This window comes from Streptomyces sp. NPDC087270 (assembly GCF_044744625.1).
Taxonomy (GTDB): domain Bacteria; phylum Actinomycetota; class Actinomycetes; order Streptomycetales; family Streptomycetaceae; genus Actinacidiphila.
Window position 1 is genome coordinate 478,071 of record NZ_JBIUYR010000004.1, and the last position, 44,186, is coordinate 522,256.

General features: G+C 71.7%; 33 protein-coding genes and 2 pseudogenes. 12 read left to right on the top strand and 23 right to left on the bottom strand.

Going from position 1 to position 44,186, the window contains the following annotated elements; genetic code table 11:
- Window positions 1-253: 253 nt before the first annotated feature.
- The 3 genes and pseudogenes from ACIPAE_RS11210 to ACIPAE_RS11220 all read right to left on the bottom strand — a co-directional run bounded on the left by ACIPAE_RS11210 (window position 254) and on the right by ACIPAE_RS11220 (window position 3,342).
- Window positions 254-1,249, bottom strand: coding sequence for a hypothetical protein (locus ACIPAE_RS11210; RefSeq protein WP_402444510.1), 996 nt, complete (start codon window positions 1,247-1,249; stop codon window positions 254-256).
- Between the two features lie 93 nt (window positions 1,250-1,342).
- Window positions 1,343-2,749: pseudogene (locus tag ACIPAE_RS11215) on the bottom strand (alkaline phosphatase family protein); the annotation flags it as partial.
- A gap of 110 nt (window positions 2,750-2,859) precedes the next feature.
- Entirely contained in the window at window positions 2,860-3,342 is a 483-nt protein-coding gene (locus ACIPAE_RS11220) for a hypothetical protein (protein ID WP_402444433.1), read from the bottom strand.
- Between the two features lie 188 nt (window positions 3,343-3,530).
- On the opposite strand from ACIPAE_RS11220, the gene ACIPAE_RS11225 reads away from it, so the two are divergent.
- Window positions 3,531-3,938, top strand: coding sequence for an SRPBCC family protein (locus ACIPAE_RS11225; protein WP_329367599.1), 408 nt, complete (start codon window positions 3,531-3,533; stop codon window positions 3,936-3,938).
- A gap of 133 nt (window positions 3,939-4,071) precedes the next feature.
- On the top strand, window positions 4,072-4,620 hold the full coding sequence (locus tag ACIPAE_RS11230) for an EF-hand domain-containing protein (protein ID WP_329367601.1): 549 nt from the start codon (window positions 4,072-4,074) through the stop codon (window positions 4,618-4,620).
- 10 nt (window positions 4,621-4,630) lie between these two features.
- Here the strand turns inward: ACIPAE_RS11230 and ACIPAE_RS11235 are convergent, their stop codons facing one another.
- From ACIPAE_RS11235 to ACIPAE_RS11265, 7 genes are all read right to left on the bottom strand, one after another.
- Window positions 4,631-5,245, bottom strand: coding sequence for a dihydrofolate reductase family protein (locus ACIPAE_RS11235; RefSeq protein ID WP_402444436.1), 615 nt, complete (start codon window positions 5,243-5,245; stop codon window positions 4,631-4,633).
- A 213-nt stretch (window positions 5,246-5,458) separates the two neighbouring features.
- Window positions 5,459-6,652 (bottom strand): family 1 glycosylhydrolase, encoded by a 1,194-nt coding sequence (locus tag ACIPAE_RS11240; RefSeq protein ID WP_366413913.1) that lies wholly within the window; start codon window positions 6,650-6,652, stop codon window positions 5,459-5,461.
- A gap of 20 nt (window positions 6,653-6,672) precedes the next feature.
- Window positions 6,673-7,659, bottom strand: coding sequence for an alpha/beta fold hydrolase (locus ACIPAE_RS11245; RefSeq protein ID WP_402444438.1), 987 nt, complete (start codon window positions 7,657-7,659; stop codon window positions 6,673-6,675).
- Entirely contained in the window at window positions 7,656-9,470 is a 1,815-nt protein-coding gene (locus tag ACIPAE_RS11250; RefSeq protein WP_402444440.1) for an ABC transporter ATP-binding protein, read from the bottom strand. The genes ACIPAE_RS11245 and ACIPAE_RS11250 overlap by 4 nt, the downstream gene beginning before the upstream one ends.
- Window positions 9,467-10,444 (bottom strand): ABC transporter permease, encoded by a 978-nt coding sequence (locus tag ACIPAE_RS11255; protein ID WP_329367609.1) that lies wholly within the window; start codon window positions 10,442-10,444, stop codon window positions 9,467-9,469. The genes ACIPAE_RS11250 and ACIPAE_RS11255 overlap by 4 nt, the downstream gene beginning before the upstream one ends.
- Window positions 10,445-10,449: 5 nt before the next feature.
- Window positions 10,450-11,430, bottom strand: a complete 981-nt coding sequence (locus ACIPAE_RS11260) for an ABC transporter permease (protein WP_329367611.1) — start codon at window positions 11,428-11,430, stop codon at window positions 10,450-10,452.
- Between the two features lie 31 nt (window positions 11,431-11,461).
- Window positions 11,462-13,114 (bottom strand): ABC transporter substrate-binding protein, encoded by a 1,653-nt coding sequence (locus tag ACIPAE_RS11265; protein WP_402444442.1) that lies wholly within the window; start codon window positions 13,112-13,114, stop codon window positions 11,462-11,464.
- Window positions 13,115-13,375: 261 nt separating this feature from the next.
- Here ACIPAE_RS11265 and ACIPAE_RS11270 point away from each other — a divergent pair, with 261 nt between their 5' ends.
- Window positions 13,376-14,572: a LacI family DNA-binding transcriptional regulator gene (locus tag ACIPAE_RS11270; protein ID WP_402444444.1), complete on the top strand. Its 1,197-nt coding sequence runs from the start codon at window positions 13,376-13,378 to the stop codon at window positions 14,570-14,572.
- A gap of 92 nt (window positions 14,573-14,664) precedes the next feature.
- Here the strand turns inward: ACIPAE_RS11270 and ACIPAE_RS11275 are convergent, their stop codons facing one another.
- Entirely contained in the window at window positions 14,665-16,302 is a 1,638-nt protein-coding gene (locus ACIPAE_RS11275; protein WP_402444446.1) for an alpha-amylase family glycosyl hydrolase, read from the bottom strand.
- A 376-nt stretch (window positions 16,303-16,678) separates the two neighbouring features.
- Between ACIPAE_RS11275 and ACIPAE_RS11280 the strand changes: the two genes are divergently transcribed.
- Window positions 16,679-18,796, top strand: coding sequence for a TolB family protein (locus ACIPAE_RS11280; RefSeq protein WP_402444448.1), 2,118 nt, complete (start codon window positions 16,679-16,681; stop codon window positions 18,794-18,796).
- Between the two features lie 52 nt (window positions 18,797-18,848).
- Here ACIPAE_RS11280 and ACIPAE_RS11285 read toward each other — a convergent pair whose 3' ends face one another.
- Together ACIPAE_RS11285 and ACIPAE_RS11290 are read right to left on the bottom strand one after the other, a co-directional pair.
- A complete protein-coding gene (locus ACIPAE_RS11285) occupies window positions 18,849-19,361 on the bottom strand; it encodes a DinB family protein (RefSeq protein WP_402444450.1) in 513 nt (170 codons plus the stop codon).
- Window positions 19,362-19,613: 252 nt separating this feature from the next.
- The gene (locus tag ACIPAE_RS11290; protein ID WP_402444512.1) at window positions 19,614-22,031 is read right to left on the bottom strand and encodes an SdrD B-like domain-containing protein; all 2,418 of its coding nucleotides are present in this window, start codon (window positions 22,029-22,031) and stop codon (window positions 19,614-19,616) included.
- Window positions 22,032-22,313: 282 nt separating this feature from the next.
- On the opposite strand from ACIPAE_RS11290, the gene ACIPAE_RS11295 reads away from it, so the two are divergent.
- A complete protein-coding gene (locus tag ACIPAE_RS11295) occupies window positions 22,314-23,018 on the top strand; it encodes a hypothetical protein (protein ID WP_402444514.1) in 705 nt (234 codons plus the stop codon).
- A 62-nt stretch (window positions 23,019-23,080) separates the two neighbouring features.
- Here the strand turns inward: ACIPAE_RS11295 and ACIPAE_RS11300 are convergent, their stop codons facing one another.
- Entirely contained in the window at window positions 23,081-24,436 is a 1,356-nt protein-coding gene (locus tag ACIPAE_RS11300; protein WP_329367621.1) for a right-handed parallel beta-helix repeat-containing protein, read from the bottom strand.
- Window positions 24,437-24,524: 88 nt separating this feature from the next.
- Here ACIPAE_RS11300 and ACIPAE_RS11305 point away from each other — a divergent pair, with 88 nt between their 5' ends.
- Window positions 24,525-25,748: a Dyp-type peroxidase gene (locus tag ACIPAE_RS11305; protein ID WP_402444452.1), complete on the top strand. Its 1,224-nt coding sequence runs from the start codon at window positions 24,525-24,527 to the stop codon at window positions 25,746-25,748.
- 89 nt (window positions 25,749-25,837) lie between these two features.
- Here the strand turns inward: ACIPAE_RS11305 and ACIPAE_RS11310 are convergent, their stop codons facing one another.
- Window positions 25,838-26,236 carry a winged helix-turn-helix transcriptional regulator gene (locus ACIPAE_RS11310; protein ID WP_402444454.1) on the bottom strand — a complete coding sequence of 133 codons (399 nt, stop codon included), beginning with the start codon at window positions 26,234-26,236 and terminating at the stop codon, window positions 25,838-25,840.
- Between the two features lie 127 nt (window positions 26,237-26,363).
- Here ACIPAE_RS11310 and ACIPAE_RS11315 point away from each other — a divergent pair, with 127 nt between their 5' ends.
- On the top strand, window positions 26,364-27,218 hold the full coding sequence (locus ACIPAE_RS11315) for an NmrA family NAD(P)-binding protein (protein WP_402444456.1): 855 nt from the start codon (window positions 26,364-26,366) through the stop codon (window positions 27,216-27,218).
- A gap of 318 nt (window positions 27,219-27,536) precedes the next feature.
- Here the strand turns inward: ACIPAE_RS11315 and ACIPAE_RS11320 are convergent, their stop codons facing one another.
- On the bottom strand, window positions 27,537-28,586 hold the full coding sequence (locus ACIPAE_RS11320) for a polysaccharide deacetylase family protein (protein ID WP_402444458.1): 1,050 nt from the start codon (window positions 28,584-28,586) through the stop codon (window positions 27,537-27,539).
- 639 nt (window positions 28,587-29,225) lie between these two features.
- Between ACIPAE_RS11320 and fxlM the strand changes: the two genes are divergently transcribed.
- Complete coding sequence (gene fxlM / locus ACIPAE_RS11325) at window positions 29,226-31,070, top strand: methyltransferase, FxLD system (RefSeq protein ID WP_402444460.1); 1,845 nt, start codon at window positions 29,226-29,228, stop codon at window positions 31,068-31,070.
- A 236-nt stretch (window positions 31,071-31,306) separates the two neighbouring features.
- On the opposite strand, the gene ACIPAE_RS11330 is transcribed toward fxlM, so the two are convergent.
- From ACIPAE_RS11330 to ACIPAE_RS11340, 3 genes are all read right to left on the bottom strand, one after another.
- Entirely contained in the window at window positions 31,307-33,427 is a 2,121-nt protein-coding gene (locus tag ACIPAE_RS11330; RefSeq protein WP_402444462.1) for a HEAT repeat domain-containing protein, read from the bottom strand.
- A gap of 188 nt (window positions 33,428-33,615) precedes the next feature.
- A complete protein-coding gene (locus ACIPAE_RS11335; RefSeq protein ID WP_402444464.1) occupies window positions 33,616-34,173 on the bottom strand; it encodes an SMI1/KNR4 family protein in 558 nt (185 codons plus the stop codon).
- Between the two features lie 416 nt (window positions 34,174-34,589).
- Window positions 34,590-34,856: a hypothetical protein gene (locus ACIPAE_RS11340; RefSeq protein ID WP_402444466.1), complete on the bottom strand. Its 267-nt coding sequence runs from the start codon at window positions 34,854-34,856 to the stop codon at window positions 34,590-34,592.
- Between the two features lie 638 nt (window positions 34,857-35,494).
- On the opposite strand from ACIPAE_RS11340, the pseudogene ACIPAE_RS11345 reads away from it, so the two are divergent.
- Window positions 35,495-38,079 (top strand): annotated as a pseudogene (locus ACIPAE_RS11345) (DUF262 domain-containing protein).
- 212 nt (window positions 38,080-38,291) lie between these two features.
- On the opposite strand, the gene ACIPAE_RS11350 reads toward ACIPAE_RS11345, so the two are convergent.
- Window positions 38,292-38,669: a hypothetical protein gene (locus ACIPAE_RS11350; protein WP_402444468.1), complete on the bottom strand. Its 378-nt coding sequence runs from the start codon at window positions 38,667-38,669 to the stop codon at window positions 38,292-38,294.
- Window positions 38,670-38,739: 70 nt separating this feature from the next.
- Between ACIPAE_RS11350 and ACIPAE_RS11355 the strand changes: the two genes are divergently transcribed.
- Both ACIPAE_RS11355 and ACIPAE_RS11360 read left to right on the top strand, forming a co-directional pair.
- Window positions 38,740-39,255, top strand: a complete 516-nt coding sequence (locus ACIPAE_RS11355; RefSeq protein WP_402444469.1) for a hypothetical protein — start codon at window positions 38,740-38,742, stop codon at window positions 39,253-39,255.
- Window positions 39,256-39,609: 354 nt separating this feature from the next.
- Entirely contained in the window at window positions 39,610-40,173 is a 564-nt protein-coding gene (locus tag ACIPAE_RS11360; protein ID WP_402444471.1) for a GNAT family N-acetyltransferase, read from the top strand.
- Between the two features lie 185 nt (window positions 40,174-40,358).
- Here ACIPAE_RS11360 and ACIPAE_RS11365 read toward each other — a convergent pair whose 3' ends face one another.
- The 3 genes from ACIPAE_RS11365 to ACIPAE_RS11375 all read right to left on the bottom strand — a co-directional run bounded on the left by ACIPAE_RS11365 (window position 40,359) and on the right by ACIPAE_RS11375 (window position 42,597).
- Window positions 40,359-40,736, bottom strand: a complete 378-nt coding sequence (locus ACIPAE_RS11365) for a hypothetical protein (RefSeq protein ID WP_402444473.1) — start codon at window positions 40,734-40,736, stop codon at window positions 40,359-40,361.
- 190 nt (window positions 40,737-40,926) lie between these two features.
- Window positions 40,927-41,631, bottom strand: a complete 705-nt coding sequence (locus tag ACIPAE_RS11370) for a nucleotidyltransferase domain-containing protein (protein ID WP_402444475.1) — start codon at window positions 41,629-41,631, stop codon at window positions 40,927-40,929.
- Window positions 41,632-41,964: 333 nt separating this feature from the next.
- Entirely contained in the window at window positions 41,965-42,597 is a 633-nt protein-coding gene (locus tag ACIPAE_RS11375) for a TetR/AcrR family transcriptional regulator (RefSeq protein WP_402444476.1), read from the bottom strand.
- A gap of 207 nt (window positions 42,598-42,804) precedes the next feature.
- On the opposite strand from ACIPAE_RS11375, the gene ACIPAE_RS11380 reads away from it, so the two are divergent.
- Entirely contained in the window at window positions 42,805-43,815 is a 1,011-nt protein-coding gene (locus ACIPAE_RS11380; protein ID WP_402444478.1) for an NADP-dependent oxidoreductase, read from the top strand.
- The last annotated feature ends 371 nt before the right edge of the window (window positions 43,816-44,186 follow it).

The window sequence follows — 44,186 nt, forward strand, 5'->3', positions numbered from 1 at the left end:
GGGGTGGGTTTTCCTGCCGGTTTACTAACTCTCCCTTACCCCCCGGGGCGGGGGGGGGGGGGGGGGGTGGCGGGGCCCCCTCCGGCCCCCCCCCCCCCCCCCCCCGGGCCCGCCCCCACGGCTGCGCCTGTCCGTCACCCGCACCGCCCGTCCGTCACCCGCACCGCCCGTCCGTCACCCGCACGGCCTGTCCGGCTCCACGGGCTCCACGGCTCCGCCTGCCGGTCACCCGCACCGCCCCGGAACTCCCGCGTTACGCGACGACCATCCCGGCCGGGTTGGTGGTCAGACCCAGGGCCGTACTGCCCACGAGCGTGAGCGACTTCGCGTCGATCGCGTCGACCGTCGAGGAGGCGTTCGTGGCGACCCAGACGGTGGAGGCGGTCGCCGTGACGGTGGTCGGGACGTGGTGGACGCCGACGGTCGCGATCACCCGGTCGCGGGCCGCGTCGATCACGGAGACCGTGTCGTCCTTGGAGTTGGTGACGTACACCCGCGAGCCGTCGGGACTGACCGCGACCTGCCACGGCACGCGGCCGACACGGACACGCGTGCGGACCCGGTGGGTGCGCGCGTCGATCACCGAGAGGGTGCCGTGCCAGGTGTTGACGACGTACAGCCGGGTGCCGTCGGGGTGGACGGCGACACCGTTGGAGCCGGCCTGGTCGGTCAGCAGGGCTCGCTGCTCGCCGCTGCCGGTGTCCACCACGGACAGGCCGTCGTAGCAGGAGACGTAGAGCGTCCTGCCGTCCGTGGCGGGAGCGAGGGAGTGCGGGGCGTTCCCGGTCTTCCAGGTGGCGGTGACCTGGTCGGAGGCGGTGTCGATCACCGAGAGCGTCCGCGAGCCGCCGAAACCGGTGTCGGGACCGGTGTTGGCGACGTAGACGCTGCGGCCGTCCGGGGAGGTGGCCAGGCCGTGCGGGTACGGGCCGACGGGGATGCCGGCCGTGATCGTGCCGGTGGCGGTGTCGTAGACCGAGACGGCGTTCTCGCCCGAACTGCTGAGGTACAGCTTGCCGCCGTCGGCCGACTTCGTCAGGCCGTAGGGGCTCACCCCGGCCCTGACGCTGGCCACGAGCTGGTGGGCGGCCACGTCGATCACCGCGAGGGTGAAGCTGACCACGCCGACGGTGTAGAGGTAGGTGCCGGTGGTGGGGCCGACGCCGGGGACGGCCTCCTGGATGCCGGGGAAGTCGGTGCCCGCGGTGCCGTGCGGGAAGTCGGAGCGGTGCGTCGTGGCGTTCTCCACGATGCGGCTGATGGCGTACGGGCGGCCGCCGGGGTGCCCGGCCGAACCGGCCTTGGGCGCGGCCGGGTTCGCCGTGGACTTCCCGCCCGCCGGCTCCTGGTGCGGCGGGGTCTGGTCGGCGCCGGGGAACGTGGCCGGCGGCAGCGTCGCGACTTCCTGCTCGGCGGCCCAGAACTGGTCCTTGGTCCCGGGCAGCCGGGGGAACGGCCGCGGAGGGGAGGACGGGAGCCCGAGCGCCGAGGTCAGATCGCCGAAGGTGCTGCGGCGCCAGTCGCTGATGTTGGTCTCGCGCACGCCGGTGATCCGCTCCAGGAAGCGCAGCACCGAGGTGTGGTCGAAGGGCTCGCCGGCCACGTAACCGCCCTGGGTCCAGGGCGAGACGATCAGGCAGGGCACCCGGACGCCGGCGCCGATCGGCACGCCGCCGACGAACTCGCCCGGCGTGCCGGCCGGCGGTGACGGCGGGATCATGTGGTCGAACAGGCCGTCGTTCTCGTCGTAGTTGACGATGAAGACGGTCTTGCGCCACACGTCGGGGTTGGCCGCGATCGCGTCCAGCTGGAGGGCCAGGAAGTCGGCGCCGGCCGCCGGGGTGTAGTCGGGGTGTTCGCTCTGCTCCGAGGTCGGGATGATCCACGAGACGGTCGGCAGGCGGTCGGCGGCCGCGTCCCGCGCGAACTGGTCGGCCGGGCCGATGGTCATGGCGTGCTCGTACAGCGGGTCGCCGGGCTTGGCGTCCTGGTAGGTCCGGAACCACTCCAGCGGATTGGTGCCGTAGTCGTCCTCCTGCTGGTAGACGTGCCAGGAGACCCCTGCCGCGGTGAGGCGCTCCGGATAGGTGGTCCAGCGGAACGGGGCGGGGATCACGTTGCTGATCACCGGGCCGCCGGCCAGGCCGTCGGGGTCGATGGTGCCGCTCCAGTGGTACAGGCGGTTGGGCCAGGTCGGACCGAGCAGCGAGCAGAAGTACGCGTCGCACAGGGTGAACGACTCGGCGAGCGCGAAGTGGAACGGGATGTCCTCGCGCTGGTAGTAGCCCATCGTGTACGGGCCGTTCGCCGGGCCGTCGGCCGCCCGGTGGGCGGGCAGCCACTGGTCCATCCGGCCGCCGTTGACCGCCGCGTGCTGGACCGTCCAGGCGTGGCTGGTCGAGGGGATCGCCTGCGAGCTGGTCGACTTGGTGTCGAGGTGGAAGGGCAGGAGGTAGCCGTCGGGGTTGACCGCGTCCGGCTGGTAGAAGACCGACCGCCCGGTGGACAGTGTCGCCGCGTCCGGGTCGTCGAAGCCGCGGACCCCGGGCATGGTGCCGAAGTAGTGGTCGAACGACCGGTTCTCCAGCATGAGGATCACGACGTGCTCGATGTCGTCGAGCGATCCCGGGTTCCTGGGCGACTGCGCCATGGCGCGCTGCAGGTTCGGCGGGAGCAGCGTCATCGCCGCCGCCGCGCCGCCGGCACCGAACGCGGACTTCAGGAGTCGTCTACGCGAGAAATCAGCCATGCCACACCTTCACTGCCGAAGATCGTGAACGGCCGTACGACACACCACGTGGTCGTCCGTCGTACGGCGCGTTGGAGACCGAGCCGTTCTCCGTGCGGGTCCGGCGGGCGTCAGTAGACGGTGACGTCCCAGTGGTTGCCCTCGTCGCAGTAGAGGTTGCCCGACGCGGCCTGCCACTGCGGATAGCCGTCGCCGCGGTAGCCGATGTAGGTGAAGCTGTTGTGCACGTAGTTGTCGATGCACGAGTTGTGCGCCAGGTCGACCTTGTAGCCGTTGTAGTGGCTGTAGGTGCCCGAGGCGTGGCCGACCTCGGTGCCGCCGGTGATGTTGATCGCGCAGCCGCTGGCTCCCTTCAGGGTGACCATGGCGTCGACCGTGCCGGAGTTGATCTGGTCGAAGGACGTGCACGTCGAGTTGGACCGGGTGGTGCAGTTGCCGCTGGAGCTCCAGGTGATGCCCGCGGCGGAGAGCTTGGCGGCCGCTGCCGACTGGGACATCTTGGTGCCGCTGGCCTGGGCGAACGGGGCCGCGACCAGAAGGACGCCCGCTGCGGCGACGGTGGCGACGGCGAGTCGGCGAGGACGGATGGGCACGGGGGCCTCCTGTGGTGGGGGAGGGGCGGGAGGTGCGTACGGGGCAGGCTCTCAGGCTAGTCCGAATCGTGAGCATGACAAGTACGGCGGGATGGCGTCCTGGCGAACGAAGCCCCGCCGGGCCGGCGCGGCGCCCCGTGGCCGATTCGTTCAAGACCACCGGGGCGGCGGCTGCCTACCCTCGGGGCATGGAACCGACGAACCCGGCCTCACGGCACGTCAGCACGCACATCGACCGCCCCGCCGGGGAGGTGTACGCCTATGCGTCGAACCCGGCCCACCTGCCCGAGTGGGCCCATGGGCTGGGCGATTCCGTCGACCGGGTCGATGGGCAGTGGGTCGCGCAGTCGTCGCCCATGGGGCGGGTGGTGGTGGCGTTCGCACCGGAGAACGAGTTCGGTGTCCTCGATCACGACGTGACCCTGCCGTCGGGTGAGGTCGTCTACAACCCGGTGCGGGTGATCGACGACGGCGCGGGGTCCGAGGTGGTGTTCACGCTTCGCCGGCGGCCCGAGATGAGTGACGAGGAGTTCCGGCGTGACGCGGAGACGGTGGGCGCCGACCTCGCCAGGCTCAAGCGGGTGGTGGAGGGGTGAATGTTCGTTCATATGTACTTATAGATGTGCTTATAGAGGTGTGGGCGCGTCGCGACTTACCGTTGCGGGGTGGCTGCCGCCGCTGACGGCGGGCACGGGTGGGTCGTGTTCCGGCGTCGAGGGGAGACCGCTCATGGCCAGCGCGTTCCAGGAGCGCAAGTTGCGGGGGATGTTCGCGGCGTTCGACACGGACGGCGACGGCTTCCTGCGCGAGGAGGACTTCAGGGCGCTGGTGGCGCGCTGGAGCCGGCTGCCGGAGGTAGGGCCCGGCACGGAACTGCGGGCCCGGGTGGAGACGCTGCTGATGGGCTGGTGGGCGGCGCTGCTGGAAGCCGGGGACGCCAACGGGGACGGATCGGTCGACCTGGGCGAACTGCTCCAGCTCGTCGACAGGTTGCCCTCCATGGTCGCGGAGGTGACGGCGACCGCCGACACGGTCTTCGACGCCGTGGACGCGAACGGCGACGGCCGCATCTCCCCGGCGGAGCACCGCTCGCTGGTCGAGACCTGGAACGGACGGCCGGTGGACATGACGGGCGTCTTCGAACGGCTCGACCTGAACGGCGACGGCCACCTCAGCCGCGAGGAGTTCGCGCTGCTGTGGCGCCAGTTCTGGATCAGCGACGACCCGGCGGAGCCCGGCAACTGGCTCTGCGGCCGGTTCCCGGGCTCGCAGGACTGATCGCCCGGGTTCAGGCGGTGGTGAGGTCGCCGACGGTCGGCTCGCCGGCCCACGTGTAGGAGAGCTGGAGCGACCCGTTCGGGAAGACCCGCGACGTGGCCAGCCGCAGCGCCGAAGGCACCGCGCCGCCCTCGAACACGCGCTTGCCGCTGCCAAGCACCACCGGGTACACCCAGAGGTTCAGCCGGTCCACCAGCCGCTGCGCGAGCAGCGACCGGACCAGGTCGAGGCTGCCGATCACGTGGACGCGGCCGTAGCGCTCCTTGAGCTCGGCCACACCCGCGGCGAGGTCGCCGCGAAGGACGCTCGCGCCCTCCCAGCCCAGCGGGTCCTGGAGGGTGCGGGTGGCGACGAACTTCGGGACGCTGTTGAGCAGGCGCGTGAAGTCCATCTCCGCCGGGGCCGTGGGCCAGTACCCCGCGAAGATGTCGTAGGTACGCCGGCCGAGCAGCAGCGCGTCCATGCCCTTGGCCTGCTCGAACACGAGCCCGCCGGATTCGGGGCTGATCAGCGGCGCCTGCCAGCCGCCGAACGCGAAACCGCCCTCGCGGTCCTCCTCGGGCCCGCCCGGTGCCTGCGCGACCCCGTCGAGGGTCATGAACTCGGTGACGACGAGCTCGCTCATGGTGTGCTCCTCCCGGTGGCAACTCTCTCCCCCTGGAGACGACACGGCGGGCCCGGACTCATCGGTGGCTCAGCCGTCCGAGAGCCGGGACGACGGAATCGCGTACGGCCGCACCGACGCACGACCGCACCGACGCACGGCCGCACCCGCGTACGGCCGCACCCACGCACGACCGCACCCGCGTACGGCCGCACCCACGCACGACCGCTACCGCTACCGCGGGTCGAGACCGTTGGACCGGGCGACGCCGCCGAGCCAGGCCAGCGACGGCTTGGGGGTGCGCACGAAGGTCTCCCGGTCCACCGAGATCAGGCCGAAAGTCGGCCGGTAGCCGGACGCCCACTCGTAGTTGTCCAGCAGGCTCCAGTGCAGGTAGCCCTCCACCCGCACGCCGTCCTCGATGGCCGCGTGCAGGCCGGCCAGCGCGCCGCGGGTGTAATCGATCCGCCGGGCGTCGTCGGCGGTGGCGATGCCGTTCTCGGTCACGAAGACCGGCGTGCCCCCGGTCTTCTCCCAGGCGCTGCGCACCCCCAGCTCCAGCGCCCGCGGGTAGTACTCCCACCCGGTCAGCGTGGTCTCGACGCCTTCGGGCACCTGGCGCGGTCCATCCGGGCCGATGATCGTACGGGTGTATGCCTGCACGCCGACCCAGTCGTCGCCGCGCGCGGCCTCCAGGTACCAGTCGTCGCGCTGGTACCCGTAGGCGTGCGCGACCTCCTCGCAGCCCGGCTCGGCCTGGAACGCCTGGGTGGCGACGGTCCATCCGGAGCGGACCCCGCCCACGCCGGACAGCACCTCGCGCGAGCGGCGGTGGCACTCCAGCAGGGTGTCCGCGACCTGGAGGTCCGGCGCCGGCAGGCCGTACGCCACCAGGTTCGCCGGGTCGTCGCCGCCCGCGATCATCGCGGCGATGTTGGGCTCGTTGACGGTGCAGACCCACTTGACGTCGTCGCCCAGCACCGGCAGCGCCAGCTCCGTGAACCGCGCGAAGCGGTCCGCCGCCTTGGGGCTGCGCCACATGCCCTCCTGCGCGAACCAGCGCGGGACGGTGAAGTGCATCAGCGTCACCATCGGGGTGAGGCCCAGCTCCAGCGCGGTGTCCACCATGCGGCGGTAGTGGTCGATCGAGGCGCGCGAGACCACGCCCTCCTCGGGCTCGATCCGGCTCCACTCGATGGAGAACCGGTACGTGTCCAGGCCCGCGTCACGCAGCAGCGTCATGTCCTCGCGGAAGCGGTGGTAGCTGTCGCAGGCGTCACCGGAGGGTTCGGCGATACGGGTGCCGGGCGCGTGTTCGCGCGGCCACCAGTCGTTGTTGATGTTGTTTCCCTCGATCTGGTGGGCGGCGGTTGCGGCGCCCCACAGGAAACGGTCGGGGAAGTGCAGCACGGAGAGAACCTCGTTCATGTGAGAAAAGTGACGACCGGTCAGCTGGTGCGCGACCAGAAGTCGGAGAGCAGGTCCGCGGTGGCGACCGGGTTCTCCTGGTTGGGAAGATGGCCGGCGCCGGCGATGACCTCGTAGCGGGCGCCGAGGCGTTCGGCCATCGTGCGCTGCCACTCCTGCGGCCAGGCGTCGTCGTGCGCACCGTGGGCGACCAGGACGGGCAGCGCGGTGACGGCCAACTCGGGTGTGGAGTCGGCCGGGTCGGCGAGGATGTCGATGGCGCCCAGCAGGCTGTCCACGCTGGTGCGCATCGAGCGCTCGCGGAGGAACCGTTCGCCCGCGCCGAGCCGGTCGGGGTCGCGCCGTGCGGTCCTGGCCGCTTCGGGCCGGTCGAGGGTCCACAGGTCGATCCGCTTCCCGGCCCCGCGCAGCTTCGCCTCTTCGGCCGCCTTGCGGCCCGGCCAGCCGTGCGGACCCGAGCAGAGCATGGTCAGGTCCTCGAACGCCTCCCGGCCGCCGCTGACCGCGGCCGCCCGGGCCACGGTGCCGCCGAAGCTGTGGCCCACCAGATGGGCGCGTTGCCGGCCCGTCAACTGGGCGACGAGTGAGGCGACATGGAGCACGTCACCGGAGAAGGCGTCCAGCGTGTAGTGCTCCTCGCCGGCCGGCGCCGCCGAGTCGCCCTGCCCGCGCTGGCTGAACGCCCAGGCGTCGAAGCCGCGTTCGGCGAGCAGTGGCAGCAGCGGGACGAAGTCCTCCTTGGAGCCGGTGAAGCCCGGGACCAGCAGCGCGGTGCCGCGCACCGGCTCGCCGGGCCGGCCCTGGGGGAGCGCCCGGAAGGCGGTCAACGGCCCTACCGGAAGGTCCAGTTCGAGGATCTCGATGGAGGCCGGCACCGGAAGCACGCTGAACCGCCGTCCCGGCCGGACGCGTTGCGCCGCCTCGGTCCGGGCCCGCGCCCGCGCGTCCGCGCCGCCGCCGCTCCCGGCCACCCCCGTGCCCCCGCTCATGCCGCCACGCCCGCTCATGCCGCGCCCTCGTCGGGTCCGGCGGCCGCGAACCGGCGCGCGGGCTGCGGGATGGAGTCCAGCAGCCGGGTCGTGTAGTCGTGCTCGGGGAAGCGCAGCACCTGGACGGTCGGCCCCGACTCCACCACCCGGCCCTGGTGGAGCACCATGATCTTGTCGGTCACCATCCGCGCGGACAGCAGGTCATGGGTGATGTAGAGCAGGGAGACGCCGAAGTCGCTGCGCAGGTCGCGCAGCAGGGCCAGCACGCCGGCCCGCAGCGAGACGTCGAGCATGGAGACCGGCTCGTCGGCGATCAGCACCTGCGGGTCGCTCGCCAACGCGCGGGCGATGACGACACGTTGGCGCTGTCCACCGGACAACTCGTGCGGCAGCCGCGCCGCGAACTGCTCGACCGGGGTCAACCCGACGATCTCCAGCAGTTCGAGCACCCGCTTCCTGGCCTCCGCCCCCTTGCGCCCGGTGAAGTTCACCACCGGCCGGGTGAGCGTGTACTCGACCGTGTGCAGCGGGTTGAGCGCGGCGTACGGGTCCTGGAAGACCATCTGGACGTCGGCGTGCAGCTTGTGCAGCTGCCGGCGGCGCAGCCGGTCCACCCGCAGCTCGCCGAAGGAGACGGTGCCGCTGCTGGGCTGCTCCACCCCGGTGATCAGCTTGGCCAGGGTGGACTTCCCCGATCCGCTCTGGCCGACCAGGGCCATCGACTCGCCCGGCTCCAGCCGGAAGGAGACCCCTTCCACGGCGGTGACCGGGGCGTCCCCGCGCCGCCGCCCGGGGTAGACGCGGCTGACGTCCGCCACGACGACGGCGTCCTGTGCGGCTGCCCGGGTCCCGGTACGACCGCCCGCGTGCCCGCCCGCGTGGCCGGAGGAGCGACCGGCCGCGTGGCCACGGCTTCCGGCGGCGGCCGGCGAGGCGTCGTCCGTAGCCGTAGCCGTAGCCGCGTCCGCGTCCGTAGCCGTGTCCGTAGCCGGCTCCGTCGTCTTCGTCGGCTCCACCGCCGGCAGTCCCGGCAGCTCCACGACCTCCGCGCGCGGGTCGGCGTAGTGGCCGAGCAGCGTCTGCGTGTACGGGTGCCGGGGCCGCTGGAAGATCTCCCGGGAAGGGGCGTCCTCCACGATGACCCCGTCCTTCATCACCATCACCCGGGCCGTGGACTCCAGCACCACACCCAGGTCGTGGCTGATCAGGACCGCGGTGAAGCCCTCGCTCTCCTGCAATTCCCGGATGGTGCGCATCACCGCGTGCTGGACCATCACGTCCAGCGCCGTGGTGGGCTCGTCGAAGACCATCAGCCGCGGTTCGAGGGAGAGCGCGAGCGCGATCGAGACGCGCTGCCGCATGCCGCCGGACAGCTCGCCCGGGTAGCGGTCGAGTACGGACCCGGTCAGCTCGACCTTCTCCAGCAGCTCCACCGCCCGGCCGCGCCGCCGGGGCCGCGGCACATGGCCGTGGGCGGCGAAGATGTCGCCGAAGTGGTGGCCGATGGTGCGCACCGGGTTGAGCGCGTTCATCCCGGACTGCAGGACCATGGCGAAGCCGCCGCGCCGCTGCACCCGCACCTGCTCGGTGTCGAGCCCGGCGATGTCCGTGCCGTCGAAGAGGATGCGGCCCTCGGAGATCCGCGCCGGCGGCTTGGCCAGCCGGGTCAGCGCGAAGCCCAGCGTGGACTTCCCCGATCCGGACTCGCCGACCAGGCCGACGAACTCGCCCTCCTCCAGGCTGAAGGAGGCGTCCTTCACCGCGGTGGTCGGCTCGGCGCCGCGCGGCTCGTAGACGATGCTGAGGTTCCTGACGTCGAGCAGGCTCATCGTCCGTTCCCTTCCCGCAGCCGCGGGTTGCTCAGCCCGTCGACACCGAAGTTGACCAGGGTCATGGCGGTGGCCAGCAGCGCGACGCACAGCCCTGGGGCGAAGAGCAGAATCCACTGGCCGGTGAGGAGGGCGTTGGAGTTCTGCGCCCAGTAGAGCATCGAGCCCCAGCTGACCGTGAAGGGGTCGCCGAGCCCGAGGAAGGACAGCCCGGACTCCGCCAGCACCGCCGCGGTGGCCGCGCCGAAGAAGGAGCCGGCGATCATCGAGGTCATGTTGGGCAGGATCTCCCGGAACACCACCCGGGTCGCGCTCTCGCCGCTGAACAGTGCCGCGGTGACGAAGTCCCGGCTGCGCAGCGACTGGGTCTGCGCCCGCAGCACCCGCGCTCCCCAGGCCCAGCCGGTGATCACGACCACCAGCACGATCATCTTCAGCCCGCCGTTCTGCAGGTAGGCGGCGATGATGATCATCAACGGCAGGCCGGGGACCACCAGGAAGAGGTTGACGACGAAGTTGACCACGTCGCCGAGCCAGCCCCGCAGATAGCCCCAGGACAGCCCGACCGCCACCGCGACCAGCGTCGTCAGGCCGCCGGCGACGAAGCCGACCACGATCGACACCCGTGCCCCGTAGAGCAGTTGGGACAGCACGTCCTCGCCGGCGCCGGTGGTGCCCAGCAGGTGCGCGGAGCTGCCGCCGGTGTCGGGCGGGAAGTTGTTCGCGTGCGGGGAGTACGGCGCGATGAGCGGCGCGAAGATCGCCACCAGGACGAAGACCGCGAGGATCACCAGGCCCACCCGGGCCTTGCCGTTGCTCCACACCGTGCCGAACGAGCGGCCGAAGACCTGGAGCGCGCGCACCACTCCCGAACTCGAAGGCGCCGCGGGCGCCATGGCGGCCGGCGGGGCCGAAGCGGCGGGCGTGGACGGCGGAGTCGGCGGGTTCGGCGGGGTCGCAGTAGGGGAAGTCATCTCGGTCACCGCCTGGTCCGGGGGTCGAGGACGCCGTAGAGGACGTCCACGATGAAGTTCGCGACCAGCACGCACACCGTGATCATCAGGAAGAGCGCCTGCATCAGCGGGTAGTCGTGGTTGGTCACCGCGCTGTACAGCAGATGGCCGACACCGGGGTAGTTGAAGACCTGCTCGACCAGCAGCGAACCGCCGACCACGCCGCCCAGCGCCATGCCGAAGCCGGTGAGGTTGGGCAGCAGCGCGTTGCGGGCCGCGTAGCGCAGGGCGACGGTGCGCCCGCGCAGGCCGTTGGCCTCGGCGAAGGTCACGTAGTCCTCGCCGATGGTGCCGATCATCGTGTTGCGCATGCCGAGTATCCAGCCGCCGAGCGAGGTCAGCAGGATCGTCAGCGCCGGCAGCACCGCGTGGTAGAGCGAGTCGCCGAGGAAGTCCAGCGAGAAGTTCGGCACCGCGTCCGCGGAGTACGCCCCCGAGGTCGGGAACCAGCCGAAGACGTAGCCGACGAAGAAGACCAGCAGCAGCGCGGTCCAGAAGTAGGGGAACGCCGCGAGGAACGCGCCGGACAGGGTGGGCAGCGAGTCCAGCCAGGTGCCCCGCTTCCACGCCGCGGCCACGCCGATCAGCGAGCCGACGACGAAGGCCAGCACGGTCACCAGGCCGACCATCACCAGGGTCCAGGGCAGCGCCTGGCCCACCATGCCGGAGACCGACTGCGGGAAGAAGGTGTAGGACACCCCGAACCGCAGATGGACCACGGTGTTCAGGTACTCCACGTACTGGTGCCACCAACTGCCGCTGGGCACGCCCAGTTGGGCCTCGATCGCGGCCCGGGTGGACGGTGCCACCGGGCCGTTCTGCGAGAGCTTCGCGACGGCCGCGTCGGCCGGCGAGCCCGGCATCAGCCGGGGAAGCGCGTAGTTGAGCGTGACCGCCGCCCACATGGTGAGCAGCAGCAGCCCGAACTTGCGCAGGATGTAGCGCATGAGGGGTTCTCCTCGTCCCTTCCGCGGTCGCCTACTGCGCCAACCGCAGATGCGTCATCACCAGAAGTGGGGTGGAACCCCAGGTCATCAAGGACGCATACGGATTCTGCGGGCTGGGCCAGCCCGTGAACTTCTTGTCGCTGGAAAGGCCCCACAGCCCGCCGTAGAAGAGCGAGATCTCCGGCAACTGCTGGTACACCACCCTCTGGAGCTGGTCGGCCAGGCGCTTCTGCTCGGCCGGGTCGGTGGTGGTCCTGAACCGGTCCAGCAGCGCGTCGGTCGCCGGGTCGCCGTAGCGTTGGTAGTTCGACGCGGTGGAGGTGCCCACCGGCTTCTTGAAGGCCGAGTTCAGCAGGTTGTTGTAGTCCTGGTAGAGCGAGCCGGAGCCGCCGACGGTGCCCAGCGCCAGGTCGAAGTCGCCGTTCTGCAGGGACTGCTGGTAGGCGGCGGGCTGCGGCTTGTCGAGCTTGACGGTGATCCCGACCGCGCGGAGCTGCTGGATGATCTCCTGCGCGCCCTGCATCCAGTCCGCCCAGCCGTCCGGCACCGTGAGGTTGACGCTCAGCGGCTTGCCCGCGCTGTTCACCAGCTTGCCGCCGCGCTGGGTGTAGCCGGCCTTGGCGAAGGCGGCGAGCGCGGCCGAGGTGTTCTGGGCCACCATCCCCTGGTTCGGGATGGCGGTGTTGAGCGACGCCTTCTCGTTGGGCAGCAGCAGACCGGTCTGGCTGGCCGCCTTCACGTAGCCCTGCTCCGCCTTGTCGGCGATCTGCTGGCGGTCCAGCGCCAGCGACAGGCCGGTGCGGAAGTCGAGGTTGTCGAACGGCGCCTTGGTGAGGTTGGGCAGCAGCCCGACGATGCCGCCCGGCGGGAACCAGTAGCTGTGGTGCGTCTTGTCCGCCTTCACCCAGGTGTTGTCCACGTTCGGGAAGAAGGAGTACGCCCAGTCGTAGCCCTGGGTGGCGATGGCCAGGTCCGGGCTGGAGCCCGGCACGACGATCTTCTGGACCGCGACCTTGTCGGCCTGCCAGTAACGGTCGTTCTTGGCCAGGGTGTACTGGTTGGGCGTGAAGCGGGCCAGCGTGTACGGGCCGGTGACCACGGGATTCGGATCGGTGTACGTCACCGGGTTCTTGACGCCGCGCCAGATGTGCTCCGGCACGATGAGCGTCGCCTCGATGACCTTCGCCGCGGGGACGTCGGCGTTCTTCAGGTGGAAGACCACGTGGTCGCCGCTGACCGACAGCGAGGCGATGTGCTGCCAGACGCCGCCCGTGTCCAGCGCGGGGTGGCTGCGCAGCAGCTCGAAGGTGTAGGCCACGTCGGCCGCCGTGAACGCCTTGCCGTCCGACCAGCGCACGCCCTGCCGGATGTGGAAGTCGACCGTCCTGGCGTTCGGCTGGGTGTAGCCGGTGGCCAGGAACGGCGTCTCCTTGCCGTCGAGGTTGTTGACGACCTCCAGCGGCTCGTACATCCACGTCGTCAGGTTGCGCTTGTTCGGCGAGAACGGGTTGAAGTTCCTGAAGAGGGCCGGCGTGCCGTTGTCGGCACCCCCGACCAGCAGGGTGGTCGGGCCGACATTCGAGGTGCCGGACTTCACGGAGACCGAGCATCCGGTGGCGACGAGTGTGGCGGCGACCCCGAACGCGGCGGCGGCCCTCAGCCGTCTCCCGCTGGCACGCGTCATGGTCGGGCGATCCTCTCCCTTGAGGCCCTCCGAGGAGGGAGGGCGCAGGCTCCTGTCCTGCGCTTTCCGCACTGTATGCGCATACATTTCGTTTCCGCAAGGTTCCGGGACTGTGAACTGCGGACCACCTCCGGGCCCGCGCCGACCGCACCGCGAGGGTGCCGGCGGCCGCCGCGCGGCCGGGGAGGGTACGGTGTGGTTCCTGCGTGTATGCGCATACGGGAACGGGCGTGCACACGCTGACCGGAGGAGGAGCATCAGGTGGCCACTGCGCGGAAGCCGGCGTCGGGCACGACCGGTACGCCGACGGTCTACGACGTCGCCGAGCGCGCGAGTGTGTCGATCGCCACAGTGTCCCGGGTCTACCGTTCGCCCGACGCGGTGCGCGCGCCCACCCGCGAGAAGGTGCTCGCCGCCGCCCGCGACCTCGGCTACGTCCCCAGCGGCAGCGCCCGCGGGCTGGCCAGCCGGAACACCGGCATCCTCGGCCTGTGCTTCCCCGACTACACCGACCCCGAGAGCGACGCCCCGGGCGACGGTGACGAGAACGCCGCCACCCTCTACGCCGACCACATCATCCGCGGCATGGAGCGCGCCGCCCGCAGCCGCGGCTACGCCCTGCTGATCGCGGCCTCGCTGCGGGACGGGCCGACGAGCCTGGTCGCCACGCTGGCCGGACACGTCGACGGCTTCGCGGTCATGTCCCGGACCGTGGACGCGAAGGAACTGGAGACGGTCTCCCGCCGGATGCCGGTGGTCATGCTGGCCGGGCCGCCCGAGTTGGACCACCTCGACAACGTCCAGGTCGACAACCGCGGCGGGCAGAAGGAACTGACGCGCCATCTGATCGAGGAACACGGCCTGACCGAGCTGGCGTTCGTCGGCGGACCCTCGGACTCCCCCGACGCCGAGGCGCGCTTCCTCGGGTACCAGGACGCCTGCCGCGAGGCCGGCCTGCCGGTGCCGCCCGAGCCGGTCCGGCGCGGCGACCTCACGCGCGTCGCCGGGCGGGACGCCGCAAGGGCGCTCGTCGAAGGGGCCGGATCGGGGTCGGGCTCCGGTTCGGGCTCCGGGTCCACGTCCGGTTCGCGGTCCGGTTCGCGGTCCGGTTCGGGCTCCGGTTCGCGCGGGGCGGCGGGGCTGCCCGACGCGCTGATACTGGCCAACGACCAGATGGCGGTAGGGGCGTTGGAGGAGTTCTCCGCGCACGGCATCCGTGTCCCCGAGGACATCGCGGTGACCGGGTTCGACGGCATCCCGCTCAGCGCGATGGCCCACCCGCCGCTGACCACCGTGCGCCAGCCCAGCCGGCGGATCGGCGAGGAGGCGGTCGCGCTGCTCGTGGACCGCATCGGCGCACCGCAGCGCGAGCCGCACGCCCTGATGCTGCCGGTCTCGCTGCTGCTGCGGGCGAGCTGCGGCTGCGGGGAGTCCGTGCCGGCGCAGCGGCGCGGGTAGCGGATACGGGCGGGCGGCGCGGGTAGGGGCGGGCGGCGCGGGGAGCGGCGCCCGGGTCGTGCCGGACGCCGACTCCCCTTTCCCCGCGGCCCTCAGACGTCCAGGACCGTGTCCGGGGCGAGTTCGTAGACACCGTAGGAGAACCCCGCGGCCTGGATGCCGGACGCGGTCACGTCGACGCCGTGGACGGCGAGCGGGCGGGGGGCGGAGCCGGTGGCGGGCCACGGGGCCGTCGCGGGCTCGCGGCGCCCGTTGATCACCACGAGGTGGCGGTCGCCGCGCAGGTAGACGAAGGGGTAGTCGCGGTGCAGCACCTGTACCGTGCCGCCGGTGCCGAGGGCGGGCGTCGCCTTGCGCAGCGCGATCAGCCGCTGGACGTGGTGCAGCAGGGAGCCGTCGTCGGCCCGGGCGGCGGCCACCGTGGGCCGCTGCTCGTCGGGGTCGACGGGCAGGTAGAGCCGGTCCTGGGGCGCGGTGGAGAAGCCGGCGTTCGCGGAGCCGTCCCACTGCATCGGGGTACGGGACCCCTGGCGCGCCTCGCCGTCGAGCTGGCTGCCTTCCTTGTCCGGCAGCCCGGGGACGTACCGCATGCCGATCTCGTCGCCGTAGTAGATGACCGGCAGCGACGGCCAGGTGAGCAGGAAGGCGAAGGCGGGCGCGACCATGTCGCGGGTGCGGGGGCCGCAGGTCAGCCGGGAGAAGTCGTGGTTGGCGGTGGGCAGGGCGACATGGCCGGCGCCGTCGATCGCCTCGTCGGCCTCGCGCCAGGCGGCCAGGAAGGTGCTCATCGTGCCCCGGCCCTCGGGGTCGAAGTAGCAGGGCCGGCCGTCGGCCCACCCGCCCTGGCTGCCGGTGCCGTTGTCCCACAGCGAGCGCAGCGCCTGCCCGGTGAAGTGCAGGAAGAAGTCCGCGTGGAACCCGGCCGGTACGGCGGTCTTGGGGTCGCCCCACTCGGAGAGCAGGATGCACCCGGGGTGGGTCCGGTCGATCCAGTCCCGCATCTCCGCCCAGAGCCGGCCGGTCTCCACGAGCCCGGGGTCGTCCTTGACCAGGGAGGCGGCCATGTCGACGCGGAAGCCGGAGACGCCGCGGTCGAACCAGTACCCCATGATCTCCCGCAGCGCGGCGCGGTTGGCCTGGGGGCCCTCCGCGCTCACCGGCTGCCGCCACGGCTCGGCCGGGTCCATCCGGGCGTAGCCGAAGTTCAGGGCGGGCTGGATGGGATAGAAGTTCGCGAGGTAGTAGCCGCCGCGCGCCGCGTGGTTGGGAATCCAGCCGCGCACCGGGGAGGCGAGGCGGTCGGACCAGATGTAGCGGTGGTCGTCCGGGTTCTCGACGGCCTCCAGGAACCACGGGTGCTGGTGCGAGGTGTGCCCGGGGACGAGGTCGAGCATGATCCGCATCCCGCGCTCGCGGGCGGCCTCGATCAGCGCGTCGGCGTCCTCGTTGCTGCCGTAACGGGGGTCGACGGTGAGGTAGTCGGTGATGTCGTAGCCGCCGTCACCGAAGGGCGAGGCGAAGCAGGGGCTGAGCCAGAGCGTGTCGACGCCGAGCCAGGCCAGGTGGTCCAGCCGTTCCCGCACCCCGCGCAGGTCGCCGATGCCGTCGCCGTCGGAGTCGGCGAAGGTGGCCGGATAGATCTGGTAGAGCACGGCATCGGCGAGCCAGGGCGGTGGGTTCCGATGCGCGCCCTCGGGTGCGTTGTCACTGCGTTGTCCGTTGAACCGCACGGGAGCCCTTTCGTCGAAGGCTGCGATTGTACGACCGTATGTAAGCGCATACAAGCGAGTGCGGGGCGCCTGACCTGCGGCGGTCCGGCGGCGCCCCGACCGTGGAACGGACGGCCCGCTCCGTGCCGGACGGAGTGGCTGCGTACGGTACGGCTCGCCCGGATGTTCACCAGGAGTTCGACCGTACGCCCGGTCGCGAACCGGCGGGCCGCCATAGGGTCCACGAGCCGACAGGAGATCGTCAGGAGTGGCGGCGCGCGGACACGGGCGCACGCCGGGGGACGCGCCGACGACCACGGGGGCCGGGGGGTCGGGCCTGACGGCGCACACACCGTATGTCGATGCCTCACCGCATCGTGTCTTTGGGGGGCTCCACTTGAGAGTTCGTACCCGCCGCGGCCTCGCGGCGATCACCTCGGCCGCCTCGCTGGCGGCCGGCATTCTCGGTGCGACCGCACCGCGGGCCGGGGCGATGCCGATCGCCGCGGGGACCGGCCTGATCTCGGTCGTCGACGGCTCCGGCGTGACGACCGCCGGCGCCGACGGCAGCGGCGCCGCCACCGTGCCGCACCTGCCCAACACCGGCCGCCTGTCCGCCAACTGGGCGCCCGACGGCAGCCGTCTGGTGGCCGGCGGGCAGGACCCGACCCGGCTCACCAGCACTCGCCTGGCCGGCGACGCCTCGCACGTCACCACCGAGTGGCCGCAGGGCGCGTCCGGCACGCAGTACACCGACGCGACCTTCTGGCTGGACGGCAGCGACATCGTCACCAGCACCGGCGAGGAGCTGTACTACGGACCCTCCGACGCGTCGATCGGCCAGCAGCCGCTGCTCACCGGCACCAACCAGCCGCCGGCCGGCAGCTGCGACGTCCACCCGAGCGCGAGCATCCTCGGTCCGCTCGCCTTCGCCCGCTCCACCTGCGGCACGGACGGGTCGGACATCTGGACCCTGGACCCGGCCACGAACACCGTGCGGCGGATCGTGCCCGACGGCGCCGACCCCGCGTTCTCCGCGGACGGGGGCCGGTTGGCCTTCACCCGGGTCGTCGACGGCCTCAGCCAGATCTTCACGGCGGCCGCCGACGGCACCGGCGTCCAGCAGGTCACCACCGACGCCGTGAACCACACCGACCCGTCCTGGGACCCGGCCGGCGGGCGGATCGCCTACGCCGCCACCGACCCGTCGGCCCGCGGCACCGGCGCCACCGGCGCCACCGGCTCCACGTCGACCAAGATCCTCGACCTGAGCGACGGCAGCAGCACCGTCGTCAGCACCGGCAGCACCAAGCCGGCCTGGCAACCGGTCCGCAACAACACCCTGGACCGGGTGTACGGCACCGGCGGCATCACCATCGACCAGGCCGCGTCCCGCTTCACCTTCGACACCACCGGCGCGGCCCACGTACCCGGCCTGATCACCGCGCACTCGGCGGTCCTGGTCAACAAGGCCAACGCCACCTACGCGACCCCCGCGATCTCGCTGGCCGCGGAGAAGCAGGGCCCGATCGTGCTGACGGCCGGCGGCTCGCTGGACGCCACGGCCAGCGCCGAACTCAAGCGCACGCTCCCCAAGGGCAGCACGGTCTACCTGGAGGGCAACACATCGCAGTTGAGCTCCACGGTGTCCTCCCAGATCACCGCGCTCGGCTACACCGCACTGCGGATGGACGGCGCCGACCTCGCGTCGGTCTCCGCCCGGACCGCCACGCAGATCACCAAGAAGCCCGACTGGGTGTTCGTCGCCGACGGCATGGACTACCACGACCCGGTCTCGGCCTCCACCGCGGCCGGCGCGCTCGGCTTCCACGGACTCGGCGTGGTGCTGCTGGTCAAGGGCACGACCATTCCCGCCGCGGTCAAGACGTACCTCAACTCGCTGGACCCGGACACCACCGGGCTGGTGTCGGTGGGCGCCAACGCCAGGACGGCGCTGGAGAACACGCCGCTGGCCGACCAGTGGCAGTTCTACGACGTCAGCGGCACTTCGTACGAGCAGACCGCGGTCAACCTGGCGAACTTCTGGTGGACCGCGCCCAACATCGCCACCGTGGACGGGGGTTCGACCTGGTCCAACGCGGTGACCGGCAACGCGGTGACGGCGATCTACGGCCCGACCCTGTGGTCGGGCGCGGACGCGCTGTCCTCGCTGACCTCCGGCTACCTCACCAAGGAGTCCGCGAGCGTCCAGGAGGTGGCGACCTTCGGCGGCAACGACGCGTACGCGCCCGCCGCCCGCGCCGGCATCGGCGACGCGATCGGCATCAGCAGCGCGCAGCTGACCACCGTGTGGTGGGCCGGCGGCGCCGCCCCGGCCGCGCCGGCCGGCGGCACGTCGTCGAAGGCCGTCACGAAGGCGCTGCCGACCGTCCACGGCCCCGGGTCCGAGGCGTCGGCCGCCGACCGTCCGTCGCTGACCGTGCAGACCCGCGGCGCCCACCTGCCCGCGCCGAACGGCCGTACGCTGCCCGCGAAGGACGACCGCACCCGCTGAACCGCCTCACGACTCCCGGTGGGCCCGGCCGCGACACCCGGGCCCACCGGGGCTAACCGTTCCCGTACGGGTTGCCGCCGAGCCGGGTGCGGCCGTCGACCAGCTCGCGTACCGCGTCCAAGTGGCCGCTGTGGCAGGCGACTTCGGTGAGCACGTGGATCACGATGTGCCGGACGTCAGGCAGCCGCCAGGTCGGCCAGATCTCCACCGGCCAGGCGGCGGGCTCCTGTTCGGGCACGGCGGTGGCGAGCACGGCGTCCGCGCGCGCGATGGCCGCCCGGTAGTCGGCGAGGGCCTCCTCGGCGGTCATGCCCTCGGGGACGTACCAGTGCGTCTCGGCGCCCGTCGTGAGCTGTGCGGCCACGTCCGGCTCTCCGGCGATCACCCCCGGGAACCAGAAGCGCTCGACATCCACGGTGAGGTGGCGCAGCAGTTCCAGGCAGCTCCAGCCGCTCGGCAGCACCGGGCGCCGCAGGTCCTCCGCCGAGAGCCCTTCGAGGCTCCCGACGATGTGCTCGCGCTGCTGGTCCAGGGCGCCCTTGAGGGCGGTGAGTTCGGCGTTCACCGGGCGGCCCACAGGAGGCCCGGGCGCCGTGCGGGCAGCACCCGGGGCAGCACCCCCGCCGGCTCGCCTGTCGTGCTCGTCATCCGCGCGCCTCCGTCGACCGCACAGCGTGCACCTGCCTACGCCCTCGACGCTACCGCGGGGGTACGACAACTCCGGCCCGGGACTCCTGCCCGCTCGCGTACGCGTACCCGGACATGGCGGCGGGGCGGTGCGTGGTGCACCGCCCCGCCTGTGGGGTACGTACGGCTGTCAGTGGTGGCCGGCGTGTCGCCTTCGGCTCACGTAGGCCATCACCGCACCCGAGCAGACCAGCAGGGCGACGACCGCGAGGATCTCCGCGAAGCCGGACAGGCCGGTGGCGGCGAGGGAGCCCGAACTCGGGCTGCTCGAAGCCTGGTTGGTGGGCGCCGAGCTGTGTGTCGGGGCGGATGTGGGGGACGAGGACGTCGGCGGCGGCGAGGTCGGCGGCGTCTTCTTCGGGATGTAGACACCCGCGTCGATCGTGTGGTCCACGCCTCCCGCCTGCGCGGGAGCCGTGACCGGCGCGGTGCCGTCGCACAACCGTCCGGTGGTCGGCGGGACCACGTTGGAGTCGTGCGCCCGGTCCTTGCCGGCCAGCGGGAGCGTGAAGCGCAGCTTGTCCGCCCCCGGTGTGCCCGGCACGTCGCTTGTGTCCGCGGTGCACACGTCGAACTCCACCGTGTACTTCGCGCCCGGTGTCAGCTGGTAGTCGGCACCGACCCCGCCGAAGTAGTACTCGCCGTCGGCGTCGGTCGTGGTCGTGGCGACCTGCTTGCCGTGGGCGTCGAGCAGGTTGATCGTCGCGCCCGGCAGCAGCACCTGCCCGGCGTCCTGGATGCCGTTGTGGTCGCCGTCGTACCAGACCACGTTGCCGATCTGGATCGGCGCGTTCGCCGCGGCGTACGCGATGTCGCCGAGGCCGCCGGCCTTGCCGAAGCCGTTCTGCTCCTGGCCGACGAACTGGTAGGCGTTGGTGGAGGTGCCGTTGCCCGGGCCCTGGCCGGTGGCGAGGTCGTAGTAACCCGTCCCGTCGGTCTCGACGTTGACCGTCGGGTCGAACTCCGTGCTGACGACCGACGGCTCCCGCGGGATGTGGGCCACGGCGCCCAGCGCGGTCTCCTGGTGGCCGCCGGAGAAGAAGTCACCCGGGAAGTACTCGACGACGGAGCCGGGTTCGTTGTCGTCGTTGGCGGGGGTGGCGTTGTTGGGGCAGCCGCCGGTGCCTTCCCACGCGTACCCACCGGTGGGAACGGCGCAGGCCATGTTGATGTCGCCGCCGGACATGCCGAACTCCGGCGTGTTGTTCCCCGGGCGGGGGTCCAGCCCGTTCGCGCCGAGGACGTCCATGAACCGGTCGCGGAAGCCCAGCACCATCGAACCGTCGTTGGCGAAGGCGAGTCCGGACAGCTCCGGCTGCGGGTCGATGTAGGTGGTGCCCGACGCCGCCCGCTGGTCCCACGTCGCGATGCTGGTGTCCCACGGGTTCCAGTGGGTGGCCTGGTCGGTGTTGCCGATACCGGTGAAGACGGTCCCGCGCTCGAAGCCGAGCGGCTGGGTCAGCACGGTGTCGAACCGCTTGCCGTCGTACGTGGAGACGACGGCCTTCAGGTCGGAGCGCGCCTTCGTGCTCTCCGCGTCGCACACGCCGCCGACGTACAGCTTGTTGTCGTGGACGGCGAGGGCGAACGGCCGCCAGTCGCCGGACGCCGCGCAGCCCGGGTCCGGGATCGGCACCGTGGCCTTGGGCGCCGAAGCGGTCGACCCCGTCGCGTCGAAGCTCACCAGAGTGCGGGTGAGCAGGTTCACCGCGTAGAGCGTCGAGCCGTCCTCCGACAGGGCCACCCCGCCGATGCTCTCCTTGCCCGGGGCCTCGGTGAACCCGGGGTCCTTGATCATGTCGCCGGTGTCGTGCGCTGTCACGGCGGCGCCGGGCACCGTCGCGAACAGCTTCGCGTCCCCGCCGTCGACCGGGACGGTGTAGATCGCGCCGCCGCCGTCCGGCCCGTACGGGGCGTAGCGGCGGGCGAACGCGCTCTGGAAGAGCCGCCCGCGGTACCGGTCGTACGCCAGCCCGAACGTGGTGCCCACCTCGGCCTGGGTGTCCAGGGCGGTCGGGCACGACGCGTCGGTGGGGCACGAGCCCCGCACGTCCGTGCCGAACGCCACCAGCGCCCGGGTGTCGGTTCCCTTGCCACCGCTCTGGATCGGTACGTAGTACCGCGAGTCCGGCAGCGTGTAGTCGGCCGCGTCCCAGACGCCGGTGATCACCGAGGCGTCCTTGCCGCCCGAGACGTCGACGAAACTGGTGAAGCTGTCGAAGTGGTTCTGCGCGGTCGAGGCGGGCGCGGCCCGCAGATAGTCGCTGTACGGCGCGGGGACGGTGACGTCGACGCGGTAGCGGCCGCCGGTCAGTTCGGCCGACGGCGGTACCACGACCTTGCCGGTCGCGTCCGTGGTTCCGGTGACGTGGTGGCCGGCGGCATCGGTGACATCGACCTTCATGCCCCGCTGCGGCACGTCCGTGGTGGCGTTGATCACGCCGGTGCCGAAGAAGTCCCTCAACACCTCGACGGTCAGGGTGCCGTCGGAGGTCGACGCGCCGGCCTGTCCGGCGCTCGTCACGACCGTGCCGGTGGCGGCGCCCATCAGGAGAAGACCTGAGAGCCCCACTCGCACCAGCCTGTGTAATGGCATGGCTTTCCCTTGTTCGGACCACGTCGGCGCCGACCGCCGACGTCGACACAGCAAACTCGGTCGCCACGGTACAAGTTGACGGAGCGTCATGCACCGGAAACACAAAGTTTCGGCGGGGCCCGCCCAGGAGACCTGTTAGCATCGCGCCGCGTGAGAATCACGAAGGGTCTCCCGCGGCGCGCGGCGGGCAGCCGCCGCCCCCGGCGCACGCGGTTACGCTGGGCGGCCGCCGCCCTGGTCCTCGCGGCTGCCGCGGCAACCGCGTTCGTACTCGCCGGCGGCAGCGGCGGCGGTTCCACCGGCCGGCACGCCCTGACCTCGGACGAGGCGAACCGTCTGGCGATCACCCGGTTCCGCAACTACCAGGCGGGCGGCCGCGCGGTGACGATCACCGTGCCGAGCACCGCCGGCGGGCTGGTCGTCACCGGGTCCATCGACTACCGCGCCAGGATCGGGTACGGGGTGGTCCGCGGCAGCGGGCGGGACACCTCCAGCGACGGGCTGGTCGAGTGGACCGCCGGCACGGTCCTCGTCCACCCGATGGCGAACGCCCCGGCCGTCGCACCGGCGTCGCCGCCCTCCTCCGGCTGGTACGGCCGTCCGCTGACGAGCGCCGGCAGTTCCCTGGACAGCTCGCTGGCCATCGCGCTCAGCCTCGGCAGCGACCGCCCGGACAACGCCGAACTGCTGCCGCAGAACGGCGCCGTGCGGGTCGGCCAGGGCACCGTGCACGGCCACCAGGTGGTCGTCATGACCGGTCCGAAGTCCGGCTCCGGGCAGGGGACTTCGGGCAGCGTGCGCTACTGGGTCGGCGCGGACGGGACCATGTACCGGGTACGGGCCGGCGTGGCCTCCGAGCCGGCACCGGTGGTCATCGACTTCGACACCCAGAAGTACGTCGCGGTCCGGCCGCTGCCGGGTGTCACGCCGTCGCCGTAACCGGGCTCCCGGCTCCTGGCTCCCCGGCGGCCGACGTCAAGTGCGCTGCTCCGTAGGCCCGTTCACGAGATCCGCACCCGGGCGCCGGTCGCGAGCAGCGAGGGAGACGGCAGCGGGACGTGCGCGGTGTCCGGCAGCGCGGGAACGGCCGGCACGAGGGTGGCCCCGGTGGTGGTGGCGTTCGGAAACTGCGGTTGCGGGCCGGGCGCGGCCACGTCGGTGAACGGGATGCCGGACGGTGCCTGCGGCCTGGTCCAACTGCCCGACGGCGTCGCCGAATCGGCCCGCACCGGACAGGACGCGGTCGCCGCGATCCGCGCGGGCGCGGTGGTGTGGAGGACGTTGCCCCGCAGGCAGTTGCCCTTCCCCTGCGTGGCGTTGGGGAACGTCCAGCCGACGTCCACGCCGTTGGCGCTGAACGTGTTCTCCGTGATCTGGTTGCCGTCCGGCGGCAGGTCGGCGGTCGCGGTGATCACGAACCCGGCGTCGGCGTTGCCGGTGATCCGGTTGTGCACGAACCGGTTGCCGCTGCCGCCGTCCACCCCGACGCCGATTCCCCAGCCCCCGTCGGCCTGTTCGGGCGTACGCGGCTGCTGGTTGTCCGCGATCAGGTTGCCGGCGATCACGGCGCCGCGCTGCGGGAGCAGCTTCTCCTGGTGGTCGGAGTCGGTGGTCAGGCCGACGCGGTTGCCGGCGAGGCGGTTGCCCACCACGTACATGTCGCCGCTGGCGTTGGTGCCTTCGTAGCCGACCGCGTTGAGTTCGGCGACGTTGTCCCGTACGACGATCCCGCACGGCTTGCACTGCCCGACGTAGATCCCGGAGTCGGCTCCGCCCGAGGCGTAGGAGTGCTCGATCACCCCGTTCTGCGCGGAGAACGCGTAGATGCCGTAGAGCCCGTTGCGGGTCGCGGTCACGTACGAGACCAGGAACGACTTCAGGAAGTGCACGGGCTCGTCGCCGGTGTCGTAGCCGCCGCTCTGCCCGGGCAGCCCGGCGACCGCCGCCGCGGAACCGGTGACCAGCACCCCGTTCTGGGTGTTGTTCTCCACGGTGAGGTTCTCCACGGCCACCCCGGGCGCGGCGACGACCACGCCGTTGGGCTGTCGCAACCGCCCGTCGATGACGACCTTCTGCCGGGACTCGCCGCGCAGCGTGACGCGGGCCGTGCCGATCCGTACCGACTCGTGGTAGACGCCCGCGGCGACCAGCACCAGGTCGCCCGGCCGGGCCAGGGACACCGCGGCCGAGATGGTCGGGGCGTCGGCGGGCACGCGGATCGTCACGTGCGTGCCGCTGGGCCGCCGCCCCTTGGCCGCTCCGTCGTCGCCATGGCCGCCACCGCCGCTGCTACAGCCGGCCAGGAGCGCCAGCGCGACCAGTAACGCAGCCGTCACGCGAAGTGCTGATCGAGGCATGGGCACAGTCTGGCACGGCGGTGAAATCCGCGCGGGAATAAGGGAGTTGAGCGGTGCACGGGGATGCGGGTATGGCACGCTGCACATCATGCGCACGCCCGATCACCACCCGTCACGTCGCAGGTTCCTGGACGCGACCGGTGCCATGGTGGCCTTCGGTCTCGCCGCGGGGTGCACCGCGGACTCCTCCGCGTCCGACTCCTCCGCGTCGGACTCTGCCACGTCGGGCTCTTCCAAGTCGGGCTCCGGCGAGCCGGGTTCGGCCTCCTCGGGTGCGCCCGGCCCCGCCGCGGCCGCGCCGGTTCCGCCGACGGGCGCGCACCAGGCGGGCATCACCCTCCCGCAGCCGGCCCAGAGCAACCTGCTCGCCGTGGTGGCCGACCTGACCGCCTCGGCGGACGCCGGCCCGCTGCTGGCCGAACTCGGCACGACCGTGAGGGCGCTCGCCGACGGGTCCGACGCCCGGCTGCTCGGCCTGCCGCCCGGCGATCTCACCGTGACGATCGGGGTGGGCCCCCGGCTGGTCCGGATGGCCGGCCGGTCGCTGCCCGGCACCACCGACCTCCCCCGGTTCTCCCGCGAGCGGATCGCCGCCCAGGCACGCGGCGGTGACCTGCTGATACAGGTCTGCGCGAGCGACGCCCTCGTACCACCGGTCGTCGCCACCGCGCTCCTGGACCAGGCCGGCGACCGCCTCCGCGAACGCTGGCGCCAGTCCGCCCACCGCGGCCCGAACATCGCCGTGGACAAGGCCCTCACCGCGCCGCGCAACCTGCTCGGCTTCATCGACGGCATCGTGGGCCCGCACACGACTGCCGCGCAGGACCGCCACCTGTGGCTGGCCGGACCGGCCCCGGTCGCGGGCGGCACCATCGCCGTGGTGCGGCGGATGGAACTCGACCTGCCGCGGTTCGCCGCGCTGTCCGTCGCCGAGCAGGAAGCGGTCTTCGGCCGGCGCCGGGCCACCGGCGACCCGCTGTCCGGCGGCACCATCACCTCGGACCCGTCCCTCGGCGCCAAGACCCCCGACGGGCGCTACCTCATCCCGGCCGACGCCCACGTACGCCGCGCCAACGCCAACGCCGTGGGCGCCGGCCTCATGCTCCGCCGCTCCTACAGCACCGACTCACCCGCGGCCGGCCTGCTCTTCATCAGCTTCCAGAACGACATCCGGACCTTCACCAGCACCCTGACCCACATGGACGACTCCGACGCGCTGCTGGGCTTCACCACCACGACCGCGAGCGCGACCTTCCTGATCCTCCCCGGCTTCGACTCCCGCCGCCCGCTGGGTTCCCCGCTCTTCCCCTGACCCGGTCACCGCCGTGCTCGCGGCACTCGGCCGCGCCTCGCCCGGGTGGCGCCGGCTGGGTCCGGCTGGCTCCGGCTGGCTCCGGGGGGCTAGTGCTTCGCGCGGCCGTCGTACTCCTCACGGGCGGCGAGGACGTCCTCGATGTACCGCACCGACCACTCGGTGAGCGCCTTCAGGGGAGCCCGCAGCGTCTCGCCGAGCGGCGTCAACGCGTATTCCACCCGCGGCGGCACCTCCGGGTACACGGTCCGCAGGACCAGTCCGTCGCGCTCCAGCGTGCGCAGCGTCTGGGTGAGCATCTTCTCGCTCACTCCCGCGAGCCGCTGCCGCAGCGCGGTGAACCGGCACGCACCGTGCCTGCCGAGTTCGCCCAGCACGAGCACCGCCCACTTGCTGCCGATCTGGTCGAGCACGTCACGCGAAGGGCAGCCGCGCGTGTACGGGTCCCAGGACCGTATGGGCTCGCTCACATCCTCGTCGGTCGTCACACCGCTCACCTCGATCCTTTCCTCCGGGTGGCCACCTTACCCGAAAGTGGCTCCTTACCAAAGGAGAGTGACCAGGTCACGCTGGGTTTCGTGCCGCGGGAGGCCCGCGGCAGGAAAGGACTTCACCATGTCGATCGTCGTCACCGGAGCCGCCGGACAGCTTGGCCGGCTCACCGTCGAAGCACTGCTGGCGCGCGGGGTGCCGGCGTCGGACATCGTCGCGACCAGCCGGGACGTCGCCAGGATCAAGGACCTCGCCGACCGCGGCGTCGTGGCGCGCCGGGCCGACTTCGCCGAGCCGGACAGCCTCACCGCGGCCTTCGCGGGCGCGGACAAGCTGCTGCTGATCTCGACCACGACCGTGGACGAGCGGGTCGCCAACCACCGCCGCGCCATCGACGCCGCGGTGGCGGCGGGCGTGACCCTGGTCGCGTACACCAGCATGCTGCGCGCCGACACCTCCACCACCGTGCTGTCCGCCACCCACCAGGCCACCGAGGAGTACCTGCGCGAGCGCGTCCCGAGCGTGATGCTGCGCAACGGCTGGTACCTGGAGAACTACACCGCTCAACTCCCCTTGGTACTAAGCGAGTCAGCTGTCGTCGGTGCGGCCGGCCAGGGCCGGATCAGTGCCGCGACCCGCGCCGACTACGCTGCCGCCGCCGCGGTCGTGCTGACCGCCGAGGGCCAAGCCGGCGAGGTGTACGAGCTGGGCGGCGACGAGGCGTTCACCCTGGCGGAGCTCGCCGAGGCGATCGCGGCGGCGACCGGGCGGCCGATCACGTACACCGACCTCCCGGCCGACGCCTTCGCCCAGGCACTGACCGCCGCCGGCGTGCCCGGCGAGCTGGCGGACGTCCTCGTTGACGCCGATCTCGCCATGAGCCGCGGCGAGTTGTTCACCGACTCCGGCGACCTGCGGCGCCTGCTCGGGCGCCCGACCGTGCCGCTGACCGAGGCGATCGCGGACGCGCTGCGCTGACGAGGCGTGTTGACGCGGTGCGTTGCCGCGGCGAGGGCGAGTCGACCGGCGAACTCGGCCGCCGCAACCTGGTCCGCGCCGCGCCGCGCCGCGCCGCCGCCGAGGCCGCTGACGCTGCCGAGGCCCGCCGCCGCCGAATCCGCGGCCTCCGTCCCGGCGGCGGGTTCACGTACGGTCGTGCCGCGGCCCCGTACCGGCGACCTCGCCGCGGCGGCGTTCGCCGCACGGGCCGCGAACGCCGCTGCTGCCTGCCGAACCTCCGGACGTCGATCCTGCCGTCGTCCTGGGCGCCCTTCTCCACGCGTGACGGTGGAGGGCTCAGGACGCTTGGCAGGAAACGGTGGGCCAGGTCCAGGTGCCGTTGGTCTGGATCGTCACGCCCCAGTTGTTGCCGCTGCCGTTGGGAGTGGCGGTGAGCACCTGGCTGCTGGGCCAGGTCGCGTTGACGTTCCAGGTCGCGATGATCTTCTCGGGGGAGGGGACGTTCATGGTGACGGTCCAGCTGCTGGACCCGCTGACCGCCACATTGAGGTTGTACCGGTCGGACCACTGCTCGCCGGCGGAAAGCGTCGCGGTGCAACTGCCCCCGCCCGTACCGCTGGTCGAACCGCCGGTTGTACCGCCGGTCGTACCGCCTGTGCCGCCGCTCCCGCTGTCGGGGGCGACGGCGCGGCCGGTCTGCGGCGAGATCATGCCGGCGCACAGGCCCTTGCCCGCCAGCATCTGCGCGATCCGCGGGATGGCGGCCAGCGTGTTGGCCGGCCACTCGTGCATCAGGATGACCTGGCCGTTGGTGAGTTGGGAGTTGGCCTGCACGATGGCGTCGGTGCTCGCGCCGTTCCAGTCCTGCGAGTCGACGTCCCAGATGATCTCGGTCAGGCCGTACTTGGCCTCGACCGACTTCAGGGTGGCGTTGGTCTCGCCGTAGGGCGGCCGGAACAGTTTCGGGGTGCCGCCGCCCCCGGCGGCGATCGCCTGCTGGGTGCGGGAGAGTTCCGAGTCGATCTGCGACTGGCTCTCCTGGATCAGGTGCGGGTGGGTGTAGCTGTGGTTGCCCACCCACATTCCGGCGTTGATCTCGGCCTGGACCTGGGCCGGATACGAGGCGGCGTACTGGCCCTCGTTGAACATCGTGGCCCGCAGCCCGTTCTGCTTGAGGGCGTTGAGGATGGCGGGGGTGTGGTCGTTGGACGGCCCGTCGTCGAAGGTCAGCCCGACGTAGCCGTTGCAGGTGGCGGCGTTCGACGGGGCCGCGCCGACGCCGAGGGCGAAGGCGCTCGCCACGGCCAGCGCGAGGGCCGCCAGTACGGTGACCAGGGCGCGCGTCGTCGGGTGCGGTCCGGTGTTCAGGTGGGGTCTGGTGCTCATGGGACGCGTCGATCGGGCCGGGGCAAGATTCATGAGGGCGCTTCCTCCTGATCAGGGGTGGGGGGAAGGCAGCGCGAGGGGACGCTGCGCGGGTCACCGGTGGTGGACGAGCGGTGTGACGGCCGCGCGGTGGTGTGCCGCACGGCGACCCGACCGCGACGACCGCCGTGCGCTCGGCGACCGGAGAGCCGGGGTGGGGAGGTGACCCGAGCCGGCGGGTGGGGTCCGCCGACGGCGACAGTGTTGGCCAACCCTCAAGCGCTGTCAACACTTTCGGCACTGCCGACGAATGATTCGGGAGAGCCGGAGCATCGTCTCCCTTCTAATTCCGCAGGCCAGAAGGTTGATGTGCCAGATCTTTCCAACGCCCTTCCGTGCAACGCGAGATGTTCGACCGATCGGCGACGACTTTCTTCGAAAGTTTCGAACTCTTCCCGGGCGCCGGGTAGGAGGGCCACGGCCACCGCTTCCCACCCGCAACGCGACGCGCGCGGCACCACCCGGCACTCCTCCCGTGGCCGAAACCCCGTGCCCTGTGGCCCAGTTAGGCAGATCATGGGACACGGCACGCAGGACGAACGGGACGGCCACCGCGCACGCGAACGGGGCCGCCAGCATCTTGAAGGTGCCGAGCAGGCGGTGCTGTCCGAGCGAATTCCCGCTCCCGGAACGGGAGATCGGGACCTGGCGGTGGGCGGCGAACCGGACGGCCCGTCCTCCCCGCAGGCGCTGACCGCGGCGTACGCGGTCGTCACCGACTCAAGTGGACGGATTCTGCTGGGCCGTTCGCCGCGCGGCATCTGGGAGCCGGCCGGGGGGAAGAACCGCGGATCGGAGTCGTTCGAGGAAGCGGCCGTCCGCGAACTGGCCGAGGGGACCGGCCTGCGGGCCGACCCCGCGCACGCCCACCTGCTGGCGATGGTGGCCGACGACACCCACGGAGTGCCTCGGCTGACCGCGGTGGTCCGCGTCACCGCCTGGTCCGGAACGCTCGCGCGCCTCCAACCGTACGACTCCACGCGAGGGGAATGGGAGTGGCACGAGCCGCACACCCTGTCCGGCATCGGGCCGATCTCCGCGCCGGCCGTCCACGCGCTCGACACGGTCTGGCCCGGCATCCTGCCCGGCGTCCTGCCCAGCCTGGACCCGGCCCACCCGCCCCACCGCTACCCGCACGCCGTCGCGGCCGTCCCCGTACCGGGAGAGCCCTCGGCCGCCGTCCGGCTGCGCGACGCGCTCGTCGACTCGATCGTCGCCGACGGATGCGTGCGTACACCGCTGGTGGAGGCCGCGTTCCGTACGGTCCCCCGCCACCGCTACGCGCCCGAAGTCCCCCTGGAGACCGCGTACGACGCCAACCTGGCCGTGGTGACCCGCCGGGACGGCGACGGGCGGGCGATCAGTTCCGTCAGCGCGGCCTGGCTGCACGCCGACATGATCGAGAACGCCCGGCTCGCACCCGGCATGCGGGTCCTCGAGATCGGCTCCGGCGGCTACAAGGCGTCCCTTCTCGCGGAGATCGTCGGCCCCACGGGGACGGTCGTCAGCCTCGACATCGACCCGTACGTCATCCGCCGCGCGCGCCGGTTCACCGACGAGGCGGGCTACGGCCGGGTGCGACTCGTCCTCGGCGACGGCGCGCTCGGCGCACCGGAGCACCACGTGCCGCGAACCGGCTTCGACGCGATCTTCCTCACCCACAACTGCTGGGACCTCGCGCCCGCGTGGACCGCTCAACTCGCCCAGGGCGGACACCTGGTCGTCCCGCTCGAAGTCGGCGGCTACACCCGGGCGATCGCCTTCCAACGGCAAGGAGACACGCTGGTCGCCCAGGGCTTCACGGTCTGCGGCTTCGTACGCGACCAGGGCATCGGCGGCCGGCGGACACCAGTCGTACAACTACTCGATGGAAAGGCACAGTTGCGGTTCGAGGACGGCGAACCCGCCGACACCGCCCGGCTGGACGCCGCCTTGACGATGCCGCGCCTGGACACGCCGACCGGGGTCACCATCGAGTCCGGCGTCCCCTTCGCCACGCTTCAGCTCTTCCTCGCCACCACGGTGCGGGGGTTCTGCCGGCTGTCCCTCACCCGAGGCCCCGACGATCCCGACACCGCGCACCTCGAACTGCCGAGCGGCGCCGACGCCGCCGCGGTCACGCAAGGCCACTCCCTCGCGTATCTGACCCACGTCAAGATCCGCGAGGCGGACCAGGAGCCGACCCGTGAGCCGACCCATGAGCCTCCTCAGGAGGCGCAGCCTGTATGGGAGTTCGTCGTCCACGCCTTCGGCCCCCGCGCCCGCGCCCTGTCCGACCTGCTGGCGGACCGGGTGCGTGCGTGGGACCGCGACGTACGGTACGGCGCCGGCCCCCGTCTGACCGTCCACCCCGCCGACACCCCCGACGCCGAACTGCCCACCGGACACGTGCTGCGCAAGCCGCGGAGCTGCCTGGTCTTCGACTGGTCACCACGCCGCCCCTGACCGCCTGCCCGTGGAAGGCGGTACCCCTGCGCCGTGGACGAGGCGAGCCCGGACGCGATCACCCGTGCCGCCCGGCGAGGGCGGCTTCCTGAACTGGGTGCGGGACCGGCATACGGGCCAAGATCGGGTAGTGGGGCGTTTGGCACTGTGGCAGGTCTGGGGGTTGGCCCGAGCGGGCATGGGGCGCCCTCGCGGTGATTCGGGGATCGGCTCCCAACTGGCCCCCGACCCTGGGGTTATGGCAGTTCGACGTCGTGGCCGCCCGCGGCTTCGATCAGCCAGAGCAGGGCCTGGCGCCCACCGTAGGGCTGGCCGTCGGTGCCGAAGCGGACCCACCCGGTGGTGTGCCCCCTGGCTCCGCCGTCCCACCAGCGCCAGGTGCGGCTGCCGGCCATGCCGTCGGGGTCGAAGAGGTTGATCCAGTCCAGGAGCCGCCAGTCGGCGACCGCGTCCGTCTGTGGTGCGGTCGCGCGCTGCTGCCTGGTCAGGCCGCGCGACCGGGCGAGCCGAGCGGGCGTGGAGCCCCGGCGGGCGGGGGCCTCGGGCGCGCGGCGCCGTATGAACCAGGTCGGCAGGATCTCCGGCCACTGCTCCTCGGCGGGCCATGCGTCGGCCGAACCGGCCGCGTACGGGAGGACGGCGAGCAGGACCTCGCGGATCAGGGCGACGGTTGCGTGGGGGTCTTCCGCGGCGAAGGTGGCTTCCGCGGCCAGGAGTGGGTTCCTGGTGTCGGGGTGCGGGCCGTACCGGACTCTGAGCAGTTCCGTTGCGGGGGCACCGGGTTCGAGCTGTTCGTGGAGGAGTTGACGGGTCCGGCGGGGGAGGACCGGGGCGGCGGCCTCCGTCAGCGCGAGCAGTTCGCGCCGCTCGTCGGCCGTCGGGTCGAAGGCGGGGACGACGTCGGTCCTGGCGTGCCAGGGAGAAGAGTGGAGGTGGCGGATCAGCGCGGCGGCCGTATCGGCGGCCCACCGGGCGAGCCGGGGGTCCGGGTCGGGGGCGATGCGGAGGTTCGTGCGGAGCCGCTGAAGTGAGTCGGGCTCGTCGAGGAGGCGGTATCCGGCGCGTCGGACGGCCGCGCGATCACGGTCGGACAGAAGCAACTCCGTCAGGCCAGAAGGCAGTTGGTCGAGGCGGGTACGGAGGGCTGTGGTGGCCTCGCGGATCACTTTCGCGGACGGGTCGCGCAGCAGCGGGACGGTGCGCTCGACGCGGACCGCGTCGAGCGCGCGAAGACCACGAACGGCTGCGGCGCGTACGGGCGCGTGGTGGTGGCCGAGCAAGGGAGCCAGCAGGTCGGCGTCCTCTTTGCGGCCGGTCTCGGCGAGGCCGGCGATCGCCCCCGGCGTGGGTGTGCGAACCGCGGTTCGGTACCAGCCGACCGCGTCCGTGCCCGTACGGCGGGCGGCGTCACGTGCGACGGCGCGGACGAGCGCCGACGTGTCGCCGAGGTACGGGGTGACCTCTGTCGCGAGCCCCTTTCTGAGAAGCCCGGTGAGCGCCAGGACACGGACGTCCTGATGCACGCTCGCCGCCAGTTGCCGCAGCAGGTCGGTCTGTTCGGTCCATACGGCTTCGCGTACGGCTGCTTCCGCCGCCTGCCCCCGGCACTGGCGGTCACTGTCCTGTTTGGTGATCGCGACCAGCTTTCTGAGCGGGAGCCGACGGCTCGCGAGTGCCGTTTGCAGGGCGAACCGGCGCAGCCGCCTGTCCGGCGAGGCGAGGAGCGGCTCGAAGAGAGCGGTCCCGGGCGAGGACAACAACGCGCTCACCAGCTGCTGCCGCGCGAAGCCTCCCCGCTCGCGCCGGACGATCAGGAGGGTGAGCGGTGCGGCGGCGGGCACCAGCGACTTGGGATGTTCGTGCAGGAGCACCGCCAGCGCGGCGCGGGCGCGATCCCGTACCGGCCCCGCCCAGTCTGCGGTCCGCAGGACGAGGAACGGTGCCAGACCCACGGGGGGTTGGGGCTGCCTCAGCAGCAAGTGCGCTCTGCGTACCGCGCGTTCGCGAATCCGCCCGTCCGGATGGCAGGAAGCCAGGGCGATGCCCAGCGGGGTCGTGTCCGCAGCGAGGGCGGACGGGTCCACCTCTGTGCGGCCGCCCCGGGGCCCGCGCCGGAAGCTGTACTCGGATGTCCGGCGGACGGCCTCGTCAAGACGCAGCACCACACGCGGCTGATCGGTGAGCAGGAGCAGCGCCGTGGCCCCCTCGCCGGCGGTGTCCATGCCGCGCAGCGCGGCGACGAGCTTGTCGTCGGACTCCGGACCGTTCACGGCCGCAGGCGCCAGCGCGGCCTCGAACGCCGCAAAGGCTGCGGATATGGGGTGCGCCGCCTGCTGAGGCTCGGGAGTCCTGGACATGGAGCCATCGTGCCGGACGAGCCGTCCCAAGGCTTCGGCGTTTTCCACGCCCACGATCCGCGCCCACGATCGGCCGCCACGATCGGCCGACCGCCGACCGCCGACCGCCGACCGCCGACCGCCGACCGCCGACCGCCGCTCGCCCCCGCTCCATCCGCCCGGCCCCCGCGACCGGTGCCGTCTACCGCTCACCGCTGGCCGCTTTGTCCGCTCCCGGTGAGACGTTGAGCCGCATCGGGCCACGGGAGCGGTTCCTGAGCGTCCTCAGCCATCATGACCTCCTCCTCCCACCAGCCGGTTCCGTCCAGCCACGAAGTCAGCCACCGAGTGAGGGAGGGCGAGTCCTGGAACCAGGCGTCGGCCCAGTTGTCGGTCACGGCATTCGGCTCGAAGAGCAGGACGGGGGCCTCGGGTCGTGTGCAGTCGACGGCGGCGGACATGCCGCAGCCCCAGTCCAGGATCGGCAGGACGCCGCGAGGCCAGTACTCAGAAGTGGTCGTGCGGAGAGGTCCGTACTCGGCGACTGCGGTCCGCCCCTGGCCCGTCAGCGGAAACAGGAGGTACTCGGGCCCGAAGCCGCCATTGGCGACATGGCGGTACAACCCGCTCAAGACCGGTGGCAGGGAGAAACCGAGAGCGGACTCGGCCTGCGCAATGTCCTGTTCACTGACGCACGGTGGAAGGTCCGCGGATTGCTGCTCGGCTCTGCTGCGTACACGCGCGAGGAGCGACAGGTACTCGGTCACGCTGCCCCTTTCGAGGTGAGTCGTATGGCGAGGATCTCTGCGGAGTCGAGGGCGGAGCGGTGGAACTCCCGCACGGGGGAGTGCCGCAATTGAGCTCAATGCATGGGAAGTTGGTCTGGAGAAAGGGTGGGAGTTCGTTTGCCGCACTGCCGAACCTAGCGGCGGGCACTGACGACGACCGGAACACACAGGTCGGGGCGACGACCAGCCGGAGTATCCACTGGCGGCTACCGGGTCACGGACCCCATCGGGACCGCCCCCGCCAGGGCCTGAGCAGGATCGAGCGCCGTCCGGCGGCGTATCTCCTCGACGGAGGGTCTGCGGAGAGGCTTCGCGAACGACGTGGAGAGGCGCACAGAGGCAGTGGCCCGCTGCCGGACGGGGCGCGTACGGCAGCGGGGCCAGAGGGTCGTGCCTTACTTCCGGATGCGGATGGCTCCTGCCAAGGAACCGGCGCGGATCAGGGCAATGCCCGTTTCCTGGTGGCCGGTCAGGGAGAGGACCGCACCGGTGGTGCAGAGGGCCGCGGACCACCCGACCGTGGTCCAAGCCAGGGTGCTCTGTGCACGTGTGCGGTCCGGGGAGCCCTGTTCCGGCGCGTGCGGCTCGCTCGGAGCGGCTTCGCGGGACTGCGGGTCATTCGCATGGGTGTCGTGGGTGTCATGGGCGTCAGTGGTGCTCATGGCGAGTCCTTGGTGTCGTGCATGCCGGGGGACGGCATGCGGTGGATTCGGGTGAGCGGACTCTGGAGGAGTCGGGGGTTAGCGGCGCAAGTCCCCTGGCGGGGCGGGTGACGCCCACCCAGGCGTCGAGGGAAGCCGCAAGGAGGGAAGGGCGTCGCTGCGCGTTCTCCCGAGGCCGGGGAGTCGCTGTGTGACTTCCTGAGGATGTCTGCTGCGCCCCGCCCGTTCGGCGCTGCTGACCTGTGTCTTTGCGAGCCACCGGCTTGCGCCGGTTGCGCGGCGCTGCCCCGAGCAGGGTTTCAGTACGGCCGGGAGCAGTTCGACCTTCACCGGTGCGCATGCTGCCCAACCGACGCCCTATGCGCGCAAGTCCGCCGCTTGACGTCCCTGGAGCACCAGGAGCAAGCCGTGCAACCGGAGCGACCAGCGAGTTTGTCGGGCCCGTCCATCGCCGGCCACGACATCGGTCAGCCGGCGGTCCGGACGCGGAGCGGACCTCCTCCACCAGAAGCTCGCACCGTCGGTGCGCTGTGCACACCGCGGCGTCGTCCCGTGTCCGAATGACCGGATATCGGCCCATCGGCGCAGAGGCAATGGCAGCATGGGAGCCGATCGACACACCTTGGGGAGAGGCGCGCGTGCACGCTCAGGAGACCACGTTCAACGACCTCGTCCAGGGCGAGAAGCAGTACCAAGTGCCCCTGTACCAGCGGACGTACACTGGGAGCGTGAGTAGCTGCAACAGCTCTGGGACGACGTACAGGAATTGGTCGAGGACCAGTTGGGGAACCGCGCTCCCGCGGCGCACTTCCTCGGCTCCGTCGTGTTGGCGCCCGGCCGGATCACCGCGGGTGGGATGCAGCGCTGGCTCGTCGTCGACGGGCAGCAGCGCCTGACCACCCTCATGCTCGCCTTCACCGCGTTGCGCGACCGGCACCGCGCACGGGGAGCGGAGCAGAAGGCCGACCGCATCCACGACCTCGTCCTCGTCAACAAGTACCGCAGCGGTGACGACCATTACCGGTTGCTGCCGACACAGGCGGACCGCGACGCGTTCATCGCCTGCATCGAGACGTCGCCCAAGGCGGGTGGCCCCGGAAACGTGGGTGCCGCCTACCGCTTCTTCCTGTCGGCGTTGACCGAGGGGGAGGAGAGCGGGGGCGAGGAGTGGACGGACACGGTGGAGTTCGTCCTCAGCGGTCTGCTGTCGATCGTCGAGATCACCGCGGCTGAGGGCGACAACGTCTACCGGATCTTCGAGTCGATCAACAACACCGGTGTCGGGTTGAGCCAGAGCGACCTGCTGCGCAACTACCTCTTCATGTGCCTGCCGACCCGCGGCGAACGGGTCTACCGCAACCGCTGGCTGCCGATGCAGGAACTCCTCGGCCCGGACAACCTCGAACTCCTGGTGTGGCTCGACCTGGTCGTGGCCGGCAACAGCCGGGCCAAGCAGAGCGACATCTACCGCGACCAGAAGCGGCGCCTGGAACCCATCAGCACCGACGAGGCCGCGCTGGAGAACGAGATCACGGCTCTCGCAGCGCGTGCCGAACGCCTCGTGCGCATTCTGCGGCCGGAGTTGGAACCGGACCCTGATCTCCGGGAGGTCCTGGAGCGGATGTCCCGCTGGGGCGGCCAGACGCACTACCCCTTGGCGCTCATGCTCCTCGACCGGGTGGACGCCGGCCAGACCACCGGACACCAGGCCGCTCGGGCGCTCGCCTATGCCGAGAGCTACATGGTGCGGCGGCTGCTGGCCGGCTACTCGACCATGGGCAGCAACCGCGTGTTCATGGAGATCCCCAAGGAGTTGGAGAAGGACGACGACCCCGCGGAGGCGGTGCGCCGCTTCCTGTCCAAGAACCAGGTGGGAGCCCGCGTCTGGCCCGACGACGACGCCGTCCGCGAGGCCATCCGCACCCGGCCCTTCTACAAGGCCGGCCGCGGCAACCAGCGCTTCCAGGTGCTGCGCAGGCTGGAGGACAGCTACGGGAGCAGCGAACCGGTCGACTACGCCAAGGCCCACCTCACCGTGGAGCACGTCCTCCCGCAGACCCCCGCTCATCAGTGGCTGGACCTGCTCGCGGAGGAGACCGAGGACGGTCAGACCCCGGAGGAGCTGCACGCCTCGCTCGTCCACACGCTGGGCAACCTGACGCTGTCGGCCGACAACGCGAAGCTGTCCAACCACCCCTTCCGCCGTAAGCAGGAGATCCTGGACTCCAGCGCCCTGCGCATGAACCAGGCCATTGCCGGCCAGGAACGGTGGGGCCGAGCCGAGGTGCTGGCCCGCGCCGACGAACTCGCCGAGCGGGCGGTGCGGTTGTGGCCGGGCCCGATCTCCGGGACGATCCCGGCCGACGACGAGTGGTCCGGCTGGAAGGAGTTGCGCGCCACGCTCCTTGCCATGCCCGCCGGCACCTGGACCACATACGGCGATGTCGCGGCGCTCATCGGTACCCACGCCGTCCCGGTCGGCCAGCACTTGGCCACCAAGGCCGGGCTGCACGGTGCCTACCGGGTGCTGACGGCGGACGGCCGCGTCTCGGCGGCCTTCCGCTGGCCGGACGGCGAGGAATCCGGAGACGCGCGGACCCGCCTGGAAGCAGAAGGCGTTCCCTTCGACGAAGCCGGCCGGGCCCGACGCTCCCATCGGTTGACCACGGCCGATCTCGCAGCCCTGACGGGCAGGGAGCACGACGAGGAGGCAGAGCTCTCCAGTCCCGAGGACGACGCCGGGCGGCAGTCGGAGGCGGCCCGGTTCGAAACCCAACTCCGCGACAACCAGACCGCGCAGACCGCCGACGGAGTCCTGCACGCCCTGCGCTTCTGGGAGCGGCAGGGCGGTCACCTCGCCTACGGCCGTGCGAACGAGACGAGTTGCTTCCCCACGGCCCGGCTCGCCGGCACAGCCACTATCCGTACGACGTGGCCGCTGGGGATCTACCCGGTGTCCGGCACGGTCGAGGTCGTCTTCCAGTACCTGAAGCGCCGCCCGCCCTTCGACGACGAACCCCTCCGGCGCGAGCTGCTCGACCGCCTCAACTCCATCGACGGCATCGGCCTGGCCGAAGCCAAGCTGGACCTGCGCCCGTCCTTCCCGCTGGAGGTCTTCGCCGAGCACAGCGATGAACTGTGCGCGGTGCTGGAGTGGTTCTCGCACACGGTCGCCCAGGCCAACCGCCGTCACGTGACCGCGGAGGGCGCGGATTCCCTCTGACCCCTGCATCAATCGGCACGCGTGGGCGACGCTGCTCCAGGTCCCACGCGTGCCGTTACCCGTCGAAGAAGGTCAACCAGTCGCGCCGCGCGGTCGCCTTGGGCGAGGCATCCGCCGGCATCAGAGACGAGCGGCTTACCGAAGTCCGTAGGGCCCTTGGGCTGTGAAGCTGCCGGCGAGCCAGGCGGCTTCAACCGGCAGCCCCGGGACAACTACTCATCGTCTTCGACCCGCTGGAGGATCTGCTCGAAGTCTCCTTCGTCGAGCACGCCGCTGATCGCCTGCGTCATGTTGTCGATGCCCGGCTCGCGGACGATGAGCCCGTCCGAGCACCAGAAGTAGCGGCCACCCGCTGTCTCGCCGGTCTCGGCCCACCTCTCCATCAGGCGCTGCACCTCGGCGAGGGTGAACACGGTCGCGCTCCACCGCGACCCGTCCATCAGCCGAACTTCGACGTCGACGTTGCAGACGGCGTCCAAGTCCTCGCCGGCGTCGGGCAGGAAAGACGCCACGAACCTGTCCGTACGGACCCGATACCAAGGCTCGTCCCACCAGCCCGCGGTCATCTCGAAGGGCGCGTCGATGGTCATCGCGCCAGTATCCCGGGCTGAGCGAGTGATCCCCAGGTCTTCGTCAACGCCCTCGGGATAGCGTGCTTCCGTGACCGAGCTGGATCTCGTGGGCCCGACGTTCGTGAACTTCCGGGACCACGTTTTCCCGGAGGGCAGCACCCACGGCTTTCGGTGGGTCGACCTGAAGTCCTTCCGTTTTCGGCGCGGCAGCCAGGACGCGGAACTGCTGGCAGCCGTCATCGCCCACGAGCAGTTCCGCGACGACTACGCGGGCGGCGGCGTCGACCCGGACGGCACCCGTCACGGCCCCTACTGGCTTCGCTCGGTCAGCCCTGACGGCTACCAGCCCGTCAGTTGCACCGTCGCCACGCAGACGCTGCGGGACTGGGCGCGTCAGCACGGCGAGCTCCCGGACTCGCTGAGCGACGCACTCGATACGGCACTGTTCACCGTGGTGGACTCGGCCGGCCGGCTCTACCGCCTTCGCGATCTCGGCAGCATGTGCTTCCATGACTGGGGTGGAGTGCACATCGACTTCCACGAGTTCATCGCCATCGACGACGAGCGGCAGTTGCTGACTCTCCTCGTCGCGGCCGACGACTGATCGACGTGGGTCCACCCCCGTGAACGTCATGACTCGGTTGACGCTCCTTTCGAGCCGCCGGCTGCCGGGATTCGTCGACTGCGGGGCGGCTTCCCGTTCGCCGGGCTCGGCGAGGTGGTCTGCTGCGGGTCGGTTCCTACCGGCGTGCGAGGCTCTGTGGACGCGTTCGGGCGGGCCGTCGAGCAGAGCCCGGGGCCACCTGCGGGGTGCCACCTGCGGGGTGTCGTACACGTGGGTCTCGCTGACGAAGGTGCCGTCCGGGTGGCGCACCCGCTCGACGCGGCAGCAGCCGAAGGGGGTTGAGGAAAGGCGGCGCGCCCTTCGGCACTCCACCTTCTGCGTAGGGTCTCCGGTATGGCGATCAACGTGCGCAGGTCCCGCCCCGAAGATCACGCTTCGATCCTGGCCCTGATGGACGAGGCCCGCGGAGTAGGGCTCAGTGACGAGGAACAGGCGCGTCGGGGCTTCGTGCAGGGCCAGTTGACGGAGGACCTCCTCGCCCGTTTCCAGGACGGCCCGGGCATTTTCGTCGCCGACGCGGGCGGGGAGCTGGCCGGGTTCGCGATCACGAGCGAGCCGGGCGGGCTGCCCCCGCAGCACCCGGCCGCGGCAGCCGTCGCGGCAGTCACGAAGGCGGCGGACGGGCGTGACCTGGGCAGGCTCTTCCTTTACGGCCCCGTCGCGGTCGACGCACGCTTCCAAGGGCGGGGGCTGCTGACGCAACTGCTCACGGCGCTCAGCCGCGCCCTGAAGGACGACTTCGACCTCGCCGTCGCGTTCGTCGAGTTGGCCAACGAGCGCTCCCTGGCGGTGCACCGGCACTACGGGATGACGGAAGCCGCCCACTTCGAGGTCGGCGGACGCACGTACGCGGCCTTCACTTTCGCACCGACCGCCTTCGCGCAGGCGCGCTCCTGACGCGCGGCGCACCGGAACCCGGGTCCAGGGCCGCGGGAAGAACCCGCGGATCGCTCTCCCCTCCACCGAGCCCCGACACCGGGGCAAGGGGGGTTAGGCGGACAGGCCGAGGACCTCAACTCCCCGTTCCCCAGGGGCGATGGCGGATCAGGGGGGTGACGCTCAAGCCGCCCAGCCCGCCGCCGTCAACCGATCCAGCGGGCCGCGGCCTCGTAGGTCGTGTCCGGGCTGCTGTTGAACGCGATGGCCGCATCAGGTGCGTGCCGCCGAATCAGGTTGACGATCTGCTCCAGGAGTTCGACCTGGTCGTCCGAGTGCCGCAGGCCACCGCCGACGGTGACGCACTCCCACGGATGGGCTCGCAGCGCGTTCGCGAGGACCACGCCGATGTCGTCACTTCCGTCAAGGCCGAACAGGCAGCTCGCCACGCCCACGCCGTGTTCGGCGAACTTGGCCAGCCCCGCCTCGATCGCCCTGGCAGCCGGCTCGGGATTCCACGGCCCGGGCACCCGATACGGATCAAGCCCGATGACGAGGACGCGGGGTGTGCCGGCGGTGTCCACGTCTGGACGATACGCGTCGAACGCCCCGCGCATCAGGAGGTGATGACTCAACGGCTCCGGTGTCACGGAACGGCGGGGAGAGCCGTCATCACCGATCCTCATCGGCAGGGGTTTCGGCTGCGTCCATGTTCGGCAGCCCGGTTGCCACGGTTCGAAGGGAAGCGCCTCGTGTGTGGCGCGCCGTGCCGGCTTACGGCGTGCCGCTGCGCCGGTAGCCGGCCCACAGCCGTCCGCCGGCCTGCTCCAGCACCTGGTCCACCACGCCGACGAGGTTGTCTGCCTGCCCTTCGAGTGCCAGCCGGACTCCGTTGTGGAGCTGCGTGTTGAGCCCTGGCGCCGCGGTGTCGAGCAGGCGCGCGAGCCACTTGCCGCCGGCGTCCCAGGAACCGTTGACAGCCAGGGCGAGTTCAGCGGTGCGGACCGCCAACTCGGAGCAGATGAAGAGCCGTTCGCCGGGGTCGGTGGACCCGTCGAGGTCATCGAGGAGGTCGGTGATCGCGTAGCGGCGGTCCTCGATCTCCTGGGTGGTCACGGGCGGAGGTCCGGCCGCGGCCAGTTTCCGGGACGCGGTGGCGATGCGCTCGCCGATTCCGTCCGCGTCGAAGAGCAGCAGCCCGTCGGCGCACATGAAGAGCAGCGGTGACCGGCGCTGCGGTACTTCCCGGTCGACGAAGGCGTGCCAGGTCTCCTCGGTGTGCACGAACATCTCCACCGGCCAGCCGTGGCGCCGGAAGCTCGACCGGTACGGGGCGGGGGCGCCGTGCAGGAACACCACGAGGTCGAGGTCGGACTTCTCGGTCCGGCGCTCCGTCACGACGCTGCCGCCCAAGAACGCGGCTCTTGCGTCGGCATGGAGTTCTTCGACTACGGCTCGTGCTGCTTCGATCGCTTCCATACGGCAAGTATCCGGACCTGCGGTTCCGCGCGCCGAGAATTTTCTGCCGGTACCGGCCGCACCGCCGCTGAGCTCCCGGCGGGCTCCCGCTGGGCTCTCGCTGGACTCCCGGTCAGGTACGTCGCCGAGCGCTGGGACCCGAGCACTCTGCCGGAGCCCTTCGCCCCGGCCGACCTCGCGGACACCCGCTGGGACCTCCACCTCAAACGCGACAGGTGCGAAGCCGTCGTCGCCAACACGAACGGGTGGCCGTCCGGGTAGCCGTCGCGATCCGCGGGGGCCGGCCGGCGGCGGGGGTGCCGGGCTCGGTGCGGCCTCGGCCTCGGCTTCGGCCTAAGGCTGCAACGGGGGCGGTGGGTGCGGCAGGGGGTGGGCGCCCTCGGGGCGCAGGCCGTCGAAGACCACCATCAGGTAGCGGCGCCAGAGGTCCGGGTACGCCTGGCCGAGGGGGCCGGCCGCGTACGCGGGTGCGCACATCAGCAGGACGACGTCGGCTCCGGTGATGTCAGGCCGTACGGCCCCCTGCGCGCGCGCTCGGGCGACCAGGGCGTCGACGGCGCGGACCATCCGCTCGCGTGCCTGATCGACCCCCGCCGGGTCCTGGATGCCCGCCGTGCCGCCGGCGAACATGGCGGAGAGGTCGAGCTGTTGCTGTTGCTCCGCACCCAGGGTCAGGAAGTCCAGCAGTGCCGCGCCGGGATCGGACCCGGTGAGGAGGGCCTCGGCGGACCCGGTGAGCTGGTCGAGGCGGGCCACCACGATCGCGGTGAGCAGATGGTCCTTGCTCGGGAAGTGGTTGAAGACCGTGCCCTTTCCCATCCCCGCGCGGCGGGCGATGTCCGCGACGGAGGCGTCGACGCCGCGTTCGGTGAACTCCGCGGTGGCGGCGGCGAGCAGCAGGTCGCGGTTGCGTGCCGCGTCGGCCCGCAGGGAGCGCCGCGGGCGTGGGCTTTCAGGCGGGGGCATACGGTTCGCTCGCTCCTCGGCATCGGCATCGGCATCGGCTCGGCACGTTGCTCGGACCGGTACCCGACGACTCCTCGCGGCGCGGGCCTCACCGCTCGGCGTCCCGCGGCCGTAAGTTGACCGCGCGGTCGCGTTATCGTACCGTCCACTCCCAGAATAACCTGACCGCGCGGTCGGGTTCCCGTGGGTGCTTCGGGAGGATGCGGCATGACGCGAACGATGCGGGCCCTGGTGGCCCCGGGTTACGGACCGCCCGAGACCTACGTGGTGACCGAGGTGCCGGTCCCGCGGCCCGGCCCCGGACAGTTGCGGATCAAGGTGGCGGCGGCTGCGCTGAACGCCGCCGACCTGGTGCTTCCCGGCGGCGACTACCGTGCGATGGTCGAGGTGGACTTCCCGCACGTGCCCGGCAACGACTTCGCCGGCACGGTGACCGACGTCGGCCCGGACGTGTCCGGCTACACCGCCGGGGACGAGGTCTTCGGTTTCGCGCTGCCCCGGGTGCTGCGCCCCATGGCGGGTGCGGCGCGACCGTCGCTGGGGACGGGATCGCTCGCGGAGTACGTGGTCGTCGAGGCCGACACGCCGTTCGTCGCCCACCGCCCGGCCGCGCTGCCGGTCGACCAGGCGGCGGCGCTGCCCATCGTCGGAACGACGGCCCGCGCGCTGGTCGCGGCCGGGGCGTTCGGCGCGGACGAGACGGTGCTGGTGGTCGGGGCCACGGGTGGGGTGGGAACCACCGTGCTGCCGCTGCTGGCCGCCGCGGGAACGCGGGTGACCGCCACGGCAACGGCGGCCGACGCCACCCTCGTACGGCAGTTGGGCGCGGCCGAAGTGGTCGACTACCGCACCGACGACGTCACCGCGGAGACGTTGCGGCGGCACCCCGGAGGAGTCGACGCCATCCTGAACTTGTACCTGCCCGGCACCGAACTCCGCGGCCTCGCCTCCACGTTGCGGCCCGGCGGCAGGTTGCTGACGATCACGCCCCCGCCGCCGGACGCCGACGCGCTGGGCCGCTCGGACGTGACGGGCAGCATGGTGCTGGACATGGACGGCCACTACGGCGGCATGCCGGAGGTGGCGGCCGACGCGGTCGCCGGCGCCCTCAAGGCCACGATCGGCCGCCGCTTCCGGCTGACGGACGCGGCGCACGCGTGCGTGGCGTTCGCGCGTGAGCACACGACGGGGAAGATCCTGGTGACGATGGACGGTTGACCCGAGCGGAGCGGCCGACGCGTCGCCGGCCAATCCGATAGCGGCTCGGAACGCCTCGCGCTCCCCGGTGCCGCGAGCCGCTGTTCCCGCTGACGGCAACGAATCTGTGAGCGAACACAGTGCATGCTTCCTCCCGCCCCACCCGACGAACGAATCCGTGGAGGCGACGGTGCTACCGCAGCCCGGGCCCCGCCCCGGGAGCCCTGACTCCGTACTCGGCTCCCCGAACGGCTCCCCAAGCGACCCCCAGGGACGACTCAGGGCCCCGATCCTCGGCTTGGGTTCAAGGGGTCGTCGCAACACCACTTGTTTCAGGTGGTGAGTAGATCACGTAGACGCTCGGCTGGGGTATCCCAGTCGAGCGTCTTGCG

Excerpts from the sequence above, each read along its gene's own strand:
- ACIPAE_RS11225 (WP_329367599.1), top strand. The coding sequence starts at position 3,531 with ATGGAACCGACGAACCCGGCCTCACGGCACGTCAGCACGCACATCGAC.
- ACIPAE_RS11230 (WP_329367601.1), top strand. The coding sequence starts at position 4,072 with ATGGCCAGCGCGTTCCAGGAGCGCAAGTTGCGGGGGATGTTCGCGGCG.
- ACIPAE_RS11235 (WP_402444436.1), bottom strand. The coding sequence starts at position 5,245 with ATGAGCGAGCTCGTCGTCACCGAGTTCATGACCCTCGACGGGGTCGCG.
- ACIPAE_RS11240 (WP_366413913.1), bottom strand. The coding sequence starts at position 6,652 with ATGAACGAGGTTCTCTCCGTGCTGCACTTCCCCGACCGTTTCCTGTGG.
- ACIPAE_RS11245 (WP_402444438.1), bottom strand. The coding sequence starts at position 7,659 with ATGAGCGGGCGTGGCGGCATGAGCGGGGGCACGGGGGTGGCCGGGAGC.
- ACIPAE_RS11250 (WP_402444440.1), bottom strand. The coding sequence starts at position 9,470 with ATGAGCCTGCTCGACGTCAGGAACCTCAGCATCGTCTACGAGCCGCGC.
- ACIPAE_RS11255 (WP_329367609.1), bottom strand. The coding sequence starts at position 10,444 with ATGACTTCCCCTACTGCGACCCCGCCGAACCCGCCGACTCCGCCGTCC.
- ACIPAE_RS11260 (WP_329367611.1), bottom strand. The coding sequence starts at position 11,430 with ATGCGCTACATCCTGCGCAAGTTCGGGCTGCTGCTGCTCACCATGTGG.
- ACIPAE_RS11265 (WP_402444442.1), bottom strand. The coding sequence starts at position 13,114 with ATGACGCGTGCCAGCGGGAGACGGCTGAGGGCCGCCGCCGCGTTCGGG.
- ACIPAE_RS11290 (WP_402444512.1), bottom strand. The coding sequence starts at position 22,031 with ATGGGCGCCGCCACCGGCACGGTCGTGACGAGCGCCGGACAGGCCGGC.
- ACIPAE_RS11300 (WP_329367621.1), bottom strand. The coding sequence starts at position 24,436 with ATGCCTCGATCAGCACTTCGCGTGACGGCTGCGTTACTGGTCGCGCTG.
- ACIPAE_RS11305 (WP_402444452.1), top strand. The coding sequence starts at position 24,525 with ATGCGCACGCCCGATCACCACCCGTCACGTCGCAGGTTCCTGGACGCG.
- ACIPAE_RS11315 (WP_402444456.1), top strand. The coding sequence starts at position 26,364 with ATGTCGATCGTCGTCACCGGAGCCGCCGGACAGCTTGGCCGGCTCACC.
- ACIPAE_RS11320 (WP_402444458.1), bottom strand. The coding sequence starts at position 28,586 with ATGAGCACCAGACCCCACCTGAACACCGGACCGCACCCGACGACGCGC.
- ACIPAE_RS11330 (WP_402444462.1), bottom strand. The coding sequence starts at position 33,427 with ATGTCCAGGACTCCCGAGCCTCAGCAGGCGGCGCACCCCATATCCGCA.
- ACIPAE_RS11340 (WP_402444466.1), bottom strand. The coding sequence starts at position 34,856 with ATGAGCACCACTGACGCCCATGACACCCACGACACCCATGCGAATGAC.
- ACIPAE_RS11350 (WP_402444468.1), bottom strand. The coding sequence starts at position 38,669 with ATGACCATCGACGCGCCCTTCGAGATGACCGCGGGCTGGTGGGACGAG.
- ACIPAE_RS11360 (WP_402444471.1), top strand. The coding sequence starts at position 39,610 with ATGGCGATCAACGTGCGCAGGTCCCGCCCCGAAGATCACGCTTCGATC.
- ACIPAE_RS11370 (WP_402444475.1), bottom strand. The coding sequence starts at position 41,631 with ATGGAAGCGATCGAAGCAGCACGAGCCGTAGTCGAAGAACTCCATGCC.
- ACIPAE_RS11375 (WP_402444476.1), bottom strand. The coding sequence starts at position 42,597 with ATGCCCCCGCCTGAAAGCCCACGCCCGCGGCGCTCCCTGCGGGCCGAC.
- ACIPAE_RS11380 (WP_402444478.1), top strand. The coding sequence starts at position 42,805 with ATGACGCGAACGATGCGGGCCCTGGTGGCCCCGGGTTACGGACCGCCC.